The following is a 57671-nucleotide window of genomic DNA, read 5'->3' on the forward strand; positions in this document are numbered from 1 at the left end:
ATGGCCGCCGAGGCGCGGGGCGCCGCCCGCCCCTTACCGGCGGCCGACACGACGAGGGCCCCGTGGCCACGGGCCGGTGGGGACGGGGCCCTCGTCGTGTGCGGGGCCGGGAGACGGTCAGCGCTGCGTGAAGTCGCTGTGCGCGCTGTCGGTCCACCAGGCGTACAGGGTCCCCAGCCCGGCCTGGCCGCCGTTCTGGATGGCCACGATGCCCTCGGCGGCGAGGTCGTCCTGCGTCCAGTACAGGATCGCGTTGTTGTCCCCGTCGACGAAGCAGCCGAGGCGGCCGGCGTCCACCCCGCCGATCGTGTACTCGTCGTAGCCCTGCCCGGTGGCGCAGTCCGGCTGGCCGGTGAAGGGGCTGACGCCCTCGCGGGTCATGTCCGCCAGGAAGACGGCGTCGACGGTCGCGGCGTCCTCGTACAGGTAGAACGACGACGCCCCGGGACCGGGCTGGGTCGCGGCGGCGCCGCAGTTGACCGCGGCGACGTCGCCGTCGCCGGCCGGGTCCGCGGTCTCGCAGGCCGCCGGGTCGAAGTCGCCCGGGAGGATCGCCAGCAGCTGGTCCTGGGCGTCGGCGTCGGTGGAGGTCCCGCCGCCGGTGCTGCCGCCGGAGGTGTTCCCGTCCGACGTGTTGCCGCCGGAGGTGTCGCCGTCCGGGGTGCCCCCGGTCGAGGTGCCGGTGTCGTCGGCCCGGACGTCGTCGCCGCCGCTGAAGCCGCCGGCCAGCGCGATGACCCCGACCACGACCGCGATCAGCGCCACCGCGGCCCCCACGATCAGCAGCGGCAGCCTGTTCGAGCCCTTCCCGCCGCCCGAGGCCGACGAGCCGCCCTGCGGCGGGAACCCGGGCCCGGCCGGCGGCGGGAAGCCGGTGGGCGGGCCCGGGTTCGAGGGGGGCCCGTAGCCGGTGGGCGGGCCGGGGTTCGACGGCGGCCCGTAGCCGGTGGGCGGCCCCGGGTCCGACGGCGGGGTGCACAGCGCCGCGGGCGCGCCCGGGTGCGACGGCGCCCCGTAGGAGCCGGCGGGGCCGGGGTTGGAGAAGCCCACGGTCTGCGGGTGGGCGAGCAGCGGGGCGACCGACGTCGGCGGCGCGGTCTCGGGCCGCACGGTCACGCCGGCGGAGCTCAGCGCCGCCCGCGCGGCCGCGGCGAACTCACCGCAGGTGCCGTACCGCTCGTCGGGCTCCTTGGCCAGGCCCTTGAGGACGACGTCGTCCAGCCCGCGGGGCAGGCCCGGCCGCAGCGCGGACGGCGGCTGCGGGGTCGTGTTCAGGTGCGCGTACATGAGCGTGGCCAGGCCGTCGCCGGTGAACGGCCGCCGGCCGGTGAGGCACTCGAACAGCACGCACGCGAGCGCGTAGACGTCGACCCGCTTGTCGATCGGCTTCTCGAGGAACCGCTCGGGCGCCATGTAGTCGAAGGAGCCGAGTGCGGCGCCGGTCTGGGTCAGCGCGGGGCCCTGCGCGTCCGACGTCGACCGGGCGATGCCGAAGTCGACGAGGTAGACGAACTCGTCGTCACCGGTGCCGGTCAGCAGCACGTTGGAGGGCTTGACGTCGCGGTGCACCAGGCCGTCGGCGTGCGCGGCGTCGAGGGCCCGGGCGGTCTGGCTGACGACGCCGACCGCCCGCTCGGGGCTCATCGGACCCTCCTCGGCCAGCACGGCGGCGACGTCGCGGCCGGGCACCAGGCGCATGTCGAGGAACAGCCGGCCCTCGATCTCGCCGTAGCGGTGGATCGGGACGATGTGCGGCTCGTTCAGCCGCGCCGCCAGGTGCGCCTCGCGGCGGAAGCGCTCGCGGTAGCCGCGGTCCGCGGCCAGGTGCTCGGAGAGCACCTTCAGCGCGACCGTGCGGTCGTGCTCGGTGTCGAACGCGCGGTACACCTCTCCCATGCCGCCGCGGCCGAGCAGCGCCTCGATGCGGTAGGGGCCGAACTGTTGCAACTCCACCGGTGATCCTCCGTGTGCCGCAGCTCCGGGCGCTCGTCGGAGCCGGCGCCGGGTGCGGGTCGACGGCGGAGTCTAGGGACGGGTCCCCGGCCCGACCAGCGTCTCGGCCGCGGCTCGGTGGCCGGCGGGACGGGGCGGCCACCGGGCGGCGGACCGTGACCGGGCCGTGACCCGGCGGCGGAACTGGCGCGCGCGAACCAGTGGTCGGGACGGCGGGGTCTCCCTATCTTCCTCTCGCTCTCGGGCCCCCAGCGCCCGTCCCCACGAACGGAAGAAGCAGATGAGTCAGCCCCCCGGCCAGTACGGCGCGCCGAGTCAGTACGCGCAGCCCGGTCAGTACGGCGCGCCCGGTCAGTACGGCGCCCCCGGCGGCTACGGCGCGCCCGGCGGCTTCGGCCCGGGCGGCGGCCCCGGCTTCGGCCCCGGCGGCTACGGGCAGCCGCCGCAGAGGAAGAGCGTCCTGCCCTGGGTGATCACCGGGCTGGTCGTGGTGCTGGCCGGCGTCGGCGTGCTCCTGTTCTTCCTCCTCCGCGGCGACGACACCCCGGCCCCGGCGGCGCAGGAGTCCTCGACCTCGGCCGACGCCTCCGACGACGGCGGCGAGGAGGGCGGCGACGAGGGTCCCGACACCGGGTCCGGCACCGGCTCCGACACCGGCACCGGCTCGGGCATGGGCATGGACATGGGCGGCCCGGTTGGGGTGCCGCCGGGTGCCGGCACCCCGGGCAACGGCGGGGGCGGCAGCACCGGCACCCCCATGGGGAACGACACCGGCGGCGCCGACGCCGGCCAGATCCCCGGCTCCTCCGACCTCGCGCTCGCGTGGGTGCAGGCGGTCTACGACTTCGACTTCGCGACCGCCTACGGGCTGTCCTGCGCCGAGCTGCAGGCCGCGGCGCAGCAGGGCTCGGCCGGCACCGAGTACGGCCCCGAGGAGTACCTGACGCTGTACTTCTACAGCCAGGTCCTGGGCGGCCAGACCATCGCCGAGGGCGGCCTGGTCAGCATCGAGTACGACCCGGCCAACGCCGTCGACGTCGCGACCTTCGAGCTGACCCTCGGCGACGGCACCACCCAGAGCGTGCAGGTCTGGGTCGGCCAGGACCTCACGGTCTGCAACTTCGGCTGACGCACCCCTCCGACGGCCGGTCCCCGCAGCGCGCGGGGGCCGGCCGTCGGCGTCTCCACCGCCGGACTGCGGCACGATGGGCCGGTGTTCGCGGTGACCCGGCTGCGCGTACCCGAGACCGAGGCGGCCCGCCTCGCCGACGCCGTCGACGGGCTGCTCGCGGCGCTGACCGCCCGGCCCGGCTGCCACGGCGGGGAGGCCGGCCGCTGCGCCGACGACCCGACGCTCTGGGCGCTGGTCACCCGCTGGGACGGCGTGGGCGCCTACCGCCGCGCGCTGTCGGCCGCGGAGGTCAAGGTCGCCGGCGCGCCGGTGTGGGTGCACGCCCTCGACGAGCCCGGCGCCTACCTCCCCGTCGACGAGCCCGGCGCGCGCCCGGTCGCGCAGGCCCCGGGTGCGTAGCCTGCCCGCGAGAGCACACACCGGCCCGGGAGAGGCGCGATGAGCCAGCCGCCGCAGGACGAGGGGACGCCGCCCGAGCGCACCCGCGAGGTGCGCCTCCCACCGCCGCCCCCGCGTCCGCTGCCCGACGAGCCCACCGACCGGCTGCCCGGCGGTCCCGAGCAACGCGACCCCACCCTGCGGATGGGCGCCCCCGGGCAGCAGCCCGGACCCCAGCAGCCCCGGTACGGCGGGCCGCCGTACGCCCCGCCCGGGTACGGGCAGCCTGCCCGCGGGCAGGCACCGTACGGGCAGGCCCCGTTCGGTCAGGCGCAGCCCGGCCTCGGTCAGCAGCCCCCGTACGGGCAGCCGCCCGCCGCCGCGCCGGGGTACGGCCCGCCGGGCTACGGAGCGCCGGGCTACGGAGCGCCGGGCTACGGGGCGCCGGGCTACGGACCGCCGGGCTACGGGCCGCCGCCCGGGTACGGCGCCCCGCCGCAGCCGCCGCGCCGGAACCGCGGCCCGCTGGTCGCCCTGCTCGCCACGCTCGCCGTCCTCCTGGTCGGCGGCGGCGTGCTCGCCGCGGTCCTCCTCTCCCGGGACGACGACGGCGGCGGCCCGGCCGCGACGGCGACGTCGGCCGGCACGTCGGCGTCCACCTCGTCGTCGCCCTCGTCCTCCTCGCCGGAGTCGTCCGGTGGGGGCGGCTTCGGCGGCGGCGCCGGCACCCCGACCGGGGGCGGGGGCGGGGGAGCGGGCGGGGACCTCAACGTCCCCGGCAGCCCGGACTTCGCCGCCTCGTGGGTGCAGTCGGTCGTCGACCGCGACGCGGCCGCGGCCTACGACGGCCTGTGCGCCGACGGACGGGGCCAGTTCCCCGACGGGCAGGCGGTGCTCGCCGACTTCGACGCCTTCCTCGGCGGCCGGATCACCGAGGGCTCGGCCACCGGCGCGGCGGCGGCCGGCGACGTCGACGAGGTCACCTTCGAGGTGACCCTCGACAGCGGGCGGCCGGCCACCTTCGTCGTCACCGTGGTGGACGAGGGCGGCCCGGCCGTCTGCGGGTACACCGAGCCCTGACCCGGCGTCGTCAGCCGCCGAAGAGGGTCTCCAGCTGGGTGCGGAAGGTCAGCACCGACAGCGTGCCGAACAGCAGGATCGCCCACACCAGGGCGCCCAGCCGCACGCCCCGCACGCGGATCGGTGCGGGCAGGAGCTTCCGGTTGACCAGGATCAGCAGGCCCGCGTAGACGAACATCATGAACCCGCCGACGACGGCGGAGATGACCAGCAGCACCAGGGGCTGGTCGAGGCCGGCGAGCAGCACGACGATGCCGATGGCGATCAGGCCCCACACCAGGCCCGCGTAGACCTTGCTCTCGTTGGCGTTCCGGGCGTACGAGGTCTTGATGACGTCGGCGGCGAGCCGGCTGGTGTAGTCGACGATCCCCAGGGCGGCGGCGAACAGCGCGAAGGCGCCGATCGCCCAGAAGAAGTACTGGAACCAGGTCCCGACCCGCTCGCCGAGCACCTGCCCCTCGATCTCGATGAAGCCGATGTCGTTGGCGACGTCGTCGCGGCCGAACACCGTCGCGTACGCCAGCAGGGAGGTGAACAGGATGGTGACGAAGGTGATCGCGACGAACGTGGCGAGCTGCTCGACGTTCGCGAAGCGCCACCAGCCGCGCCACCGGCGCAGGTTGTCGGGGGTCGGCTCGAACACGTACCCGGTGCTCGGCACGGCCTCCGGCTCGCCGGTCACCGGGCTGACCAGCCGGGGCACGTAGGCGCCCATGCCGAAGCCCTTGTCGCGGATCCAGTTGGACTGCACCAGGTTTTGCCCGCCGCCGCCGCCGGCGAAGGCCAGTGCGCCGAGCAGCAGGGCGAAGCCCAGCTCCTCGACCGGGATGCGCGGCCGGGTGACGACCTGCGGCACGTCGGACCACGCGGCCGCGCCCACCGCCACGACCGCGGCCACGGCGAAGAGGACCAACACCGCGGCGACCTTGAGCATCTGCGCCCGCTCGAGGGCGACGTACACGACGGGGGCGAGCGTGAGGACGAGCCCGATGGCGACCAGCATGCCGATCGCGATCCAGCGCGGATCCCCTCCGCCGACCAGGTAGGTGACCAGGGTCGCCGAGCTGGTCGACCACCCGGGCCACAGGTTGGCGAAGTAGGTGAGCACCGCGAAGAACAGGCCCCAGTGCCGCCAGAACCGGCTGAAACCGGTGAGCGCGGTCTCGCCGGTGGCCAGCGTGTACCGCTCGATCTCCATGTTGAGGAAGTACTGGGTGAGCAGCCCGAGCAGTGCCGCCCAGACGAAGACGAGCCCCACCTGGGAGGCGATGTAGGGGTAGAGGATGAACTCCCCGGAGGCCAGCCCGACGCCGGCGGCGATGATGCCCGGACCGATCAGCCGCAGCTGCCGGCGCGGCTCCTCCGGCATGGCCCGGACCTCGGGGCGTGGGTGGTGACGCGTGGGGAACGCGGCGGCGACGTCCTCCACCGGCGTGCCCCCGACGGCTCCGGCGCGGTCTGACCTGGCCATCGGACCTCCTCCCGGGGCGCGGCCGGGAACCGGCGGCGCCGCCTCGTCGCTGTGTGGCAGGTCACTCTGCCCGGGGACGGGCGGCGACGCCACGGTCCGTCCGGTCCGGGACGTCGTCCTCCCGTGGACCGTGCCCGTCCCGCGGAGGGGCGACGCGCCGCGGCCGACTACCGTGGGCAGGTCAACCGCCGACCGCCAGCCGGATGGAGCACCGAGCTCGTGAGCGCCAGCAACACCACGCACGACCCCGCCCGCCTCGACAAGGTGGTCAACCTCTGCAAGCGCCGGGGGTTCGTCTTCCCGTCGGGTGAGATCTACGGCGGCACCCGCTCCGCCTGGGACTACGGGCCGCTGGGCGTCGAGCTCAAGGAGAACATCAAGCGGCAGTGGTGGCGCACCGTCGTCCAGAGCCGGGACGACATCGTCGGCCTGGACTCCTCGGTGATCCTGCCGCGGCAGACCTGGGTCGCCTCCGGCCACGTCGGCGTCTTCACCGACCCGCTGACCGAGTGCCAGAACTGCCACAAGCGCTTCCGGGCCGACCACCTCGAGGAGGCCTTCGAGGCGAAGAAGGGACGGCTCCCGGAGAACGGCCTCACCGAGGTCACCTGCCCCAACTGCGGCGTGACCGGCCAGTGGACCGAGCCGCGCGACTTCAACATGATGCTCAAGACCTACCTCGGCCCGGTCGAGGACGAGTCGGGGCTGCACTACCTGCGCCCGGAGACCGCGCAGGGCATCTTCGTCAACTTCGCCAACGTCATGGGCGCGGCGCGGAAGAAGCCGCCGTTCGGCATCGGCCAGATCGGCAAGTCCTTCCGCAACGAGATCACCCCGGGCAACTTCATCTTCCGCACCCGCGAGTTCGAGCAGATGGAGATGGAGTTCTTCGTCGAGCCGGGCAGCGACGAGGAGTGGCACCAGTACTGGATCGACGAGCGCACCCGCTGGTACACCGACCTGGGCATCTCCCCGGACAACCTGCGGCACTTCGAGCACCCGAAGGAGAAGCTCTCCCACTACTCGAAGCGCACCGTCGACATCGAGTACCGCTTCGGCTTCCAGGGCTCGGAGTGGGGCGAGCTCGAGGGCATCGCCAACCGCACCGACTTCGACCTGTCCACCCACACCGAGCACTCGGGCGTGGACCTGTCCTACTTCGACCAGGCCACCAACACCCGCTGGACGCCGTACGTCATCGAGCCGGCGGCCGGGCTCACCCGCTCGCTGATGGCCTTCCTGGTCGAGGCCTACACCGAGGACGAGGCGCCCAACGCCAAGGGCGGCGTCGACACCCGCACCGTGCTGCGGCTGGACCCGCGGCTGGCGCCGGTCAAGGCCGCCGTCCTGCCGCTGTCGCGCAACGCCGACCTCTCGCCCAAGGCGCGCGACCTCGCGGCCGCGCTGCGCCGGAACTGGAACGTCGACTTCGACGACGCCGGCGCGATCGGCCGCCGCTACCGCCGGCAGGACGAGATCGGGACCCCGTTCTGCCTCACCGTCGACTTCGACACCCTCACCGACGACGCGGTGACCGTGCGCGAGCGGGACTCGATGAGCCAGGAGCGCATCGGCCTGGACCAGGTGGAGTCCTACCTGGCCGCCCGCCTCCCCGGCTGCTGACCGCGCACCTCTGCGGACGTGCCCGGGGCACCTCCGCGGAGGTGCACGACGGGTGCGGCCGGGTGCACCACCGGGCCGCCGTCCTCGAGCAGGTCGAGGGCGGCGGCCCGCACCGTCTCCGGGGACACCTCCGCGACCAGGGAGCGGTCGTGGGCGCAGCGCGCCCGGCTCTGGTCCAGGCCGCAGGCCGGGCACGCGGTGCGCGTGGAGACGGCCACCCGGTGCCGCCGCCGGGTCAGCGGGCCGGCGTTGAGCAGGTTGTGCTCGAGGAAGACGCCGACCGTCGCCGTCCCGACCGCCTCGGCGAGGTGCCGCGGCCCCGAGTCGTTGCCGACCAGCAGCCGGCAGCGGGCCAGCACCCCGGCCAGCGCGGACAGCGACAGCCGGCCGACCAGGTCGAGCAGCGGCGCCGCCGTCGCCGCGCGGATCGCGTCGGCGGCGCGCCGGTCGTCGCCGCCGGAGCCCACCAGCACCACGGTCGCCCCCTCGGCGGCCAGCGCGCCGGCGACCTCGGCGAAGCGCTCCGCGGGCCAGCGGCGCCGCGGGTCGCTCGCGCCGGGGTGGAGGGCGACCAGGGGCGCGGGACCGGCGGGCAGGACCCGGTCGGCAGCCGCGGCGTCGGCCGGGGTGACCGCCAGCCGCGGCTCGAGGGTCACCGGCACCGCCCCGACCAGGCCGGTGAGCTCGAGGCAGCGCAGCACCTCGTGCTGGTCGCTCGTGTAGGGCAGCCAGCGGTCCAGCGCCGGCGCGCCGGCGTCGCGCGCGCCGGCCGTGACCCGGGCGCCGAGGGCGGCCACGAGCGGGTTGGAGTTGCCGCCCCCGCCGTGCAGCTGGAGTGCCAGGTCGTACCCCTCCCCGCGCTGCGCGGCGAGGAAGCGGCGCACCTCGGCGCCGTCCCGCGCGGCGCCCGGGGCGTCGCGCACGCCGGGCCACGGCGGCACGACGACGACCCGGTCCCACGGCCCGGGCCGCCCCTCGAGCAGGTCGGCGTGCCACGGCCGGCCGAGGAGGGTGACCTCCGCACCGGGGTACGCCGCCCGCAGCGCGGCCAGCGCCGGCAGGGTCAGCACCAGGTCGCCGAGCAGGTTCGCCCGCAGCACCGCGATGCGCCCGACGTCGGGGACCGGGGCTCCGGTCGCGGTCAGCGCGGCGGCAGACGACCGGGGCACGCGCGTCCTCCTGGGCTCGGCGGGCGGGAGCCTCCCTCTGCCCAGGCCCGCGCCGGTCCATGCGGGGGCGCCTCCCCGCGGGTGACCCCGGCCACCGGGCGCGGCCACCTACCCTGGACCGCGTGACGAGCACCCTGGCGCCGGCGGTCGCCCCGCTGCGGCTGGGGCCGCTCACCGTGGACCCCGCCGTGGTGCTCGCGCCGATGGCCGGCATCACCAACCCCGCGTTCCGCACGCTGTGCCGCGAGTTCGGGGCCGGCCTGTACGTCTGCGAGATGATCACCACGCGGGCGCTGGTGGAGCGCAACGAGAAGACGCTGCGGATGATCCGGGCCACCCCCGAGGAGGCCGCCGCGGGCTTCTCCGTGCAGCTCTACGGCGTGGACCCGGCCACCGTCGGGCGCGCGGTGGAGATGCTCGTCGACGAGGAGGTCGCCGGCACCCGCCCGGCGCACGTCGACCTGAACTTCGGCTGCCCGGTGCCCAAGGTGACCCGCAAGGGCGGCGGCTCGGCGCTGCCGTGGCGGCGGGTGCTCTTCCGCGACATCGTGCGGGCCGCCGTCCGCGCCGCCCGCGACGTGCCGGTGACGGTCAAGACCCGCATCGGCATCGACGCCGACCACGTCACCTACCTCGACGCCGGCCGGATCGCGCAGGACGAGGGCGCGGCCGCGATCACCCTGCACGGGCGCACCGCCGACCAGCTCTACAGCGGCACCGCCGACTGGGGCCCGATCGCCCGGCTGGTGGAGACCGTCGACATCCCGGTGCTCGGCAACGGCGACGTCTGGGAGGCCGACGACGCGCTGCGCCTGGTGCGCGAGACGGGGTGCGCCGGCGTCGTCATCGGCCGCGGCTGCCTGGGCCGGCCCTGGCTGTTCGGGGACCTCGCCGCCGCCTTCGCCGGGGAGTCCCGCCGGGCGCTGCCGACGCTGCGCGAGGTGGCCGCGGTGATGGTCCGGCACGCGCGGCTGCTGTCGGAGGGGCAGGGCGAGCTGCACGGCTGCACCGACTTCCGCAAGCACGTGGCCTGGTACCTCAAGGGCTTCTCGGTGGGCTCCGACGTCCGTCGCGCCCTGGCGATGGTCAGCTCGCTGGACGAGCTGGCCGGCCTGCTCGACCGCATCCCCGACCAGCCCTACCCCACGGCCGTCCTCGGCGGCCCGCGCGGGCGCACGAGCAGCCCCCGGCCGGTGGCGCTGCCCGAGGGCTGGCTCGACGACCGCGACGACCCGCGCCCGCCGGCCGGCGCGGAGCTGGAGACGAGCGGCGGATGAGCGGCCCGTACCTGTACGACGAGGGCCCCGAGGCGCTGCACACCGGCACCCCGCGGCGCCGCAACGGGCTGCTGCTGGGGATCTTCGGCGGCACGGTGGCGCTCGCCGTCGCCATGGTCGTGGCCCTGCCGCTGGTGAAGGGCTCGGGGGAGGAGCAGGCCCGCGAGGCGGTCGGCGTCTTCCTGGCCGCGCTCGAGGCCGGCGACACCGGGACCGCCGGCGACCTGCTGTGCCAGGCCGAGCGCGACCGCGGCGAGGTCGGTGACGTCCTCGCCGGGTACGAGCACCCCGGCGACGCCGAGGTGGTCGGCGTCGCGGAGGGCCGGCTCGGGGACCAGGACAGCCAGGAGGTCCGGGTCCGCTGGGACGACGGCGCGGAGGCCACGCTGGCCGTGGTCCTCGAGGACGGCCCGCGCGTCTGCGGCACCTCCGGCTGACCGCGCCGGCGCCGCGAGCGGATCCCTTCTCGGAGTGCCACCCGGCTGTCACCATGTGCGCCGCCCGGCTGGAGGTCCACCGGGCCAGCCCGAGAGGAACCGCGTTGACGCAGCCGCCCCACCCGCCCGTCGCCCCCGCCGCGCCGTACGCCCCGCCCGGGCCGTACGCGCACGCTGCGCCCTTCGCGCCCGCCGGTGTCGCGCCGGCCGCGGCGCCCGTCCCGCAGCCGGCCGCGCCCACGCAGGTGGCCTTCCCCGGCCAGGTCCAGCTGCCGCCGCAGCCGCAGTTCGCGCCCACCCCGCAGCAGGCCGCGCAGGTGCAGCGCGGCGCGCCGGCCAGCGGCTTCCCGCGCTACGTCCCGCCGCCGCCGTCCCCGGTCAACCGCACCGGCCTGTACGTCGGCATCCTCGTCGTCGTGCTGACGCTGCTGTTCGCGGTCCTCGGCTTCACGCTCGTCGCCTGATCCCCCCGGCCGGCCCGGCCCGCTCTCCCGCCGGGCCGGCCGTCCGCTGCGGAAGCGCGCTCACCTCCGTGTCCCCGGACGGCTGACGGGCTGGCGTGTCCACCGTCCGGTGGGTCACGATCGCTGCCTGGCTCCGGGTGGACGTATGAGACGTCTACCCCCGACCGGGAACCCGGGGCCGCGCTCGCCGGAGCGGCCGACGGGGACCCCGCGACGCCGCACCGGCGGACGGGCGGCCGGCGGGACGAGCGCGGAGGTGCACGGTGGGCAGCGTCACGAGCACGACCACCTGGGTCTACGACTTCAGCGAGGGCAACAAGGACCAGAAGGACCTCCTCGGCGGCAAGGGCGCGAACCTCGCCGAGATGACCAACCTCGGGCTGCCCGTGCCGCCCGGCTTCACGATCACCACCGACGCGTGCCGCCACTACCTGGAGCACGGCAGCACCCCGCCCGACCTCGCCGGCCAGGTGACCGAGCACCTGACGGCGCTGGAGAAGGCGATGGGCAAGACCCTCGGTGACCCCGCGGACCCGCTGCTGGTCTCGGTCCGGTCCGGGGCCGCGGCCTCGATGCCCGGGATGATGGAGACCGTCCTCAACGTCGGCCTCAACGACGAGTCGGTGCAGGGGCTGGCCGCGCAGTCCGGCAGCGAGCGCTTCGCCTGGGACTCTTACCGCCGGCTGATCCAGATGTTCGGCAGGACGGTGCTCGGCATCGACGGCGAGGCGTTCGAGCACGCCCTCGACGAGGCCAAGCGCGAGCAGGGCACCGACCTGGACCTCGACCTCGACGCCGAGCACCTGCGCGACGTCGTCGGCCGGTTCAAGGCCATCGTCCGCGAGCACACCGGCCGGGACTTCCCGCAGGACCCGCGCGAGCAGATGGACCTGGCGATCAACGCCGTCTTCGACTCGTGGAACAGCCCGCGCGCCATCCTCTACCGCCGCCGCGAGCGCATCCCCGGCGACGCGGGCACGGCGGTCAACGTCTGCTCGATGGTGTTCGGCAACCTCGGCGCCGACTCCGGCACCGGCGTCGCGTTCACCCGCGACCCGGGCAGCGGCGAGCAGGGCGTGTACGGCGACTACCTGCAGAACGCGCAGGGCGAGGACGTCGTCGCCGGCATCCGGAACACCGTGCCGCTCACCGAGCTCGAGCGGATCGACCGCGGCGCCTACGACGAGCTCCTGCGGATCATGAGCACCCTCGAGTCGCACTACCGCGACCTGTGCGACATCGAGTTCACCGTCGAGCGCGGCAAGCTGTGGATGCTGCAGACCCGGGTGGGCAAGCGGACGGCGGCCGCGGCCTTCCGCATCGCCACCCAGCTGGTCGACGAGGGCCTCATCGACACGGACGAGGCGGTCCGCCGGGTCACCGGCGACCAGCTCGCCCAGCTGATGTTCCCGCGGTTCGTCTCCGGAGGGGACGCCACCCGGCTGACCCAGGGCATGAACGCCTCGCCGGGTGCCGCGGTGGGGAAGGCGGTGTTCTCCTCCGAGACCGCCGTCCAGTGGGCCGACCGGGGCGAGAAGGTGGTCCTCGTCCGCCGCGAGACCAACCCCGACGACCTCGCCGGGATGATCGCCGCCGAGGGAGTGCTCACCAGCCGCGGCGGCAAGACCTCGCACGCCGCCGTCGTCGCCCGCGGGATGGGCAAGACCTGCGTGTGCGGCGCCGAGGAGCTGCAGGTCGACACGACGAACCGGCGGTTCACCGCGCCCGGCGGCGTCACCGTCGAGGAGGGCGACGTCATCTCCATCGACGGCTCCACCGGCCGGGTGTGGCTCGGGGAGGTGCCGGTCGAGGACTCCGCCGTCGTGCGGTACTTCGAGGGCGAGATCGGCCCGGACTCGCCCGAGGCCGACGACCTCGTGCGCAGCGTGCACCGGATCCTCACCCACGCCGACGCGGTGCGGCGGCTGGACGTCCGCACCAACGCCGACACCCCCGAGGACTCCGCCCGCGCCCGCCGCTTCGGCGCCCGCGGCATCGGCCTGTGCCGGACCGAGCACATGTTCCTCGGCGACCGCCGGCAGCTGGTGGAGAAGCTGATCCTCGCCGAGACCGACGAGGACAAGCAGGCGGCCCTGGACGCGCTGGCGCCGCTGCAGAAGCAGGACTTCGTCGAGATCTTCGAGGCGATGGACGGGCTGCCGGTGACCGTGCGGCTGCTCGACCCGCCGCTGCACGAGTTCCTGCCCGACCTCACCGACCTGTCGGTGCGCGTCGCCGTCGCCGAGGCGCAGGGGCACCCCGACGAGGCGAACCTGCGGCTGCTGGCCGCCGTCCGCCGGCTGCACGAGCAGAACCCGATGCTGGGGCTGCGCGGCGTCCGGCTGGGCCTGGTGGTGCCCGGGCTGTTCGCCATGCAGGTGCGGGCCATCGCCGAGGCCGCGTGCGAGCGCCGGTCGGCCGGCGGCGACCCGCGGCCGGAGATCATGATCCCGCTGGTCGGCGCGGTGCAGGAGCTCGAGGCGATCCGCGAGGAGTCCGAGCAGGTGCTCGCGGCGGTGTTCGAGGAGTGCGGCGTCGAGCTCGACGTCCTCATCGGCACGATGATCGAGGTGCCCCGCGCGGCGCTGACCGCGGAGGAGATCGCCCGGTCGGCGGAGTTCTTCTCCTTCGGCACCAACGACCTCACCCAGATGACCTGGGGCTTCTCCCGCGACGACGTCGAGGCGGCGTTCTTCCACGCCTACCTGGACAAGGGCATCTTCGGCGTCTCCCCGTTCGAGTCGCTGGACCGGCCGGGCGTCGGCCGGCTGGTGGAGGTCGGCGTGCAGGGCGGCCGCGCGGCGCGGTCGGACCTCAAGCTCGGTGTCTGCGGCGAGCACGGCGGCGACCCCGACTCGGTGCACTTCTTCCACGAGGTGGGCCTGGACTACGTGTCCTGCTCGCCGTTCCGGGTGCCGGTCGCCCGGCTGGAGGCCGGCCGGGCGGCGCTCGGCGGGGAGCGCGCCGGGTCCTGACGGCCGCGCGGCACGCCCGTCGCACCAACCACACCCGGCGCACGGCCCGTGTCATCCTCGACCGGTGACGCGGGCCGGGGCACTGGTGACACGGGTGTTCGGCGCCGTCGTGCTCGCCGCCCTGCTGCTGGTCGCCTCGACCGCGGCCGCCATCTGGTGGACCGCGCGGCACGACGCGCGGCCGGCCTCGGACGCGATCGTCGTGCTCGGCTCGGCGCAGTACAACGGCGTCCCGTCGTCGATCTTCGAGGCCCGGCTGGAGCACGCGCTGTCGCTGTGGGAGGACGGCGTCGCGCCGGTGGTCGTCACCGTCGGCGGCAAGGCGGCCGGCGACCAGTTCACCGAGGCCGAGGCCGGGCGCGACTACCTGATGAGCGCCGGCGTCCCCGGGGAGTCGCTGCTCGCGGTCCCCGAGGGCGTGGACACGCTGGAGAGCATGCGGGCGGTCGGGACCGCGTTCGGCGAGCGCGGGTGGACCAGCGCCGTCCTGGTCACCGACCCCTGGCACGCCATGCGCGCCGAGCGGATGGCCGAGGACGCCGGCATCAGCGCCGAGAGCTCGCCCACCCGGCAGGGCCCGGCCGTGCAGACCCGCAACACCCAGTTCCGGTACATCCTCCGGGAGACCGCCGCGTACCTGCTGTACCGCGTGACCGGGGAGAGCGTCGCCGGCGCGCCCGGCATCGGCTGAGGAGGGCGCGTGCTGGAGCTGGGGAGGGCGGGGGAGCGCGGGGCGGCCAGACGCGAGGTGCCGGTCCTGCGGGACGGGGAGCCGGTCGGCCGCCTGCGCTCCACCGACTTCTGGCGGGAGGCGTCGGTCGCCGTCGTCGGGGACCGCGAGTGGGTGCTCGGACGGCGGAAGGGCGGCGTGCTGGCCGGGCGGTGGGCGACCGAGCCCGAGGACGCCGCCCGGTTCACCGCGCGGCAGGTGTCGGCGTGGCGGGGCACCTGGCGGGTCGAGGTCGACGGCACCGCGGTCGACGTCGTCCCGGCGTCCTGGTGGAAGGGCACCTACCGGTTCACGGCGGGGGAGCGGGCGGTGGCCGAGAGCGGCTCCACCGGCGGCTGGTCACCCCGCCCGACGCTGACCGCGGACGACGACCTGCCGCTCGACGTCCAGGTCCTCCTGCTGTGGCTGGTCCTGGTGCTGCAGCGGCGCACCTACGGCACGGCGGTCGCCGTCGCCGCCGGCGGAGCCGCGGCCGCGGGCGGCAGCTGAGCCCACGGCGGACGAGGGCCGCCCCTGGCCTTCCTCGCGACGGGGGATGATCGGTGCGGGACGCGCACGGGCGTCCCGGCAGCAGCACGACGGAGGAGGCCCATGGCCGGCCGGGGACGCATCCGAGCAGCGGACATCGCGCTGGTGCGCGAGCGCAGCCGGATCGACGAGGTGGTCGGCGAGCACCTGCAGCTCAAGCGCGCCGGGGGCGGCAGCCTCAAGGGCCTGTGCCCGTTCCACGACGAGAAGTCGCCGTCGTTCCACGTCACGCCCTCGCGGAACCTCTACCACTGCCTCGCGGGCGAGACCGGCGTCCTCACCGAGGACGGCGTCGTGCCCATCGCGGAGCTCGCCGGGCGGACGGTCCGGGTGCTGAACGGGGACGGCGGCTGGGTCGAGGCGCCGTTCCGCTCGTACGGCGTGCAGCGGCTCATGCGCGTCGTCGTCTCCCGCAACGGCCGCGAGAAGGAGCTCTTCGCCACCGACGAGCACCGCTGGTTCGTCCCGGCGGGGAAGCTGCGGCAGGACCGCCGGGAGAAACTGACCAGGGACCTGCGCCCGGGGGACCAGCTCTCCCCGTCGTTCCCGATGAGCCGGGTGCTGCACCCGGCCACGCGACCGTCCCCGTTCGGCATCGCCCGTGGACTGGTCTACGGCGACGGGACGCGGGCGGGCTCCGGTTCGATCGCCAACCTCTTCGGCGAGAAGGACGCGCAGCTCTCCCGGTACTTCGACGGCTGCCGTAGCTGGGAGGGCGAGGGGGTCACCAAGTACTACGGTCTCCCGGCCTACTTCAAGGACGAGCGACCGGCCCTCGACGAGGACGCCTCATACCTGCTCGGCTGGCTCGCCGGCTACTTCGCCGCCGACGGGTGTGTGGCCGACGACGGGGACGCCGTCCTCAACTCGGCCCGCGTCGACGACCTCGAGTACGTGCGGACGCTGTGCACCCGGCTGGGCATCGGGACCTACGGGGTGGCCAAGCAGACCCGCCTCGGCATCGACGGCGTCATGAGCGACGTCTACAACGTCCGCTTCATGACCAAGGGGCTGCCCGACTCCTTCTTCCTGCTGCAGCACCACCGCGGGCGCATCGCCGCCAACCGCAAGAAGTACGAACGCAAGCGCTGGGTGGTCCGGTCGGTGGAGTGGAGCGATCGGATCGAGGAGGTCTACTGCGCCGAGGTGCCCGGCACCCACGCGTTCACGCTCGAGGACAACATCCTCACGGGGAACTGCTTCGGCTGCGGGGCCGGCGGTGACGTCATCAGCTTCGTCCAGCAGATCGACCACCTGAGCTTCACCGAGGCGGTCGAGCGGCTGGCCGCCCGCGCGAACATCGACCTGACCTACGAGGACGACGGCGGCCGGCCCACCGGGGCGCCGGACCGGGCGCAGGCCGGGCAGCGCGCGCGGCTGGTCGCCGCGAACACCGAGGCGGCGGCCTTCTACGCCGAGCAGCTGCGCAGCCCCGAGGCCGCGCCCGCGCGCCAGTTCCTCGCCGACCGCGCCTTCGACCGGCAGGTCGCCGTCGACTTCGGCTGCGGGTACGCCCCCGGCGGGTGGGACGCGCTGACCCGGCACCTGCGCGCCAGGGGCTACAGCCAGCAGGAGCTGGTGACCGCGGGCCTGGCCAAGGAGTCCTCGCGCGGCACGCTCATCGACCGGTTCCACCGCCGGCTGGTGTGGCCGATCCGCGACATCACCGGCGACGTCATCGGCTTCGGCGCCCGAAAGCTCATGGACGACGACCCGGGCCCCAAGTACCTCAACACCCCCGAGACGCCGCTGTACAAGAAGAGCAGCGTCCTCTACGGCATCGAGCGGGCCAAGCGGGACATCGCGAAGAAGCACCAGGCCGTCGTCGTCGAGGGCTACACCGACGTCATGGCCTGCCACCTGGCCGGGGTGACGACGGCGGTCGCGTCCTGCGGCACCGCGTTCGGCGCCGAGCACATCGGCGTGCTGCGCCGGCTGCTCATGGACCAGGACGAGTTCCGCGGGGAGGTCGTCTACACCTTCGACGGCGACGCCGCGGGTCAGGCCGCCGCGCTCAAGACGTTCAAGGAGGACCAGCGCTTCGTCGCGCAGACCTTCGTGGCCGTCGAGCCGGACGGGCGCGACCCCTGCGAGCTGCGCCAGGCGCACGGTGACGCCGCCGTCCGGGACCTCGTGGCGCGGCGGACGCCGCTGATCGAGTTCGTCCTGCGGACCACGCTGGCCGAGTACGACCTGGACACCGTCGAGGGGCGGGTCGCCGCGCTGGACCGGACGGCGCCGCTGATCGCCCAGGTCAAGGACCACGCGCTGCGCCCGGCCTACGCCCGCCGGCTGGCCGGGCTGATCGGCGACACCGACGAGGGCGAGGTGCTCGAGCGGGTGCGCCGGATCACCGGCGGGGAGGTGGCGTCCTCGCGGTCGCGGCCGCGGGTCCCCAAGCGCACCCCGGACGACGCCGCGCTGGCGGTCGAGCGGGAGGCGGTCAAGGCAGCGCTGCAGGTGCCCGAGATCGCCGGGCCCTCCTTCGACGCCGTCCCGCCCGAGGCCTACACCGACCCGGACTACGCCGCCGTCGCCGCGGCCGTGGCACAGGCCGGGGGAGCGGCGGCCGCGCGGGTCACCGGGCCGGAGTGGCTGGACCTGGTGGCCGCGCACTGTGAGCGCGAGACCGCCCGCGCCCAGCTCACCGCGCTGGCGGTGGAGCCGCTGCGGTCGGTGGGGGAGGGCGACGCCGGCTACGTCTCGGCGGTGCTGGCCCGGCTGCAGGAGATGGCCATCGTCCGGCAGGTCACCGCGCTCAAGGCCCGGCTGCAGCGGATGAATCCGGTCGAGGAGGGCGACGCGTACATGCGCGCCTTCTCGAAGCTCATGGCGCTGGAGCAGGAGGCCATCTCGCTGCGGCAGCGGGCGATCGGCGGGCTCACGTGAGGCTCGCGTCGGCCCTGCGCCGCCGGCTCACCCGCCCGCCGGAGCCGGTGCGCGCCGTCGTGCAGGCGTCGGCCGACCCCGAGGAGCGCGTGCTGGCCTGGGGCACGCTGGTCCGGGGGCAGGGCTGGCTGGTGGCCACCAGCCGCGGGCTGCGCGTCGTCCCCGCGGACCTCCCGCTGGACGCGGCCGGCGACGTGGGGGTGCTGCGCTGGCACGAGGTCGGCTCGGCGCGCTGGGCGGCCACCGACGACGGCGGCGGCAGCTTCACCGTCAGCGCGCTGACCGAGGTGGAGCCCGGCGTCCAGGCGCGCGAGCCCGCGCAGCGGCACGCGCTCAGCGACGCCGGCGACCTGCCGGCCGTGGTGCGCCGCCGGGTGGACCAGACGGTGGTCGCCAGCCGCCGCTCGCCGCTGCCGAACGGCGGCGGGGTGGTGCTGGTGGCGCGCCGGGTGCCGGGTCAGGCGGCGCGGGAGTGGACCGTCGTGTTCGACGACGACGCCGACCGCAGCGACCCGGAGGCGCGCGAGGTGGCCCGCCGCAAGCTCGAGGAGGCGCTGGCCGCGGAGCAGCCGGGCTGAGGTCGGCTGCTCGTGGCCGGGCTCAGCCGACCGGCGGCGGGTCGACCGGCAGCGCGGTCAGGTCGGGGGACTCGGTGGCCGTGGTGGGCGGCGTCGTCGTGGTGCCGGTGCTGCGCGGGGGTGCGCCGTTGGAGCCGGTGTCGCGGCCCATCTTGGCCTTCACCGAGCTGACGACGTCGTCGGCGCGGGCCTGCGCCATCCCGGCCAGGCCCTGCAGCTGCGGGTTGTCCTTGGCGTCGGACCACAGCCCGCGGATCTGCTCGTAGCGCTCGCGGCCGGCCCGGGCGCCGAGCACGTATCCGGCGCCGAAGCCGAGGAGGAAGGAGAACTTGGCCACGGGGACCTCCGGGGTCGCGGGGCGGACTGCTTCGTGATCACGCTACGGCGCGACGCGATCGTCCGCGATCCGGAGGGCCTGCGCAGAGCGCCGGAGGGCGTGGGGTACATTCGTGAGGCGCGCGGGTCGCACCCGCCCATCCCCCGTAGCTCAATTGGCAGAGCATGCGACTGTTAATCGCAGGGTTATTGGTTCGAGTCCAATCGGGGGAGCAAAACCGCAGGTCAGCGGCTTGTTCGGTCGGTAGTTGAACTACCAAGGACCAACAGACGACCAACAAACCCCTCCCGCACAGCCCGGTGCGACCTCTGTCGAAGCATCTCCGGAGACGGCGCGCCGGCGGGGGTGTGGCCGCGGGCGGAGCCGGGCGGCACAGGAGGCGGTTCGCCGTTACAGGGTGCGCTGCAGTGCGGCGGCGGCTTCGGGGCTGGCGAGCCGGCGGCCCATGTAGACGTCCTGGGTGAGGCTGGGTCGGGTGTGGCCGATGTGGTCGGCGATCTGCCGGGCGGACAGTCCGGCTTCGTCGAGCCGGGTGGCCACGGTCTTGCGGAACGTGTGCGAGGTCACCCAGTGGAAGCCGGCCCGGTCAAGGGCCTTGCGCAGGTCGCCGCTGGTGTTGTTCGGATCCCGCAGCCGGCCCTGCGGACTGCGGAAGAGCACCGGCGGGTCGGCGTCCGAGGGGACGGCGGCGCAGCGACGGCGGAGCAGGTCGACCACGAACGGCGGCAGGGCGATGGTGCGCCGCCCGGCGTCGGACTTGGGCACCTCCTGGATGACCAGGCCGCGGCCGGACACGCGGATGACGGTCGCGGTGACCGCCAAGGTGGCGGCGTCCAGGTCGAGCGCGGTCGGGCGGACCGCGCAGGCCTCGCCGATGCGCACGCCGGTGCCAAGCATGAGGTCGACGAAGTCGGGCAGGTCCAGGCGCGCCGCGTCGGGGTCGGCGGCGAGTTCCTCCCGCAGCCGCTGGGCCTCGGCAACGGTCAGCGCCCGCGGGGTCTTGGTCGGCCGGGCGGTACGCCGCAGGGAGGTCTCCCGGACCGGGTTGGTGGCCAGGGCGCCGTGGCGGACGGCGAGGGCGAGGATGCCGGACAGGACGCTGCGGGTAGACTTGGCCGCGCCGGCACCGTGGCTGCTGCGGACGGCGGTCAGCAGCCGGTCGACCGCTGGGACGGTGACCTCGCGCAGCCGCAGCTCGCCCAGGCCGGGCAGGACGTAGGAGTCGACGACGAAGCGGTAGAGCCGCTTGGTGCCGGTGGCCAGCTGGCTGGCCTCGACCTCGGCCAGCCACAGCTGAGCGGCGGCGGCCAGCCGGCTGTCGGCGGTCGCGGCCGGTGTCGCCGTTCCGCCGCGGTCGCGCAGGGCCTCGCGCAGCCGCCGTTCGGCGTGGGCGCGGGTCGAGCCGTAGCGGGTGACGAAGCGGCGCCGGCCGTCGAAGTCGCGGAAGCTGGCCCGGGCCCGTACCCGTCCCTTGCCCACCACGAGAAAATCGATCTTGCCGAAGGTCCCCATCGGCAGCGGTGGCCTTGCCATGACGGCTTCCTCGATCCTCGCCGGTGGCAGGGGAGACCGGCTGAGACAGGCTTGGCGACGAGATGGACCCCTCGCGGCGATGGCGCGGGATCTGGGGACAGCGTCGAGCCCTGTGGATGACGACGTCCCTCCCCGGCCTCCACCGTGGCGAGCCTGCTGCAGTTCTCCTCCAGTACTCCTCCACCCCGGCCGCTCAGCCAGGCGCCGTGGAGGCCTGCAGCGTTGTCCGTCCTTTTCGGTCGTGGGCGAGATCAGCGAGGCAAGAGGTGTGTGGCACTTGATCTTGTGCATCTCCGGTAAGTATCTGACTAGAAAGGCGTCCTGCTCCCGCCTTCGACGCCTCATCAGGGCTTCCACCCTCACCGCGGCTCCGCGCCCGTGAAGGTGCGCGGTTACCTGGATGGCGAGCAGCGCGGCAGCCACACCCGCATGGGCGCGCCGCCGATCCGGGCAGCGGCGGCGCGACACGCGCCCCGGAACGCTGGTAGGCGCCCTCTGCTGGTCGGTGTACCGGAAGGTTGGCGGCCGCCCCAAGGCCGTTCAGGCCGCCGGATGCCGCTGCGGAACGGCGGTCACTCGCCAGGCGCCCTTCCTGGCGTCAGCGACTCGGAGTGAGCTGCCCAACACTCACAAGGAAGCCCGTCGGCGAGTCCTAAATCACCGGACGCGGCAGGGCGGCTCAGTTCGTCGGCTCTGAGGCGCGTGCCAGCATCACGGTATGAGTGTCGAGGCACTCTCGTTCATGGTCGCCAAGGCTGTGGCGCCGGCTCTGATCGGCCGTCTGGCCGGAGCCGCATTGCCGGAGGAACGCGTCAGTCGGTGGATGGGTCGCGACCCGGTTCGACTGGCGCTGCAGGAGGCGTTGCGCGAGGCCCTGACCGATTTCCAGAGTCGATATCCGCGGGCGTCCGATAGCTTTTTCGACGACGTATTTCTAACCTCGGCTCCGGTCGCCACACTGCTTGCCCGCTGTGCGCCCCCAGGTCCACCGCCGCAGCCGTCCGAGCTTGCGGGTCTCTACGTCGATCAACTCGGACCGGCCACGGATAGAGATGCGGCGGTACGTCGTGAGACCCCTATGGCCGCCGACTTCTTGGCCACCTTCCGCGAACACCTGAGGCACAAGGCGGCATTTCGACCACTCTTCGACAGCGCGGACACCGACGTCATGACTGCGTCGCTTCGCGAGGTCCTGGAGCGTCTTCCCGACCTCTTGACGGGGTTGAACCAAGCCCCGGAGAGGTTGCGATTGCACATCAAGCCGGTGACCACGTTTCGGGAGCAGCGGACTGCCTTTTTCGTCGGTCGAGAGTTCGTGCTGGACGCCATTGACGAGAAACTGCTCAGTCTCCCTTCGGGGTATGTCCTCGTCCACGGCGAGCCCGGGATCGGCAAGTCGGCGATCATGGCCGAACTGGTGCGGACCCGCGACTACGTTCACCACTTCAACGTAGCCACCGGCGGGATCCGCACCGCGGATCAATGCCTGCGAAACCTCTGTGCGCAGTTGATCGTGCGGTATGAGCTGCCATATACCGAACTTCCGCCCGACGCAGGGCGGGACGCGGGCTTCCTGGACGTGGTGCTGCGGGACGCGGTCTCGGCGGCCACAGCCCGAGACGATTTGCCGGTCGTGGTGGTGGTTGATGCTCTCGACGAGGCCGAGGAGCCGAGTGGCGGCGAATACAAGGCGGGGGTGAATCGGCTCAAGCTGCCCGCGACCTTGCCCGACGGGGTCGTCGTCGTAGCCAGCATCCGTGCCGGCGTCCCGGACCTGCTGACCGTCGATCGCCGCGCCAAGCCGATCGAAATAGACGAGGACGACCCGCGCAATTTCGCCGACGTGCGCACCTACGTCGAGACATTCATCGACCGCGAGGCGGAGCAGATACGGCCACGCCTCCCGGAGTGGAAAAAAACCGAGGCGCAACTCGCAGATGACATCGTGGCACACAGCGAGGGAAACTTTCTCTACGTGGTCAGCCTGTTGGAGGGGATCGCCACCGGTTCGGTGACGGCCAAGAACTTCGGAGGCCTCGAGGGGCTGCCCACTGGACTGATGGGCTACTACGACCGGCACTGGCGGGCCATGCGCGACGTCGACGTCAGGCGCTTCGAGCGGGTGCAGCGGCCCGTCGTGTGCATGCTCGCCGTGGCGCCCGGTGCCGTGACCGCGGAGAAGGTGGCGGAGTGGATCAGTGAGAGCCACGTCTTCGAACCGGTCTCGGTCCGCGAGGTCGATCACGTACTCGACGAGTGGCGTCAGTTCTTCAACCCCGAGCCGGGAGACCCGCCCAGATGGCGGCTGTATCACACCAGCTTTCAAAAATTCCTAGCGGAGCGAGCGGAGGACGTCGACCTCGCGCAGTACCGCGCGGCGAGTGTTGCCGCCACTGGGGCGAAGATCCGATGGGACGCGTAGCCGACGGCGTCTTCGCCGCCTTCGACGACGACGACTTCCGCTGGTGGATCCTTCGGCAGGCCGACGCAGGCGACGTCACTGGTGTTCACCGAACGATGGGGCACCTCGATCGAGGAGGCGTCAATGCGTGGTTCGCCGCGCGTGACAGCCGCAACGAGGTCGGCGACTACGCAGGCGACCTAGACCTGGCATGGGAGTTGGCTGATGCCGCGACGGGCTCCGCGGACGCCGCCGGTCTGCAATGCCGATACGCGCTGCTTCGCGCCGTCATCGGCGATATGGGTGCCCGGTTCCGGCCAGAGCTCGCCGCCCTCTTGGTGCGCTCACGAGTCTGGACCCGCGATCAGGCGCTGGCCTGGGGTCGCGTCAGCCTGGACGCCCAGTCCGGCCTGGCCCTCATCGCCGACGCCATCGAGGCCGCCGAGGGTACGAACCGCGAGGAGTTGATGTCCCTCGCGCTCACCACGAGCACCCGGATGACGTCGCCCGACGACCGAACCCTGCGGCTGGCCGCGATGGCACGGACTGCCCCGCCGCACGAGCAATCGGCACTGCTCGACGGCATCCTTGGGGAGGCCAACAGCGGCTCCCGGCTCGGCGGGCTGCGGGCGGTTGCACCGCATCTGCCGGCTGATCTGTTGTCCCGCGCCCGCAAGGCAGCCCGTGCCTTTCCGGATGGCGACCAGCGCGCGGAGGCGATCCTCGCCGTGGCCGCCGTCATGCCGCCCGCCGCTCAGGCGGACGCTCATGCCGAGGTGCTGGCGATCGCTCACGAGGAGTTGGCCCGCCCGCGCCCTCCGAACGGCATAGAGACGCCCGGCGTCCGCCTCTTGGAGATGCTAGCAGCCGAGCTACCAGCATCCCTGCTTGGTCGAGTGCTCGACCTGGCGCGGGAGGCCCAGCTCGCGGGGTACGACAGCCACCGAGTCATGGGAGCGGTGGCCTGCCGGCTCGCTCAGGCCGACCCCGCAGCCGCGGTGCGGCGAGCTACGAAGCTGGCCACCGGTCCTCGTGACTCAGTGCTCGCCGCCGCAGCCCAAGTGCAGGCCGAAGCCGGCCACGTCGATGAAGCGATCGCGTCAGCGGCTGCCATAACCGTGGAACAGCCTCGAACGTCGGCCCTGCAGGCCATCGCCGGGTGCGCTCCGAACGTCGAGCACCCGGCCCTACTCGCCGAGGTACGACGCCTGTCGCCGCCCAACCGGATCGAGGTCCTCCGCAAGCTCGCTGCACGCGCGTCCCATCCCTCTCCTGCCTTGCTCGGAATAGCTGAAGCAGTTCCTGATCTCCGAGGTCGACTGCGGGCCCGGACTGCCATCGCCCCCGCTCTGACCCGAGCCGAAGTAGCCGACACCCTGACCGCGCTTACCGGTCTCAACGAGCCCGACTCCATGGCCCTCGCCGAGCTGGCGCCGCACCTGACCGCGGCCGAGGTGCGACGGGTACTGAACACGCTGCCCTCCTCCTTCTGGAACGGGGACGCCATCACCGCGCTCGCGGTGCGACTTGCGAAACTAGGGTCACCAGAGGAAGCACTGGCCCGCCTGGCGGAAGCCGCCGATCCTGCGCAGCTGTACCGCCCAGAAGCGCTGGCCACCCTGGCGGCTCACCTGCCCGAGCGGCTTCTTCCGGCTGTGCGGGCCGCCATTCAGCCGGCCGCGCCCGCCGAGGAACGGGTTTCCGCCCGCCTCGCCCTGCTGGCACGACTCCCCGTCGATCGTGTTCCTGCCGTGGTGGCGGAGGCGGCCGCACTCGAGCACCCCTCGGAGCGGGCCATGGCCTTGGCCGCGCTCGTCGCGGCGGGCCAGGCTCAAGCAGAACCCCTGCTGATTTCGGCCCTGCGGGAGACCGCCGCCTCCCGTCATGCCAAGCGCGCGAGCATCGCCCTAAAGGCAGTGCAACTGGTTGCCCACGTTGCGGTCGAGGTGAGTGAGGGATTGATAGCCGCCGTCCACGAGCTCCCCTTTCCTCGCCATCGACTGCAGGCCCTGCTGGCGCTCGCCTGCTCCGGCCCGACCACCTCCGCTCGCGCAGCGTCCGAGGCCGTCGTGGAGCAAATTCTCGCCGGCCACAGGCTTGGCAAGATCGCCGACGAGCCCGCCTCAAGCGCCGAGACGACATATCTGGCCGATGCGGTCCTTGCTGTGTCGGAGCCCCATGCGCTTGCACTAGTCGTGGTCGACCTGGCGCCGCTGCTCAGTGAGGCCGACCGGGTGAGGGTCCTGCACCGTGCTCTGACGATCGAGGAGCCCGCCCCTCGCTTGCTGGCCCTCTCGGCCTTGTGTGACTCGCCGGCTCTGGCCGGCCACGCGGCGGCCGCCGAGCAGATCCGCCTCCACGAATGGTCGGAGGACCAGGACCTGTTGCCGCTTGGGCTGCAGGTCCTGGCGGCCGGTGGGATGGAGGCGAACCGTGAGCTGGTGGACCGCGCGTGGGCGGCCGTTCTCGGCTTCGACAACCCAGCGGTCCGGCTGGCCCACGTCACCACGCTTGCCGAGACCGGCGGCGCGGCCGTCCCGGCCGCGCTCATCACGGAGATCGTGGAGGCCGAACTGGGGAGCGATCCGAGGTGGCGATGGCCGATCCTCGCTGCTCTAGCCCGGCAGCTCACCGTCCATGACCTCACTCGCATCCTGCCGGTGCTGTCGAAGGCCGACCCGGTCAACGAAGAGACGGCCGATGCGGCAGCCAGTTGCGCCGTTCGTTCTGCCGAGCTGCACGATCAGGCCCTCATGCTGGCCTTCCTCACCGCCGTCCCCGATCCCGTTTGGGGCCAACCCGCCATCAACGCTGCGGCGGACCGGTTGCCGGCCGACGTCCTGCGCGTTGTCGCCGACCACTGCCGGGACGGAGACGCCCTGGCCGCCCTCGCGGTGCGTGCAGCCCGATACGGCGATGCTCAGGTGGCTCTAAACGTGCTGTCACGCATCCCGCAGTCAACGAGTCGAGAGATTGCCGTGAAGGAGGTGGCAGGACAGGCGCAGCCGTCCTGGGCGGAGGACCTGCTTCCACTGGTCCGCGAGCTGCCGGAGGGCCCGCGTGCGGAGGCACTCGCCGCTCTCATCCCGCGGGTCGAAGCTCATCAACGGGCTGACTTGGTCGAGGAGGCCGTCCACGCAGCTCAAGGTTATCGGCTGGCGTCCGCCCCCCGACGCCGGCAGATCCTGGGACAGCTGGCTCCGGAGCTCGCCCGCCTACCGGCAGTACGAGTGGCTAATATCTGGTCCGCAGACATGCGGGTCACCGCTTTCCGCGGACGAGATGAGGTATTGGTTGACGTAGCGGCGCTGGCTGGTGTTCTGATTGAGACACTCGGCCCCACAGTCGCGCAAGCGCTCGACGACGCTATTCAGGTAGGTGGGGGTGGTCGGTGGCCCTGACCGTGCCAGGTGCCTTCACTCTCGCCATGGACGGCTGACAGGCGTCGCCTTTGACTGGCAAGCGACGGTTCCGTCGCTGCGCTGGGCGCCTTAAGGGCCTTGGCTGCTGTGGGCTGAGCGGCAGGACCGGAGGTGTTCTGAGGCTGGATGGGCATCGAAGACCTGGGTGTGCAGACCGATGATCAGGTCCCGAACCGCCTGTCGTCCGTGGGTCTCCTGACCGGTCTCCATGGTCGTCCAGACAACGTCCGGGGCGAAGAACCGCTCGAACTCCGCAGCCTTGACCAGGGCCTGGATGTAGGCCTCCATGACGGCGCGGGTGTCGTTGTCCGTCATCGCTGTCCCCTTTCGCGAACTGCGTCCACGCTGCCTGACCCGGAGGGACCGTAGGACGCCGAACGGGACCTGTCTGCGGTCGTGGGACCCGGTCCACGGAGTGGACATCCTCGGCCAGTCTGTTGCTTCCCGGGTTCGCTGGCTGCAGGCCTGGCCGACTCGGCATCGGCGGATCCGAGACGACGTCGCCTTCCTCCAGGACATACCGACAGAAGTTGCGGCTGCACCACTGCACTGACTGCTCCGACGCGAGGTTCACGGGTGAACCGCCCCGGGTTCAGTGAAGGTGGCAGGCGGCTTGATGCGCTGGAGGTCTGTCCGCTGTCCGGGAAGTGCGGTCAGCGGCCGGATCGGTAGGCGTCGCGGCGGTGGGCGACGTCGAGGACGGTGACGGTCCGGGTGTCGTCGTCGATGCGGTAGACGACGCGGTAGGTGCCGCGGCGGGCGCTGTGCCGGTCCTCCAGCGGCGAGCGGAGTCGCTTGCCCACGCGGTGGGGGTTGTCCAGCAGCGGGCCGACGATGAACTCGTAGGCGGCCGCGGCGACGGTCTCGGGCAGGTGGTCGGTGAGCTGGCGGCGGGCGGTGGGGGTGATGGCCAGGAGGTAGGCGTCCTGGTCCCCGGTCACTGCGGCCGGCTGCGTCGGCGGGCCATGGCCGCGTCCAGGTCCTCGCGGCTCTCGGCCTCCCCGCGGGCGAGCTCGGCCTCGGAGGCGTGCAGCCGCCGCATGGCGTCGGCGTCGGCGAGGATCTCGATGGTCTCCTCGAGCGACTCGAGGTCCTCGGTGGCGAGCAGGACGGCGGAGGGCTTGCCGTGCACGGTCACATAGACCCGCTCGTGCTGCCCGCTGACCCGAGCAACCAGCTTGGACAAGTGAGCCTTGGCATCGGCCAAGGACAACGTCGTCATGGTCAGAAGTATGACCAAAAATGTGGTGCCGGTCTAGCTCCGCCTGACGGGGTGGGAGCCGGGCGAATCCAAGGCGCGTCGACGACGCGACCAACTTACGACCAACAAACGACCCCCGACGCCCGACGATGACCAGCACCGGTCAATAACGAGAACGACCGCTGACCTGCACGTTCACCACTGACCGACGGTGACCAACACCGTCAAGATCAACTCGCAGGGTTATTGGTTCGAGTCCAATCGGGGGAGCAGCACCGCAGGTCAGCGGTCTGGTGGGCGACCCGAGCCCCGACAGACGACCGACGAACGCACCCCAACCCCATCTCAGGTCTCCCGCGGTCCAGCGTCGACCAGCAGCCCGCGCCCGTGGAACGCTCACGATGCGCCCGCACGACCTCAGCGTCTCGCCGGTCTGGGGCACCGACCCGCGTTCGGAGATCAGCTGATGCTGTATCGGGCCACTCGACGCGTGACCGGCTGACCTCCTCCGGACCCAGGAGGTCGCACAGCGGCTGACCGCCTCGCGGAACGTCGGCATCCAGAGGGAGACGCGGCCGGAGAACACCCCTGCCCGCCCAGGTCGTGGGCTACCCGTGGCAGGGAGACGGCGTCGACTGCCCCGATCGTCCGGGCCACGGGGAGCTGTGAACTGCTGGGCTCCCGGCTCTCCCTGCAGCCCTCCTGCACGGGGTGCGCCGACCCGGTCCGCCGGCTCGACCAGGAGAAGGCGCAACTGGTCACCGCCGCCTTCCTGCCCTGCGTCGACCACGTCGACACGCCGTACGTGGTGGCCGTCCACGCCCCGGTCACGGAGGAGTGACGTGGAGCCGCGACGCTCTCCGCCTCTCGTCCCTCCGGCGCAGGAGGCGCAGTGGCAAGCCATCGCGGCATCGAGTCCACGTGCCAGGCGGTCACCGACCTGCTGCGTGACAACTACGACCCGGTCAGCTTCAACCAGGAGCTGGAGTTCCGGGTGCTGCCGTCCGGCGGCTTCGCCACGGGCCTGCAGGCCGGGGTCTCGCTCTTCCTCTACCGGGTCTACGTGGGCGACACCCCGCGTACGCCCGCCGGCCGGCACACCGGCACCGGGACGCGGCTGCGTCCGGAGCTGCCGCTGGACCTGTTCTTCATCCTGACCGCCTGGGCCCGTGAGCCGTCGTTGCAGCACGCCATCGCCGGCTGGATGATGCGCACCCTGGAGGACCACCGGGTCCTCCCCGCCGGGCTGCTCAACCGGCGCACCGCCGACGTCTTCCGCGACGACGAGGCCGTCGAGGTGCTGCTCGCCGACCTGGTCACCGAGGACCTCCTGCACCTGTGGGAGCTGTTCGGCGCCGCCACGTACCAACTGTCGGTGCCCTACGTCGCCCGCAGCGTCCGGCTCGAGTCGACCTTCGAACTGGTCCACGGGGCACCGGTGCAGGACCGCGTCGCCGACTACCAGCTCCAGGGGGCGCGATGACCGTCGTGGAGACCACCCAGCGGTTCACCCCGCTCGGTGTCGCGTTTTGGGACCTGCTCACCGACGCCCCCATCACCGACGGCCTCGTCGTGTCGGCGCGCCCTGCCACGGCCTCCGGCCGGTTCCGCCGCGGGTTCGCGACACCCGGTGGCGTGCACGCGCTCAGCGCCGTCCCGGGCCTCAGGGACGTCGAGTTCCCGCGACCGGAGCCGGGTGCTCGCCGGGAGTTCACCGACCCGCCCAGCGGGCACGGTGTCGAGGTCGACGTCCTCGTCGAGGACCGGCTCGGCCGTTTCCTGCCCACCGTGCTGCGGCTGGCCGCGCCGCGCAGGGGCGTGGCCACGGCCGCCGACGCCCTGGCTGGGTGCACCACCCTGGTGACCGACGTCCCGCAGGACCTCCCCATGTTCCTGATGTCGGCACCGGCCCGATCCGTCCCACCGTCTGTGGCCGTGGTCCGCGCCTCCCTGCGGGACCGGGCCACCGGCTCCCCGGCCGGACACTCCGTCGTCGTCGTGGAGGCCGGAGCGGTGCGCGCGAGCGGGGTCGCCGACGCCGCAGGCAACGTGGTCGTGGCGTTCCCGTACCCCCTGTTCCACGGCGCCGCGCCGCCCGAGTCGATCCCGGCCGGCCGGCCCGGCATCCCCACCGACGAGCAGCAGTGGCCGGTCACGGTCCGGGTGCGGTGGGCGCCGGAGACCCTGTCGTTCCCCCTGGGCGTCGGCGTGCCCCGGGCGCACACCCTCTACTGCCAGGGCGCGGCGTCGATCGTCACCGACGATGCCGGACCGGCGACCGGGACGATGGCCGCGCACCTCGACTACGGCCGGGAGCTGCAGCTCGCCACCGCGGGGATCGCGGACCCCCGCCGCTCCTCGTTCCTGTACGTGGAGCGCGCCCGGTGACTCCTTCCCGCCCGTCCGACCTCGTCCGGCCACCAAGGAGGAGCACCGATGCCTGAGTACCTGGCGCCCGGGGTGTACGTCGAGGAGACGACGTTCCGCCAGAAGAGCATCGAGGGAGTGAGCACCAGCACGGCGGGGTTCGTGGGTCCGACGCGGTTCGGTCCCACGAGCGGTGAACCGGAGCTGTTGACCAGCTTCCTGGACTTCGAGCGCATCTACGGGGGGCTCGACCAGCTGTTCTACGAGCAGGTCAGTCACCACAACGACCTCGCCCACGCGGTCCGCGGCTTCTTCGAGAACGGGGGACGGCGCCTGTACGTGGCGCGTGCCTTCACGCCCAGCCGGGAACCCTCCGCCGACCCAGCCGCAGCGCTGGAGGACCGCTTCCCGGACCACGGGTGCTGCGTGCTCTCCGGGACCCCCAGCCACCCCGTCGTCTCCCTGCGCGCCCGCTGGCCAGGTCTGGCCGGCAACGCCGTCGTCACCGTCGAGGTCAGGGTCGGCCCGAACATCCTCGTCCGGCCGGGCGATGGCGACCCGCCGACCCTGTCGGGGGCGCTGCGCTGGGACACCGTGCTGGTCAGATCCGTGACCTCGCCGCCCGTGGAGCCGGAGCTCGCGGTGGTCGACCGTGCTTTCGACGACGCGTCCCAGCAGGAGGTGAACGTCCTCCTGCGGGGCGGCACGCCGACGTCGTTGGCGCAGATCGTCGGCGACGGCGCCGACGAGGTCAGGGTCGTCACCGTCACGGTCACCGTCGGCCGGCTCGGCCGGTTCATGGACGACCAGGTCTGGGAGAACCTCAACCCCGACCCGCGCCACCGGACGGCCTCGCTCGTGCGGACCTTCGCCGCCGAGCCGCAGGACCGGGCGACCGCGCTCCACGTCCCGCTGGTGCTGGACGCCGCCACCCTCGACGACGGGGCGGCTCTGCTCGACGCGCTCCTCGGCGGGGTGCCGGTCACGTCCTCGCCCCCGGTCGCCTCGGTGGCCGAGCTCATCGAGCAGGCCCAGCTGCCCGCCACCGCGGGGGCCACGCCGGCCCGGGTCCGCTGCCGGCTCGACGGCGGCAGCGACGGCATCCGGCCCGACGCGACCGCCTACGCGGGGGACGAGTCCGCGGACGGGGCGAAGTCCGGTCTGCTGGCGTTCGAGGACCTCGAGGACATCTCGATCGTCGCGACGCCCGGCTCCAGCCGCGGCGGCCTCGACAGGTTCGCCACCGCGAGCGAGGCCACCGTCCAGGCACTGGTGTCGCATGCCGAGCGGATGCGCTACCGGATCGCCGTCGTGGACTCCCCGGACGGGGCGCTGGTCAGCGACGTCCGCCGGTACCGCGCCCAGTTCGACTCCAAGCACGCCGCGCTCTACTACCCCTGGATCACCATCGCCGACCCGGTCACCGAGTCGGAGATCACCACCCCACCCTCGGGGTTCCTGGCCGGCGTCTACGCCCGCAACGACATCGAGCGGGGAGTCCACAAGGCGCCCGCGAACGAGGTGGTGCGCCTGGCGGTCGACTTCGAGCTGCCGATCAACAAGGGGCAGCAGGACGTGCTCAACCCCGAGGGGGTCAACTGCCTGCGCTTCTTCGAGGGCCGCGGCTACCGGGTCTGGGGCGCCCGGACGATCTCCTCGGACCCGGAGTGGAAGTACGTCAACCTGCGCCGGTACTTCGCGTTCGTCGAGCGCTCGATCGACAAGGGCACGCAGTGGGCGGTGTTCGAGCCGAACGGCACGGCGCTGTGGAGCAACGTGCGGCGCACCGTCGAGGACTTCCTGTTCGCCGAGTGGCGCTCCGGCCACCTGCTCGGTGACACCGTCGCGGAGGCGTTCTTCGTCAGGTGTGACCGCACCACGATGACCCAGAACGACCTCGACAACGGGCGGCTGATCTGCCTGGTCGGCATCGCTCCGCTGCGGCCTGCGGAGTTCGTCGTCTTCCGCATCGGTCAGAAGACCCTCGACGTCACGGGATAGGTGAGCCGGCATGCCATTTCGGGAGCGGCCGTACTCGGCGTTCAACTTCCTGGTCAACTTCGGCCCCGACAAGCGCGACCCGAAGGCCGGGTTCCAGGAGGTCTCCGGGCTCGGGGTCGAGATCACCGTGCAGGAGTACCGCGCGGGCAACAAGCGCGGGAACGCCCCGGACAAGGTCACCGGCGTCTACAAGGTCCCCGACGTCACCCTCAAGCGCGGCGTGATGGGGGACGACACGCTCTACGCCTGGCTCGACCTGGTCCGCAAGGGCAAGCAGCAGGAGGCCCTCCGCAGCGTGACCATCGAGCTGCTGAGCGAGGACGGCGAGCCGGTGCACACCTGGAGCCTCAAGGACGTGTGCCCGGTGAAGTACACCGGCCCGGCGCTCAGCGGCAAGGCCACCGACGTCGCCATCAGCGAGCTGACACTCGCCTGCGGGGACATCGTCGAGGAGACGGCCTGACCTATGTCCCTCGCTGCGCCCCTGCCCGGCATCACCTTCGAGCCGGTACCGCGTCCGCCTGCCGACGCCCTGCCCCGGATGGACATCTGCGCCTTCGTGGGCTTCGCCTCCTCCGGCCCGGTCGACGTGCCCGTGCTCGTGGAGGATGCGGTCACCTTCCGCGACGTCTTCGGCCCCGACCCGGTGCTGGCCCGGACCGACGACGGGACGGCCGTCCGCGGCCAACTCGGTCCCGCGGTGGAGGGGTTCTTCGGCAACGGCGGTGCGCGCGCGTGGGTGGTCCGGGTGGCCGCCACGGGGGAGGGCGGGGCGGTCACCAACCGGTTCCCCGTGCCCGGCCTGGTGGTCCCGGGGCGCCGGGACGGCACCGTCACCGGGTGGCGGCTCCTGGCCCTGCCCGCCCGCTCCCCGGGGGCGTGGTCCGACGGGCTCCGGGCGGGAGCCTGCCTGCAGGTCGCCGCGACGCGGGCCGCCGTCCTCGGCGACGCGGCGCTGCTCGTCGAGCACGGCACCGACGTCGTCCCCGGCGATGCGCTGCTCCTGACGCTCGGCGGGGGGCGTCGCGCATCGGTCCCGGTGACCGCCGTGGCGCCGGCCCCGGACGGCATCGCGGTCGACCTGGACGCGGACGCCGGCTGGCTGCTCTCCGCCGCCCCGGTGGCCGTGCCGCCCCGTGCCACCGTCCGGCGGATCACGGAGGCCGGGACGGTGGACGTGCCCGGTCTGGCGGTCGGGCCGGCCGATCCCACCGGGCCGGTCGTCGTCGACGTCTCGGGCACGGTCCTGGCCGGCGACGCGCTCGGGGTCGAGGCCGCGGCACCGGGCGGGGAGGTCACGATGCTGTGGGTGGGGGAGCCGCTCCTCGACCCGGTCGGTCCCGGCCACCGGTTCCCCGTGCAGCGATCGGTGAGCCTGCGGCCGCTGCCCGCCGCCTGGACGGCCGACCGCGACCTCGTGCCGTCGGAGCCGGTGCCGACCGAGGTGCAGCGGCTCCGGTTGACCGTCCGGGACACCGACCGGCTGGTCGCAGAGCTCGACGGGCTCGGTCTGGGCCCGGGGCACCACCGGGGCCTGGCGGCGCTGCCCGACGACGACACGGCGTACTCGCTGCTCGCCGGGATCCCCCGGACCGGGGACGGGTCCAGACGCGCCGACCCGGCGGACGTCGAGGTCCGGGTGCTGACGGCGTTCGAGCGGGAGACGCTGGGGCCGCGCTTCCCGCTCGCCGCCCCGGAGCCGGGACCGGCTCCGCTGCCCGTCGGGCTGACCACCGATCCGGCGGCCGTGGTCCTGGGCCCCGCGCCCGCGGAGGTCGGCGCCGCACCCGCGCCCGACCGCGATGGGACCGGGTCCTTCTCCGCCGCCCTGTTCGTCGACCCGGCACTGGCCGGGCTCGGCGTCGACACCGTCCTGCCGACCGCCCGGGAGCTGGCGTTCGTCCAGGACCGGCCCCGGCGGCTGCGCGGGATCCACGCCACGGTGGCCCTGGACGAGGTGACCCTGCTCAGCGTGCCCGACGCGGTCCACACGGGGTGGGACCGGACGACGATCCCCCCGCCGCAGCCGCTGGCGGCCCCGGTGCTCACCGTGGCGGCGGTCGCCGGCGGCGCGGTGCACCTGACCTGGACGGCGGTCCCGGGTGCCGGGGACTACGAGATCGAGCACGGTGACAGCCCGGTGTTCCCAGCCCCGCGGCGGCTGACCGCGCAGGGCACGGCAGCGCTCGTCGACGCCGGGTCCCGCTGCCCGCGGGCGGTGTACGCCCGGGTGCGGGCTCGGCGCGGGATCGAGCCGGGCCCGTGGTCCGACGTGGTGGTGGCGCTCGCGCCCGCAGCGGTGTTCGAGCCCTGCGACCCGGTGGGGGTGCCGCCTCGGCCGCCGGTCCGGGAGCAGTGGACCGGTGACCGGCTCGCGTGGCGCGCGCGCCCCCGCGCCGCGGCCGAGGGGTGGCTGGACCTGCGCGCGGTCCAGACCGCCGCGCTGCGCTGGTGCGCCGCGCGCGGCGACGTGCTGGTGCTGCTGGCGCTGCCGGGGGGGAGCACGACCGACGACGCCGTGCGTCACGCCGGTGCGCTCCGCGGCGGCGGGCCCGCGTTCACGTCGTCCGGGCGGCCCGCGCTGCCGTCGACGCTGGCCGCGGGCGTCCCGGCGCTGACCGAGGCGGAGGCCGGCGTCCTGGACTACGGCGCGCTCTACCACCCCTGGCCGGTCGTCGGGTGGCCGTCCGAGGGCGGTGGAGTCCGCCCGGTACCCCCGGACGGCGCGGTCGCCGGTACGTACGCCGCCCGTGCACTCTCCCGCGGCGCCTGGACCGCTCCCGCGCGGCGTCCGCTCGCCGGCGTCGTCGGCCTCGACCCGGTGCTCGACCCGGCGCGGCACGCGGACCTGTCGGCCGCAGGGGTCAACCCGGTGGCCGCCGACCCCTCCGGGTTCCTGGCACTGACCGCCACGACGATGAGCCGGACCGCAGCACTGCGCCCGGTGAACGTGCGCCGGCTGGTCATGCTGCTGCGCCGACTGGCTGACCGGGAGGGCGTCGGCGTCGTCTTCGAGCCGCACGACGCCGAGCTGCGCCGGATCGTGCAACTGCGCTTCGACCGGCTGCTCACGGACCTGTTCCGCCGCGGTGCCCTCGCCGGCGCCACGCCCGGCGAGGCGTTCGAGGTGTCCACCGGCACCAACGTCAACCCGCCGGCGGCGGTGGACCTCGGCCGGTTCACCGTCGAGGTCCGCATCGCGCCCTCGCGACCGCTGGAGTTCCTCACCGTCCGCCTGGTCCTCACGGGCGGCACCGGGACGCGGGAGGCCGTGCCATGATCCACCAGACCTTCAACTTCCACGTGCGCATCGACACCGGCGGCGACGGCGGGCCGCTGTGCGAGGCGGCGTTCGCGGAGTGCTCGGGACTGGAGGTCTCCGCGCCGCCGAAGACCATCCGCGAGGGCGGCAACAACGCCGGCCCCGTGCACCTCGCCGGGCCGGTCTCGTACGGCACCCTCGTGCTCAAGCGCGGCATGACCGAGAACTTCGACCTGTGGGCGTGGTTCGACCAGGTCCACCGGGACGACGAGCGGCACCGGCGGGCCGACTGCGAGATCGAGGTACGGACCCCCGATCAGAGCGCGACCGCGTACTCGATCCGGCTCTCCGGCTGTCTGCCGGTGAAGCTCAAGGCCCCCGGCCTCAACGCCAAGGAAGGCGGCCTGGCCGTCGAGGAGGTCGAGATCGCCTTCTCGGGTCTGCGGATGGTGCCCCCGCCGGCAGGTGATCGCGGTGCCTGAGACGGCGGCGCTGGCGAAGGCCCGCCTGGTGGAGATCGTGCTCGCCGACGAGGACGCCCCCTCGCGGGAGACCGACCCGGGCACGACGGTGGTCGTGCAGTTCAACCCCGAGACCCTGAAGGTCGTCTACTCCAACACGATGGAGGGCGGCGACCAGTCCGGCGGCGCGGCCATCCAGTTCGTGAGCAAGAGCTCCACCAAGCTGACCGTCGAGCTGTGGTTCGACGCCTCCGCCCTCGCCGACGTCGACGACGTCCGCCGGTTGACCAAGCAGGTGAACCACTTCATCACCCCCGTCCCGCACGGGGAGGGTTTGGCGCCGCCGGCCGTGCGGTTCAGCTGGGGCACGTTCCTGTTCGAGGGCGTCATGGAGTCGATGGACGAGACCCTGGAGCTGTTCAGCAGCGAGGGGCGGCCGCTCCGGGCCCGGGTGTCGGTCTCCATCACCAGCCAGGAGATCCAGTTCCACGAGCCGCCGCCGCCGAGCTCCGGCGGCGGGGTCCCGGGTACCACCCCACGGGAGCAGGTCCGGGACGGGGACAGCCTGCAGCAGATGCTCGGCCGCCGGAGCGGCCGGGGCTCCGGTGCCCCGGGGTGGCAATCCGTGGCCGACGCCAACGGCATCGACAACCCCCGGCGGCTGCCGACGGGCACCTTCGTCGACCTGTCCGCCGCGGGCGGGGGGAGGAGCGGACGATGAGCGTGATCATCAACGAGCTCGAGGTCACCGCCCGGGAGGAGACGCCCCCGCAGCCGCCGCCCGGCTCGCCGGCGCGGCCCCCGCTGCCGGCGGGACAGACACCGTTCGAGCTGCGCGCGTTGCTGCGGCACGTCGCCGACCGCGCCGAGCGGGTGTGGGCCGACTGATGGCCCTGCCCACCGGCGCGTTGTACCCGGCCCGGCCGGTCGTGGAGGTCGGCGGCTCGGAGTCGCTGGAGCTGACCACCCGGGTGCTCTCGGTCGTGGCCACCGAGACCGACGAGGGGCTCTCCCGGTGCGAGCTCGTGGTGGGCAACTGGGGTCTGCGGGACGGCGGCCACGGGTTCGTCTTCAACACCCGCGACCTCCTCGACTTCGGCAGCGAGGTGGTGGTCCGGATGGGGGACGGCGACCGTGCCGGGGCGGTGTTCTCCGGTGTGGTCACCGGCATCGAGGCGCACTACCCCGGACAGCGGCCACCGGAGATCGTCTTCCTCGCCGAGGACCGCCTGCAGGACCTGCGGATGACCAGGCGCACGCGCAGCTTCGAGGACGTCACCGACGCTGACGTCATCCGGCAGGTGGTCGGCGGCCACGGGTTGTCCGCGGTCGTCGACGTCACCGGTCCCGCCCACCGGCACGTGGCACAGCTCAACCAGAGCGACCTCGCGCTCGTCCGCGACCGGGCCCGGCTGCTCGGCGCCGAGCTGTGGATCGACGGGACCACCGTGCACGTCGCTCCTCGACCGCGGGCCGGCGCCCCCGAGGTGACCCTGACGTACAACGGCGACCTGCGAGAGCTGTCGGTGCTCGCCGACCTCGCCCGGCAGCGCAGCGACGTCGTCGTCAGCGGGTGGGACGTGTCCGCCAAGGACGCGATCACCGCGCGTGCCGGTCCCGCCGTCGTCCAGGATGAGCTGGGCGGGGACACCGCGGGCGTCGACCTGCTCGACCGGGTCCTGGGGCCGCGGACCGAGACGGTGGTGCAGACCGCGCCGCTCACCCCCGAGGAGGCCAGGGCGCGGGCGGAGGCGGTCATGCGGGCCACGGCCCGGCGGTTCGTCACCGCCCACGGCCGCTCCGAGGGCGACGCCCGGCTGCGGGTCGGCACGCCGGTCGCGCTCGCCGGCCTCGGGCCCGGGTTCAGCGGCCGCTACGTCCTGGTGGAGGTGGAGCACACCTTCGACGAGCGGCTCGGCTACCAGACGCGCTTCCGGGCCGATCGGCCCGGGCTGGGAGGTGTCGCGTGACCGTGACCGACGACCTGATCGGCAGCGGGGCACCGCGTCACCTTGCCGCCGGTCCGCGGTTCTACGGCGTGTACCCGGCCGTGGTGAGCGGCGTGACGGACCCCGACGGGCAGGGACGGGTGCGCATCCGGCTGCCGTGGTCCCCCGACGGCGAGGGAAACGGCTACGAGGCCTGGGCGCGGCTGTCCACCCTCATGGCGGGCGCGGGGCGCGGCACCTGGTTCGTCCCGGACGTGGACGACGAGGTCGTGGTGGTGTTCGAGGCCGGCGACCCGCGCCGTCCCTACGTCATCGGCGCCCTGTGGAACGGTCAGGACGCACCCCCGGAGACGATGGGCAGCGGCAACGACATCCGGGCGATCCACTCCCGCAACGGCGTGGTCATCACCCTGGACGACGCCGACGGCCGGGAGCGGCTCCGGCTGGAGACCCCGGGCGGTCGATCGGTGACGCTCACCGATGCCGCGGCTGCCATCACCGCCGAGGACGGCAACGGCAACAGCGTGACGCTGGACGCAGGCGGCGTCACGGTCCAGTGCAGCGCCAGGGTGTCGCTGACCGCGAGCACCGTGGAGATGAGCGCCGGCTCGGTGACGGTGAACGCCGGGATGGCGCGGTTCAGCGGCGTCCTGCAGGCCGACACCGTCATCACCAACTCGGTGGTGAGCGCCAGCTACACCCCCGGCGCCGGGAACATCTGGTAGGCCGCCGTGAGCGACAGGGTGGTGTGGCGGACGGCGCCGCCGCTGTGGCGTACCGCGCTCGACGGCGCCCTCGCGCTGGACCGCCCGGTGGTCCTGCGGTTCGACACCGACGACTTCATGACCCGGTTGCAGGACCAGCTGCACGACCGGGAGCACCGGGACGTGGGTGGGTTCGTCGTCCGCCCCGAGACCTGGCGGCAGCCCGCCGCGGGACTCGACGGGGCGGCCGGGGCCGGGGTCCCGACCCTGTACCACCCGATGCACAGCCGGTTCTACCTCGTCACCGGTGCTCTCGTCTGCGCCCGGTACGGGCTGCCGGACAAGGTGGTTCGGCCCGGCTGCGCGGAGTCGGCGTTCTACGTCCTGCGCCGGCTCGCGCCGGTGACCGGCTGCACGGTGGACCCCGCCGCTCCGGCGACCTACCGGGAGCTCGGATGGGTGCCCGCGGGGGCGGGCGGCGCCTGGGTGGACCCCGCGGGGGCGCTGGCGCCAGGAGAGGAGCGGTTGCCCCTGTTCCCGCTCACGTACGCCGACCGGCACCGCCGTCGGATGCTGGCCGGCCTGGTCCCGGTCTCGGCGCGGGACCGCTACGAGCAGGCGGTGCCGCCACCACCGGTGCCCTCCGGCACCGGCGACCCGATCGCGGTGCTCGCCCTGCCGGGACGGGCGCGGCTGGAGAGCGCCGTGCTGGGTCTCCGCGCGCTGCTGCAGCTGGCCGGGACGCCGGCCCTGGGGAACGACCGGCCCGGAGCCGTCGGCCTCTTCCGGGAGGCGGCGTTCTTCGCGCTGGTCGACCTCGCCGGCCTCCTCGCCGACGAGCTGCCCGGGGTCTGGGCCGGCACCGCGACCGGTGGCCACCGGGGAGCCCTGGTGGCGCTGCTGACGCGGCACGATTTCGGGCCCGCGCCGCACGCACCCACCTGGCTGTCGGCGCTGCACACGGCCCACGCCGGGCGCGACCTGGTGCTCGCCGATCTGGCCGGTGCCCCGGAGCCGGTCACCGGGATGGCGGTCGCCGACATCAGCGGGGCGGTCGCCGCCCTCGGCGTCGACCCCGACGGCGACACGACGTCCGACGCACTGTTCGGTGCGGTGGACAGCGCGCTGCGCGAGCAGGCCGGTGCGTCCGGCCCGGCGGCGCCTCCCGCCGGCGGACCGGTGCCGGAGGACCGCACCACGGGCGGGGTCTACGTCGCCCGGCTGGTCTACGAGCGACCGCTCTGCCGGCCACCGGAACGGCTGACGCTCAGCGAGCCCACCGCCCCGTTCCGGTTCGCGCACCTGTACGACCCGGACGCCCCCGTCCGGCCGATCCGGATCGTGCTGCCGGTGGACACCTCGCTGCAGGGGCTGCGCAAGCACCCCCGAGCGGTGTCGATGGAGCTGTCCGCCCAGCTGCGCAGGCAGATCGACCGGATCGTGGCCATCAAGCTGAAGGACCTCGACGACGGCGACATCCCAGACGAGCAGCCCCTGGACCTCGGCATGGTGTGCGCCCTGTCGATCCCGATCATCACGATCTGCGCGCTCGTGCTGCTCATGATCATCGTGTCGCTGCTCAACATCGTCTTCTTCTGGCTGCCGCTGTTCAAGACCTGCCTGCCGAGAGCGAGCTGACCGTGCCCACCGACGCCCTCCTCTTCGGCCGCGGAGTGGCCTTCCCGCCGCGGCTGGACGCCGACGGCCGGTTCGGCTGGGCCGTCGGCCCGCGCAGCGTCCGGGAGTCGATCCGCATCATCCTCACCACCGAGCCGGGGGAGCGGGTCATGCTCCCCGGCTTCGGTGCCGGCCTGCGGGCGGTCCTGTTCGAACCCAACGTGCCGGCGACCCACCGGCTCATCGAGGAGCGGGTGCTGCACGCGCTGCGGCGCTGGGAACCGCGGATCGCGGTGGAGGCGGTGGTGGTGGGCCGTCATCCCCGTGACCCGGGCCGCGCGACCGTCGCGGTGTCCTACCGGCTGGTGGCCACCGCCACCCGCGAGTCGGTCGACCTGTCGGTCGCCGTCGGCGGGGGAGGGGCGACGTGACCACGCTCGAGCCACCGCGCATCGACGACCGCACGTACCGCGAGCTGCTCGCTGAGGTCACCGCCCGCATCCCCGTGCACAACCCGGAGTGGGTCAACCACAACGACAGCGACCCGGGCATGACGCTGCTGCAGCTGTGGGCGTTCATGACGGAGAACCTGCTGTACCAGGCGGGGCGGATCCCGGAGCGGGTGCGGGTCACGTTCCTCGAACTGCTCGGCATCAGCCCCGCCCCGGCGACGGCGGCGCGGGGAGTCGTGGCGTTCTCGGTGACCCGGGGACGGCTGGAGGCGGTCACCATCCCCGCCGACCGCGAGGTCCTCGCCGGCCGGGTCCCGTTCCGCACGACCACGGGGTTGACGGCCGTGCCGGCCGAGGTCCGCCCGTACGTCAAGCGCCGGCGGGCGGCGGAGGAGGACCTCGCCGAGCAGTACGCGTTGCTGTACGGCAGCTTCCTGCAGGACGCCGGCGGCTTCGAGTTCTACGAGACCGAACCGGTCGCCTGGTCGGCGACCGGCACCGCGCCGCTGGACCTGGACAGCACGGTCGACGGCACCGTCTGGCTGGCGGTGCTCGCGCGCCGTCCCGCCGAGGTGGCCGCGACCCGAGAGGTGCTGGGCGGGCAGGTGCTCACCCTGGGCGTGGTGCCCGACCTGACCGGCGACACGGCGGTGCTGCACCCCGCCGGGTCCAGCGCCGGTACCGCGACGGCGGTGCTGGAGTTCCACGTGCCCGACGTGTCCTCCCCGCTGCCGGGGACCGCTGCCGGCCGGGTGCCGCGCTACCGGCCGGTCGAGTCCCGCACCGACGGGAACGTCCTCGTGGCGCCCGGCACGGTCGAGCTACTGCTGCCGGCCGCGGACGGGCTCGGCACGTGGACGGATCTGGAGCCGCTGGAGTCCGGCGTGGGCCGCTTCCCCCCGGCGCTCGAGGGGGAGGACGACGAGCGCCTGGTCACCTGGATCCGGGTCCGGCCGGCCGGCGGTGGGGACGGAGCCGACGTGGCCGGGCGGGCAGCGGCACGACTGAGCTGGCTGGGGGCCAACGCCGCGCTCGTCGAGCAGCGTGCGCACGTCGCCCGCGAGCTGGTCGGGACGGGCACCGGCCGGCCCGACCAGCAGTTCCGGCTGGCCAATGTCCCGGTGCTGCTGGACAGCGTCACCGTCACCGTGGACGGCGAGTCCTGGGCGCTCGTCGACGACCTCCTGGACGCCGGCCCCGAGGTGCCGGCGTCCCGGGCCGGCCCGGATCCCGGCGCGCCGTCCGCTCTCCCGAGCCGCGTGGTGAGGGTCGTCCGGGCGTCCGGGGAGGTGTTCTTCGGCAACGGGCTGCACGGCGCCCGTCCGCCCCGGGGTGCCCCGATCGTGGCCACCTACGACTTCGGCGGCGGCCGGCAGGGCCTGGTCGGGATCGGTGCGATCACCAAGGCACCGTTCCTGCCGGCCGGGGCCGGCGTCACCAACCCGCTGCCGACCTGGGGCGGGACCGAGCCGCAGACGGTCCCGGAGGCCGAGCGGTCGATCGCGGCGTTCGTCCGGCACCGCGACCGGATGGTCGCCGCCGACGACTTCGCCGAGGTGGTCCGGGCCACCCCCGGCACCGACCTGGCCCGGGTGGAGGTGCTGTCGCTCGTGCACCCGGACCTGCCCGACCAGCAGGTGCCCGGCGTGGTCACCCTCGTGGTGCTGCCCCGGTACGACCCGGCGTCTCCGGACGCCCCGGCGCCGGACCAGAGCGTCCTGCGCGCCGTGTGCGAGCACGTCGACCGGCGCCGGCTGGTGACCACGGAGATCCACCTGCGGGGGCCGGTGTACCTGCCGGTGTGGGTGTCGGTCGGTGTCGACGTCACTGCCGGTCGGGCCGTCGGCCCGGTCCGGGAGGCGGTCAAGGCGGCGCTGCGGACGTTCCTGTCGCCGCTGACCGGCGGCCACCCCGGCGCCGGCTGGCCGCTGCTCACGCCGGTCAACCGACTGGAGCTGCTGGCGGTCGCGGCCCGCGTCGACGGAGTGGTGAAGGTCTTCGACGTCCTCCTCGCCGGTGCCGGGGGCACGCCGGTCGACCAGGTGACGCTGCCCACGGTCCTGCACCTGCCACGGTTGGTGGGGCTGGACGTCCGCCAGGGCGACCCGCTCCCCGTGGCCGACCTGCAGGGCGTCACCGAGGAACCACAACCGGCCCTGCCGGTCCCGGTCATCCCCGAGGAGTGCTGCTGATGGACGTCAACGGCACCCGCCTGCACCTCGTCCTCGGGGCCGACGACTGGGCCGCGGCGATCGTCCCGCCCCGGCAGCGGGACGTCTGCTTCGACGCGAGCCGCAACACCCTCGGGCTGCGTCCGCGGCCGTTCCTGTTCGCCGCCCGGCCGCAGGCTCCGCGGCTGGTGCCCACCGACCGCCGCGGTGCCGACGTCGACAGGCTCGGCAACCGGTTCTGGATCGGTCCCGCGGGTGACGAGATCCGGGTGCTCGGCGCCGGGGGCACGGCGTTCCGGTACTGGCCGGTGGCCGAGCAGCCGAGCGCGCCGCCCCCGGGGGGGTTCGGCGTCTGCATGCCGCCGCCGGCCGCGCCGGTGTGCCTGTCCGGGCTGGCGGTCACCGACGACCAGTACCTCGTCGCCGGGGTCCTGGGGCCGGCGCAGCACCCGGCCGGCGGGGACGTCGCCGGCCTGCTGGTCTTCGACCTGCTCGGTGGTGGGCCGCCGGTGACGACGACCTGGCCCGCGGAGCTGGCCGTCCGTCCGTTCGACCTCGCCGCGCTCCCGGGGGGTGGGGTCGTCGTCCTCGACGTGCCCGACCCCACCGCCCCCGGCCCGGCCCGGTTGTGGCAGCTGGACCGGAGGCTGCGGGTGGTCGACCTGGGTGGCGCCGGTGCGGCCGAGCCGGTCCGGTCGTGGTTCGAGCCGGCCGACGGCGGCCCGTCGCCGGCACCCGGGCCACGACCGGGCACCTCCGTCGACCCGGAGCGGGCGACCGCGGGCTGCGCCGCCACCCTCGACACGGTCTGGGCAGTGGCGGTCGACGCCCTGCCGGACCGCACCGTGCTGGTGCTCGACCGGCACGGCCCCGGGGGCCGGATGGAGGTGTCCCGCTGGCGCGGCGCCACCCGGCTGCCCTTCGGACTGCGGGACGGCGGCGGTGGACCGGCCGAGCCCGGGTTCTCCTGCAGCGACCAGCGCGGCAACGCCCCGCAGGCGCTGGCCGGGACGGCCGGGCACGACCTCGTCGCCGTCCCGGGCGACGCGGCCGACGGCGCCCTCGCCACCCTGTATGTGGTCGACGACCGCGGTGACCAGGCGTTCGAGTTCCGCGTCGAGGACTCCGGTGCCGACCTCGTGCCCGCCTACCACCCGCTCCGCCTGTTCGGCGGCAAGGCCCTCGTCCGCACCGGGGCGCGAGCGGAGTACGACCTGGAGGACCGCTGGTTCCCGGTGCCGACCCACGTCGTCGAGCGGTTCCCGGACGCCGGGACGGTCGTCCTCGCACCGCCGCTCGCGATCGGGCAGCACGTGGCCGGGCGGGGGTTCGACGCCGGCACGCCCGGGACCGTGTGGCACCGGCTGGTGCTGGACGCCGTCGTCCCCTCGGGCTGCTCGGTGACGGTGGCGACCCGAGCCGGGGACGACGCGAGCGTGCTGGACGGCCTGCCGTGGCGCGCCGAACCGGCGCCATACCTGCGGGGTGACGGCAGCGAAGTCGCCTACCACCGGTATCCCGACGGGAACCCGTGCCCCGGGCAGGGCAGCTGGGAGCTCCTCCTCCAGCGGGCCGTCGGGCGCTACCTCCAGGTGCGGTTGACCCTGCAGGGTGACGGCCGCCGCAGCCCGCGGATCTGGGCGCTGCGGCTGCACTACCCGCGCTTCTCCTACCTCGAGCGGTACCTGCCCGCCATCTACCGGGACGACCGCGAGTCGGCGTCCTTCCTGGACCGCTACCTGGCCAACGTCGAGGGGATGTACACGACACTCGAGGGCCGCATCGCCGACGTCCAGCGGCTGCTGGACCCCGGCACGACCGATCCCGAGTACCTGCCGTGGCTGGCGTCCTGGCTCGGGGCGGTGGTCGAGCCGGACTGGGAGCCGGCCCGGGCGCGACTGTTCGTGCGGCACGCGGCGCGGATGTTCACCCGGCGCGGCACCGTGCGGGGGCTGCGGGAGGCGATCCGGCTCGCCACGCACCCGTGCCCCACGGATGCCCTCTTCGACCCGGACGCCCCCGTGACCGGCTACGACGTCCGCATCGTCGAGGCATACCGGACCAGGTCGGTCCCGGGCGTCGTGTTCGGCGACCCCGGTGATTTGGGCGGTCCCCGGGTCAGCAGTCCCGGTCCCCGGTGGCAGCTCGCCGACGGACGTTCCCGCCTCGAGGCCCGGTGGCTGGAGTTCACGCGCCTGCGGCAGCCGGCACCGGGAGGCCGGTCGCCGGCGGGCGGGCCGCGGCGCTTCCCCGCCCTGACCCCGGTCGAGCCGGCCGCGGCCAGGGACTGGACGGAGTTCGTGCGCGGCCAGCTCGCCGTCACCTATGCCCAGGTCGGCTCCGACGCGGACCTGAGCGCCTTCCGCGCCTTCCTCGAGCAGCGCTACCGCCGGGTCGAGGACTACCACGCGGCCTGGAACCTCCAGGGCGCCGGGAAGCCGGCGGCGTTCAACGACGTGCAGTTGCCGGTCCGGCTGCCCCCCGACGGCGTCCCGCTCCAGGACTGGATCGTGTTCGTCTCCGCCGTCCTGCCGATCCGCCGCGCCGCCCACCGCTGCTCGGTGCTCGTCCCGGTCGGACTGGCGGACACCGACGAGCAGCGTGCGCGGCGCCTCGGCCGGGTGCAGCGGGTCGTCGACGTCGACCGGCCAGCGCACACCCTGGTCGACGTCAAGCCCTACTGGGCCGCGCTGCGCGTGGGGGAGGCCCGCGTCGGTCTGGAGTCGATCGTCGGTGAGGGCGGCCGGTACGTGGACGTGGTCCTCGGCGGTGGCCGGCTCGCGCACGCCGCGGTTCCCGGTGGGGCGACGTGGCGCGCGGACCGGCGGGTGGTCGGACGGGATCGCATCGAGCGGCCGGCTCGCGGGCCGGCCGGGACGGGAGGGGCGCCGTGACCGGGTTCGCACCCGCCGGGACGAGCGTGACCGCACCGGACCCGCGCAAGCGGGTGAACTACCGGCTGGGCCTCGTGCTCGGCGAGGACGAGTTCCGCCAGGACCAGGTGCACCACCGGGAGCGGGACCACCAGGGGATCCGGGCCCTGCACGGCTACGGCACCGTCTCCGGCCTGGCGGTCAGCTACGACGAGACCACGGGGCGCCTGCACGTGCAGCCGGGTCTGGCGGTCGACCCGGCCGGCCGGGTGATCTGCGTGCCCGCCGAGTACTGCGCCTCGCTGGAGGCCTGGCTGCAGGAGAGCACCGCCGGTGACGGCGTCAGCGGCGGGCTGCCGCCGTCCTTCCCGGTGCACGTGGTCCTGTGCTGGACGCAGTGCGAGACCGACGAGGTGCCCATCCCCGTGGAGTCGTGCCTGCCGGCCGAGGAGTCCCGCGCCGCCTCCCGGCTGATGGACTCCTTCGAGCTGCGTTTGACCTTCGAGCCGCCGCCCCTGGTGGGTGAGGTCGCGCCCGGCGGCCCCGGCGGCGACCTCACCGACCTGGTCGAGGAGCTGCACGGTCGGCCTGACGTCTCCGGGGGGTCCGTTCCCGACGCGACGGCGGTGGTGGCGCTGCTGCGGGAGTGGGCCGTCGAGCGGCGCCCGGAGGTGGCCGCCGGCCGGGCCTGCCTGCCGGTGCCCGCTCCCGATCCCTGCGTGCTCCTGGCCACGGTCGGGGTGGACGTCGTCGAGGAGCCCGGCGGTCTGCGCGTGGCCGCCGCGACCGTGGACGACTCGACGCGCCCGGTGCTGGTCAGCACCCGCCTGCTGCAGGAGGCGCTGCTCGCCCGGCCCGCGGACACCGACGTCGAGGACCACGGCGAGCTCGTCGGGCTCGGAGACGACGACCACCCCCAGTACCTGCTGGCCGACGGCACCCGACCCCTCTCGGGGGACCTGAGCGCTGCCGGGCACCGGCTCGTCGACCTGCCGCCGTCCACCGCCGGTGGGCAACCGCTCGTGCACGGTCAGGGCGCCGGCGGTGACCTGACCGCCGCCTACCCGGAACCACGCCTGACCGCCGTCCAGGGCGTCCCCGTCGACGCGCAGACCCCGGCCGAACGCGACGTGCTGCTGCTGCACTCCGGGGCCTGGACGGCGCGGCGGCCGTGGGTGCTGCCGTTGGTCAGCATCGAGGACACGCGCAGGGAGGGGGACGAGCCGGGGTATCTCGTGTGGTTCCACCTCGACGCCCCGGAGAACCGGGTGGAGGTGGCCGGGATCGACGGGGGCGTGCTGGTGCACCGGGAGACGGCCACCGCGCCCTTCCTCAGCGAGATCGGCCCCGAGGGCACCAGCCGCCCGTTCCGCAACGTGTTCTCCGTCGGTGTCCGGCAGGAGGCCCCGCTGGTGCGGTTCACCTTCGCGCTGGACCAGATCCTCCTGACCGACGGTCGCACGCTCCTGGCGTGGGCCGAGCGGCTGGGCATCTGGTTCGTCGGCCAGGCCGGCGAGGGGGACACCTCGGTCACCGCGTTCCACCGCTCGCCGGGCCGGCTGGGCTGAGGAGCCGGCGATGGAGCAGACGGCGCTGGACACCGCCTTCCTCACCCGCGGCATCGCGCACGTGGCCTTCTGGAACGGCCGCGTGCTCACCGCGGAGGACCTCCGCGCCGAGCAGCTCGCCAACCACCTCGGCCTAGGGCGGCTGGGCCGGGCCGGGGGGCAGGGGATCACCTCCGGGCTGGCCGTCCGGCCGGGTTCCCGTCCCGCCTCGGTGCACGTCAGCGCGGGCCTCGCGGTCGACCGGCTCGGGCAGGTGCTGGAACTCCCCGTGGACGTCAGCGTGTCGCTCGTCGTGCCGCCCGAGACCGCCTCCGGCGACGGGGTCTTCACCGTGTGCGACCCAGTGTCGTCGTCGGCGGCCGCCACCGGCACCGGGCTGTACCTGCTGGTCCTGCGGCCGGCCTCGGCGGCCCGGTCCAGTGCCGCCGGCGTGCCGGCGCTCGGCACCGGCGCGGCGACCGAGTGCGGGCCGAGGTACACCGTGGACGGCGTCTCCTTCCGCCTGGTCACGCTGGACGTGGCCGGCCTCGCCGCCGAGGCCGGCCACGACGACGCCGACGACGCCGTCCTGGGGTCGCTCGGGACCGTCGTGGAGAGCCCGCTGGCACGCAACGTCGTGGCGCACCTGTTCCTGGGGACCCGGGCGTGGGCGGACCTGCTCGCCGACCCCTTCGGTGCCGTCCCCGACCGGGTCGACCGGGGGGCCCTGGCCATCCTGTACCGCGACACCCTGCTGGACTGCGAGGTCCCGCTGGCCGTCGTCTCCTGGTCGTTCGACGGTGTCGGCTTCGTCGACTCGTGGGCGGTCCGCCGGCCACGCGCCTCGTGGCCGGCGTACACCGCCGTGCAGTCGCTGGCCGGCCCGGCGCGGGAGGTCCTCGGGCGCGCGGGCTTCAGCCAGTTCCAGGAGCACCTGTCGACGGTGCGGGACGGACTGACCGCGGCCCAGCGCGCGACCTTCGCGCTGACCAACCGGTTCCGCTACCTCCCGGCCGCGGGCCTGGTGCCCGTCGCGCGCCCGGGGCGGCCGGGCTTCGAGCCCGGCGCCGTGTTCGGCGACCTGGTGGTCCGCGGACCGGTCGGGATCGCCGCGGCGCGGGTGGGCGCCATCCTCGACGAGTCGTTCCGGCACCCGGCGATCGACGTCACCAGCGGTGAGGTGCTCTTCGTCTACGCCGTCGACGATCCCGGTGCGGGCAGCCCTGCCTATCTGCTCTTCTGCACCAGCCGGATGCCGTTCCTCGGCGAGGAGCTCGTCATCGACGCGGTGTTCCCCGGCGGTGCCCTCTCCCTGGGGCAGCGGATCGAGATCCGCGGGCGCGGCTTCGGGTTCTCCACCGGCGAGGCCCGCGTCCGGTTCGACGCGACCGCGACCGCCGCCCTCCCCGGCTCCACCGACACCCGGCTGCTGGTCGACGTGCCGACCAGCCTCGCCGTCGACCCCGACGGGAGCGAGGTGACCCTCGAGGTCTCCAACGGCGTGGACAGCGACGCCGTGCCGGTCATCGTCGGTCACCGGGTGCAGCCGGTGCTCGGCGACCTGCACGTGACCTGGGAGTCGGTCGAACCCGCTGAGCTGGAGGGCGGCGCACCGGCCACCATCCGCTACACCCTGCGCTCGGCGCTCAACCAGGCCGCCGACGTGCAGGTGCGCCTCGGGGGATCCCCCGACGAGTTCCTCGCCGCTGCCGAGTTGCGCGACGCCTCGGGCCTCCCCATCAGCGACCCGGTGGCCATGGAGCCCGACGAGGTCGCCCCCCTCGTCGTCGCCGTCGACCCGGTCCCCGACGTGGCGGAGTTCACCGTCAGCCTCGGCGCCACCGTCGCCGACGTCACGGCCGCGGACACCCGCGTGTTCCGCACGGGGACCCCGACGATCCCGGCCGACCCGGCCATCACGATCCTCGTCGTCGACACGGACGTGCACACGGGGACGGTCGAGCGGGTCGGCGACGCGTTCCGGATGTCGCCCGGCGCCACCGCCGACATCGAGCTCCTCGTCGAGGTGACCGAGCCCGGCAGCTACCACGTCCGGGTCGAGCCCCGCGACCTGACCGGGCCGTGGCGCAGCGTGCTGTCCGAACCGGAGGACGGCGTCTTCGAGGACATCCCGCCGTCCGAGTTGGAGGACGGCGTGGCGCGCCGCACCGCCCGGGTGACGGTGCAGCGGGCCACCGCGCCGCCGCCACCGTCGGCGGTCGTGGCGTTCGCCGTCCAGCGACCGGGGCGACCCAGCCAGACGCAGGTCACCTTCCTGCTGGAGGTGCTCTGAGTGCCCGGCCCGGTGTCCCGCGGACCGCACTCCCACCGAGAGGAGCCGACATGACGCTGTGCATCCCGGAGGCGATCGGGGTCCCCGGGCTGATCGGACAGCCGCCCACCTGGCCGGGCATCGACGTGCTCAACGGCCACGCGGCCTGGCCGACTGCGTCGCCGTCGATCACCACGCCGCTCGGGCTGGACGACCCGCGCTGGCAGGGGCACCTGGGGATCGGCTATCCGGCGATCGAGCCGTCACCGGTGGGCTGCTGCGGAGGGGTGGCCTCGACGTCCCCGACGTTCGGCACGTCGACTGCCGAGGACGCGCTGGTGCGCATGCTCCACGTCCGGGAGGGCGACGACCCGCACCTGTACCTGTCGTGGTGGGTCAAGGCCGACGACGGCGTCGACCACAGCGAGGACGCGCTCTTCATCGGGTTCGGGCGCCGCTCCGGTGACCCGATGGTGGTCCGGGTCACCCCCTTCGCCTCCAACACCGGCAAGCTGGCGGAGCCGGCGGCCGCCTTCACCGTGTGGACGACCCCCGCCTCGGGGGCCGCCGCCGGCACCGTCCGGAACTGGGACGAGAACGAGGGCGCCAACCCCAGCTGGCTGGACGTCAACACCCGCGTGTGGCTGGACGTGCCGTCGAACCGCTGGGCGGTGCAGATGCGCGTGCCGATCGGGTCGGGGGACGTCGACACCCACCTCGACCTGGACGCCACCTTCCGCATGTGGTTCGAGATCTCCATCGAGCTGCCCGGGGACCTGCTGGCCCCCTACAGCTGGCCGCGGAACTCCTGCGTCGCCGACTTCTGCGGGCTGCCGTCGGTGTTGCACGTCCCCAGCCCGGCGGTGTGGGACACCTTCCACCTCAGCTCCGGCCCCGGGGACCCGGAGTGCCCGACCACCGGGTTCGTCCGGCTGGACCGCTCCGACGTCGGGACGCAGAACACGCCGACGTCACGCATCAACCTCGTCTCGGACAACGTCTTCGAGGCCCGGCCCGAGAACCGGACCGGCGCCACCGTGGACCCCGGTGAGATCTCCGCCGAGTTCCGGATCGCGAACTGGGGCTCGGTGGCACACCCGTCGGCGCCCTGGACGCTGATCCCCGCCACCGGGGGGACGACCAACCCGGCGGACAACCCCGGCAGCATCCCCGACGGCGCCAAGGGTTCGATCACCATGCGGTGGCAGCTCAACCCCGAGGAGGCCGCCGACTACGGGGCTGGGGGGACCAAGTCGCGGCACCAGTGCATCCTGGTCACGCTGACCGGTGCGCACGTGTTCAACCCCGCCAGCGTGTGGCGGAACATGGACTTCGTCAGCGCCTCCCGGTTCGCCCGCACCGCATCCATCAGCAACGTCGGGCTGGGCCCCAGCCCGGTCCCCGGGACACCGCGGCCCACCTACGTCCTGGTGGAGAGGCTCAACATGCCCCCGGTGCTGGACCGGGAGCCGCCGCGGCAGTCCCCGGTCACGCCGCAGCGGCGGACGCACCCCCTGGAGGACGTCGACCTCCCGCTGCTGCAGCGGGCTGCCGACGCGCTGACCGACCCCAACGACCGGGCGGAGCTGCAGCCGACGATCCGCTACCACACGTTCCACGACACCGGTGTAGACGTGACCCGTGACGGGACCACGTACCGCCTGCTGCGGCCCGGCACGGCCTTCGGCTACCACGTGGAGCACGAGGGCCCGCTCACCGGCTGGCGGGAGCAGTTGCAGGGCGCGACCCGCGTGAGCGAGGCCCTCTACCGCTTCGAGGTCCCCGAGGAGGGCTCGGTCACGCTGATCACGGTGGTCGAGGCCGTGGAACGCGGCGGTTGCCTCGGCCTCCTGGGCCTGGTCGGCCGGCTGCTGCGCCGGTTGCGGCCCTGAGGCCCCGATCGTGTCCGCAACGACCCAGGATGCGATCGGCCGGGTGCGTGTCCACGCCGCGGCGGACACCCCCGTGCTGCGGCTGGGCATCTCCCGCGCGCTGGCCCGGGCCGAGCTGGGGCCGGCCGGCGGGTCGCCGCACCCGGTCCTGATCGTCCGGCGGCTGGACGTCGAGACGGCCTGGAGGCCCGGGCAGGTCGACGAGTTCCCCGGTCTGACCGCCCGGGTCGCCGACCGCGTCGGTTCCTGCTGGCGCACGGCCGCCCGCCCCGCGGCGGGCCCGGTGCCGGCGGACGCCCCGGCCGTCCGCTTCGCGGGGATCGCCGAGCTACTCGCCGTCTACGCCGCGGACCTGGCCTCGGGACGGGCCCGGCAGCGGTGGTGGTGGCGGGACGTCGGGCCGCGACTGGCCCCCCGGGGCCGCGCCGGCGAGCTGCTGGCCGGTCACCCTGCGCTGGTGCCGGCGGTGATCGCCGTCCTGGACCAGCTCGGGGGAGCCGAGGCCGTGGTGGCCGCCCTCGACGGCGACGAGGTGGTGCGGGTCGCCGTCGCGGTGGCCACCGCCCACCACGTCCCGGAGCTGGCCGAGGCCATCGCGACGCCGGCACCGCCGACGTCGCAACGACAGGGGGTGGTCGGGGCGGCGCCGCCGCCGGCCGGCACCGTCCCGCCGGGTTCTGCGCTGCCGCGCGGGCACCGGCTGCTGCTCGCCGTGAGCCGGCTCCTCGTCGCCGGCTCGGCGACCGCCCGCGCTCCCGGGGTCGTGCGGGCGATCCTCGGCCGGCTCGACGCGGCCGCCGAGCCGCCTGAGGATCACCGGAGCGGCCGGCCCGCTGCCCCGGTCGCGGGCCACACCGTCGCGAAACCGGCGCCGGAGGACGGTGCTGCACCGCTCGATGAGCCCGTGCTCGCCCAGCAGCTCGAGTCGGGCACGGCCGCTCCGGATCCGGTCGGTCGCGTGCGGACGGCCGGACACGGTGGAGCCCCGGCCGTCGACCGGCGGGAGGGTGCGCGCCGAGGGGGCACGGCGCAGCGAGCCGGCGCGGCGCTGCGAGCCGGCGCGGTGCAGCGAGCCGGCGCGGTGCAGCGAGCCGGGGCACCGGGCGTCGCCGAGCCGGCACCGCCCGCACCGCGTGGCGCCCCCTCCCGACCGGCCGTGCCGGGTCCCGCGTGGGCGGCGCAGCCGCCGGGAGCCGAGGCCGGCCGGCGAGGGGTCGACGACGGCGAGGTCCTGGACCCGGCCGGGACGGGAACGGTCACCGGCCTCGGCGGTGTGTTCTTCCTGGTGCAGCTGGCGCGCTGGCTCGGGCTGCCCGATGCCGTCGGCCCGGGCTCGTCGGTCAGCCGACGGCTGGGCGGATGGGGCGCCATCGAGCTGCTGGCCCGGTCCCTGGTCCCGGCGGATCCGGCCCGGGAGGACGATCCCGTGTGGCCGGTGCTCGCCGACCTCGCCGGTGGTCGCGGCGTCCTCACCGAGACCGGCACCGTGCCGGGGACCGAGCGGCTCGGGCCGCCGGCGGCGTGGGCCGCGATGGAGGTCCCCGCCGCACCGGCGGACCCGGTGCCGGTGACCTCCACACTGGCGGCCGGCGCAGCCCCTGCGCTGCGGTGCTGGCTGGGCGCGGTCCGGCCTTTCGCGGTCGACGTCCTGGTCCACGTGCTGGACTGCCCGGCCGGGCAGCTGGCACCGGTCCTGCTGGTCCGCCCGGCGCTGGTCCACTGGGACCGGACGCACGTCGACGTCCGGTTCCCGCTGGAGAGCGCCACGGTGGCCGTCCGCCGCGCCGGCCTGGACCGGGATCCCGGGTGGGTGCCGGAACTCGGGCGGGTGGTCTCCTTCCACTTCGACCCCGACGCCCTGGCCGGCCGCACCCCGGGGCCCGGCCGGCGGGGTCCGACGTGACCGCGACGGTGCAGCAGCGGCTGGACGGCATCGAACTCACCCCGCGGGCGCACTTCCAGGTGAGCCTGCACGCCGCGGTCTTCGCCGTCGTCGACCGGCTGCGCCGGCTGGACCCGGGCGGGGACCCCGGCGGGGTGCTGGCCCGCCACCCCTTCCTGGCCGGCTACCTGGACGCGGCGCTGCCGTACCTGCCCGCGGGGCTGGCGTGGGCGGACGGGCACCGCTGGTGGGCCGACACGATCGCCGCCTGGGAGGACGCCGGTCGCCGCGGCCTGCCGCTGTGCCGGCTCGACGCCGCAGCGGCGCTGGCCCCGCCGGGCCGCATCCAGCTGTTGTGCGCCGGGCTGGTCGAGGAGGACTCCCGGTTCGGGCCGGTGTTCGCCGAGCTCACCGGGGGCGGCAGCCGGCGTCCCAGCCTGGAGCTGCTGGCTGCCGTCAGTGCGGGGCTGGCCGGCGGCGACGTCGAACTGACCGCGGTCACCGCTCGGCGTCTGGTCGACGTGGGACTCGTGGAGGTACCCGATCCCGGAGCGCCCCGCTCCGAGTGGGTGGCGCAGGTCCGCGGGGAGCTCTGGGAGGTGCTGCGTGGTGTGCCCGGGCCGGCGCTGGACAGCGGCACCGGGTACGTGCCCCCGGCCGACCTGCCGGAGCTGGCGGACCTCGTCCTGCCCCCGGAGGTCCTGGCCCGGGCCGCCTCCGTCGCCGCGGTCCTGGACGGCTCGGTCGACCTGCTCAGCGTGCGCGGGTCCGCGGGCTCGGACCGGCGGGCGCTGGCCGGGGCGATCGCCCGAGCCGCCGGACACGGGGTGCTGCGGGTGGACCGGGCGCGGACCGGCACGCCGAGCTGGCCGGTGATCGGGCCGCTCGCCGTCGCGCTGGACGCCGTCCCCGTGGTGGAGCTCGACCTCGCGCCCGGGGAGACCGCTGAGCTGGCCCGGCCCCCCGCGCTGACCGGCCCGCTGGTGGCGGTGCTGGGGTCCACCGGAGGCCTGGACCGCGGCGGTCACGACCGCGTCGTGTCCCTGGAGGTCCCACCGCTCGGCGCGGCTGACCGGGCCCGGCGGTGGCGTGCCGCCTTCGGCACCCGACCGGTCCCCGACCTGCCACGCGTCGCGGCCGGCTGGCGGTTGCAGGGTGCGTACATCGAGCGGGTGGCACGGGGGGCCACGATCCTCGCCGACGTGGACGGCGCGCCGGAGGTCACGACCGGCCACCTCCGGTCCGCGGCCGCCGACCTGAACCGGGAGCTGCTCGACACCCTCACCACCCGCCTGGAGACCGGCGGCTGCTGGAACGACCTCGTCGTCGGCGACCAGACCGGCGGCAAGCTGCTCGAGCTCGAGGCGCGGTGCCGGTACCGCGACGGGCTCGACGAGCACCTCGGGGTGGCCTTCGGCACCGGCACCGGCGGTGGCGTGCGGGCGCTGTTCACCGGGCCCAGCGGCACCGGCAAGACCCTGGCGGCCCGGGTCCTGGCCGGCCGGCTGGGCCTGGAGGTCTACCGGGTCGATCTGGCCGCGGTGGTGGACAAGTACGTGGGGGAGACCGAGAAGAACCTGCACCGGGTGCTCACCGCGGCGGAGGAACTCGACGTCGTCCTGCTCGTCGACGAGGGCGACTCGCTGCTCGGCCGCCGCACCGACGTGCGCTCGGCCAACGACCGCTTCGCCAACCTCGAGACCAACTACCTGCTGCAGCGGCTGGAGGGCTACCGCGGGATCGTCGTCGTCACCACCAACGCCGGTGACAACGTCGACCCGGCCTTCCAGCGGCGCATGGACGTCGCGGTCCCGTTCTTGCCGCCGACGGCCCGGGAACGGCGGGACATCTGGTCGCTGCACCTGCCCGAGGGCCACCGCGTGCCGGGGGCCCTGCTGGACGAGCTGGCCCACCGGTGCGCGATGACCGGCGGCCAGATCCGCAACGCCGTCCTGCTGGCCGTGCTGCTTGCGCTCCAGGACGACCGCCCGGTCGGGGGCGAGCACCTGGAGCCGGCGGTGGCCAACGAGTACCGGAAGTCCGGCGCCACCTCGCCGTACGACCCCAGCGGCCGCCGGCACCCGACCTCGCCCGCCCGGACGTTCCGCGGCCTGGTGACGTGACCCAGCTGCGCGCCACCCGCCGACCGCACCTGCCGACCCGGGCGCGGTCCGCACCACAGCGGGACGGGGCGGCGGCCCCCCGCGGGGTCCGGGTCACACCGGGAGGGCCGCGCGTCGCCATGCCGCAGCCCCGGACGCGGGTCTCGGTGCCGCAGGAGCCGGCCGAGCGGGAGGCGGACGACGTCGCCGCCCGCGTGATCTCCGGCGCCACGCCGGTCACGCCCCACGTCGCCACCGGCGCACCGGTCGACGACGGGATCCGGCGGCAGGTGGCCGAGGAGGACCGGGAGGTCCGGCGCCAGGTTCCCGAGGAGGACCGGGAGGTCCGGCGCCAGGTTCCCGAGGAGGACCGGGAGGTCCGGCGGCAGGTGGCCGAGGACCGGGAGGTTGGGCGGCGGGCCGGTGCGGCGACGACGCCCCGCATGACCCCTCGGACCGCGGCCACGATCACCGACCCCGGTCCGGGCGCGGCCCTGCCGGCATCGGTGCGCGCGTCGATCGAGCCGCACGTCGGCGCCGCCTTGACCGGGGTCCGGGTCCACACCGGCCGGGATGCCGCCCATGCCGCGACCAGTCTGGCGGCCCGGGCCTTCACCGTCGGCGGCGACGTCTTCCTCAACCGGGGCGAATCCGCCTACGACACGTCGCTGATGGCGCACGAGGCCACCCACGTGGTGCAGCAGGGCGCGGCACGGTCGGAGCGGGTCCCGGCCCGGCGACCGGAGGAGGTACAGCGCCTCCCCGACTTCATCACCGACGAGCTGGCCGACTACGCCCGGCACATCCCGGGGTACACGTTGCTCACGGTCGTCATCGGCTACGACCCCCTGCGTGACGAGGACGTCGAGCGGAACGCGACCAACCTGGTCGGCGGGCTCATGGGGCTGGTGCCCGCCGGCAGCTACGTCTTCGACCAGCTGCGTGACCTCGGGGTCCTCGACCCCGCCTTCGCGTTCGTGGACGAGCAGCTGGCCGCGTTCGACCTGTCCCTGGAGCGTCTGGAACGCACGATCTCCGAGGCGTGGGACGAGATGGAGTTCACCCGGACCGACCTCTTCGACTACAACGTCGGCGTCCTCGAACGGCGCACCGGCGCGTTGCTCGACGACGTCACCGGGTTCGCGTCCTCGCTCCTGCCGCCACTGCTGGATCTCGTCAAGGACGCCCTCGTCGGCGTCGCCGAGGGCCTGCTGGCCGAGAACACGGCGTGGGACCTGGTCAAGAAGGTCCTGCACCACGACCCGCTGCGGGGCGAGGAGGTGCAGGCGCCCACCGTCGAGATCCTCGCCGACTTCCTGCGGCTCATCGGGAAGGAGACCGAGCTCGAGCAGATGCGCGTGCGTGGCACCCTGCAGCGCACTGCGGACTGGCTGGACACCCAGATCGCGACCTTCGCCGACCTGCTCACCGAGCTGACGTCGCTGTTCGCCGCCGCCTGGGACGCCGTCCAGCCGGAGAACCTCCCCGACCTGCCGGCGAACTTGGCTGCGCTCGTGCAGCAGGTCGGGGCGTACCTGCAGCGGGTCTGGGACTTCGCCGGCACCGTCGCCTCCCAGGTCATCGCGCTGATCAAGGACGCGCTGCTGGGCTGGTTGTCCTCCTTCGCCCACGAGCTCCCGGGGTTCCACCTGCTCACGGTCGTCCTGGGGCGCAACCCGTTCACCGGCGAGCAGGTCCCCCGGACCGCGGTGAACGTCATCCGGGGCTTCATCACGCTGCTGCCGGGTGGGGAGGCGGTCTACGAGCGGCTGACGGAGACCGGGGTCGTCGCCGAGGCCGGAGCCCGGATCGAGGGCGCCCTTTCCGAGCTCGGCATCACCTGGGAGTTCGTCCTCGGCTTGTTCCGTGGCATCTGGGACGCCGTCGTGTCCATCGACGCGCTGATCGACCCGCTCGGCGTGTTCACGCAGATCCGGAACCGGTTCGGGGAGCCCGTGAGCCGGCTCTTCCGGTTCCTGCGCGTGGTGCTGGGCACGGTGTTCGAGCTGCTGCTCGCGCTGATGGACTTCCCGACCGACCTCATCGGCCGGATCGTCAGCAACGCGTTCCTGGCGTTCGAGGACATCCAGCGGGACCCGATCGGGTTCCTGCTCAACATGCTCGCCGCCGTCCGGCGGGGCCTGTCCGGCTTCTTCGACAACTTCCTCACACACCTCACCGGCGGCCTCGTCGACTGGCTCTTCCGGGGGTTGCGCGCCGCGGGGATCGAGCCGCCCGCGGACCTGTCGCTGTCCTCGGTCCTCGGCCTGGTGCTCGACGTCCTCGACGTCTCGGTCGAGCGCATCTGGGAGAAGCTGGGCGAACGGTTCGGTCCGGAGACCATCGACCGCATCCGTGGCGCCATCGACCAGGTCGTGGGGATCTGGTCGGTGGTGCGCGACGTCTCCGAGCGCGGGGTCGGCGCGCTGTGGGAATACCTCGAGGGCCGGCTCGGGGACCTGTGGGACACCGTGCTGCAGGCGGCCACCGACTGGATCATGGAGCAGGTCGTCGGGCGGGTGGTCGCCAAGCTGCTGAGCA

The 57671-nt window shown here is 74.1% G+C and carries 42 protein-coding genes and 1 tRNA gene (1 of these 43 running past the window's edge); 35 read left to right on the forward strand and 8 right to left on the reverse strand.

Annotated elements, in window-relative coordinates; translation table 11 throughout:
- Positions 1 to 117 precede the first annotated feature (117 nt).
- The gene (locus tag ACI79Z_RS05220) at positions 118 to 1953 is read right to left on the reverse strand and encodes a serine/threonine-protein kinase (RefSeq protein WP_456901931.1); all 1836 of its coding nucleotides are present in this window, start codon (positions 1951 to 1953) and stop codon (positions 118 to 120) included.
- A 280-nt stretch (positions 1954 to 2233) separates the two neighbouring features.
- Here ACI79Z_RS05220 and ACI79Z_RS05225 point away from each other — a divergent pair, with 280 nt between their 5' ends.
- The 3 genes from ACI79Z_RS05225 (at position 2234) to ACI79Z_RS05235 (ending at position 4543) form a co-directional block, all read left to right on the forward strand.
- Positions 2234 to 3082, forward strand: coding sequence for a hypothetical protein (locus tag ACI79Z_RS05225; protein WP_456901932.1), 849 nt, complete (start codon positions 2234 to 2236; stop codon positions 3080 to 3082).
- Positions 3083 to 3166: 84 nt separating this feature from the next.
- The gene (locus ACI79Z_RS05230) at positions 3167 to 3484 is read left to right on the forward strand and encodes an antibiotic biosynthesis monooxygenase family protein (protein ID WP_387985245.1); all 318 of its coding nucleotides are present in this window, start codon (positions 3167 to 3169) and stop codon (positions 3482 to 3484) included.
- Positions 3485 to 3523: 39 nt separating this feature from the next.
- On the forward strand, positions 3524 to 4543 hold the full coding sequence (locus tag ACI79Z_RS05235; protein WP_456901933.1) for a hypothetical protein: 1020 nt from the start codon (positions 3524 to 3526) through the stop codon (positions 4541 to 4543).
- A 10-nt stretch (positions 4544 to 4553) separates the two neighbouring features.
- On the opposite strand, the gene ACI79Z_RS05240 is transcribed toward ACI79Z_RS05235, so the two are convergent.
- Positions 4554 to 6014: an Nramp family divalent metal transporter gene (locus tag ACI79Z_RS05240; protein WP_456901934.1), complete on the reverse strand. Its 1461-nt coding sequence runs from the start codon at positions 6012 to 6014 to the stop codon at positions 4554 to 4556.
- Positions 6015 to 6233: 219 nt separating this feature from the next.
- Here ACI79Z_RS05240 and ACI79Z_RS05245 point away from each other — a divergent pair, with 219 nt between their 5' ends.
- Positions 6234 to 7637 carry a glycine--tRNA ligase gene (locus ACI79Z_RS05245; protein ID WP_387985238.1) on the forward strand — a complete coding sequence of 468 codons (1404 nt, stop codon included), beginning with the start codon at positions 6234 to 6236 and terminating at the stop codon, positions 7635 to 7637.
- Here ACI79Z_RS05245 and ACI79Z_RS05250 read toward each other — a convergent pair.
- Positions 7607 to 8806 (reverse strand): glycosyltransferase family 9 protein, encoded by a 1200-nt coding sequence (locus tag ACI79Z_RS05250; protein ID WP_387985236.1) that lies wholly within the window; start codon positions 8804 to 8806, stop codon positions 7607 to 7609. The genes ACI79Z_RS05245 and ACI79Z_RS05250 overlap by 31 nt on opposite strands.
- Positions 8807 to 8928: 122 nt before the next feature.
- Here ACI79Z_RS05250 and dusB point away from each other — a divergent pair, with 122 nt between their 5' ends.
- The 8 genes from dusB to ACI79Z_RS05290 all read left to right on the forward strand — a co-directional run bounded on the left by dusB (position 8929) and on the right by ACI79Z_RS05290 (position 18684).
- Entirely contained in the window at positions 8929 to 10083 is a 1155-nt protein-coding gene (gene dusB, locus ACI79Z_RS05255) for a tRNA dihydrouridine synthase DusB (RefSeq protein WP_387985233.1), read from the forward strand.
- Positions 10080 to 10520 carry a hypothetical protein gene (locus ACI79Z_RS05260; RefSeq protein ID WP_456901935.1) on the forward strand — a complete coding sequence of 147 codons (441 nt, stop codon included), beginning with the start codon at positions 10080 to 10082 and terminating at the stop codon, positions 10518 to 10520. The genes dusB and ACI79Z_RS05260 overlap by 4 nt, the downstream gene beginning before the upstream one ends.
- Before the next feature lie 104 nt (positions 10521 to 10624).
- Positions 10625 to 10984, forward strand: a complete 360-nt coding sequence (locus ACI79Z_RS05265; protein WP_387985228.1) for a hypothetical protein — start codon at positions 10625 to 10627, stop codon at positions 10982 to 10984.
- Between the two features lie 263 nt (positions 10985 to 11247).
- Positions 11248 to 13959 carry a pyruvate, phosphate dikinase gene (gene ppdK / locus ACI79Z_RS05270; RefSeq protein WP_456901936.1) on the forward strand — a complete coding sequence of 904 codons (2712 nt, stop codon included), beginning with the start codon at positions 11248 to 11250 and terminating at the stop codon, positions 13957 to 13959.
- Positions 13960 to 14023: 64 nt separating this feature from the next.
- The gene (locus tag ACI79Z_RS05275; RefSeq protein ID WP_387985222.1) at positions 14024 to 14650 is read left to right on the forward strand and encodes a YdcF family protein; all 627 of its coding nucleotides are present in this window, start codon (positions 14024 to 14026) and stop codon (positions 14648 to 14650) included.
- A gap of 9 nt (positions 14651 to 14659) precedes the next feature.
- Entirely contained in the window at positions 14660 to 15178 is a 519-nt protein-coding gene (locus tag ACI79Z_RS05280) for a hypothetical protein (RefSeq protein ID WP_456901937.1), read from the forward strand.
- Positions 15179 to 15280: 102 nt separating this feature from the next.
- Positions 15281 to 18106 (forward strand): DNA primase, encoded by a 2826-nt coding sequence (gene dnaG, locus ACI79Z_RS05285; RefSeq protein ID WP_387985216.1) that lies wholly within the window; start codon positions 15281 to 15283, stop codon positions 18104 to 18106.
- Positions 18103 to 18684: a hypothetical protein gene (locus tag ACI79Z_RS05290; RefSeq protein ID WP_456901938.1), complete on the forward strand. Its 582-nt coding sequence runs from the start codon at positions 18103 to 18105 to the stop codon at positions 18682 to 18684. Before dnaG ends, ACI79Z_RS05290 begins: the two co-directional genes overlap by 4 nt.
- Positions 18685 to 18706: 22 nt before the next feature.
- On the opposite strand, the gene ACI79Z_RS05295 is transcribed toward ACI79Z_RS05290, so the two are convergent.
- Positions 18707 to 19021 carry a hypothetical protein gene (locus ACI79Z_RS05295; protein WP_387985211.1) on the reverse strand — a complete coding sequence of 105 codons (315 nt, stop codon included), beginning with the start codon at positions 19019 to 19021 and terminating at the stop codon, positions 18707 to 18709.
- Between the two features lie 139 nt (positions 19022 to 19160).
- Here ACI79Z_RS05295 and ACI79Z_RS05300 point away from each other — a divergent pair.
- A tRNA-Asn gene (locus ACI79Z_RS05300) sits at positions 19161 to 19233 on the forward strand.
- Positions 19234 to 19411: 178 nt separating this feature from the next.
- Here ACI79Z_RS05300 and ACI79Z_RS05305 read toward each other — a convergent pair.
- Entirely contained in the window at positions 19412 to 20554 is a 1143-nt protein-coding gene (locus ACI79Z_RS05305) for a site-specific integrase (protein WP_456901939.1), read from the reverse strand.
- A gap of 718 nt (positions 20555 to 21272) precedes the next feature.
- Here ACI79Z_RS05305 and ACI79Z_RS05310 point away from each other — a divergent pair.
- Complete coding sequence (locus ACI79Z_RS05310; protein ID WP_456901940.1) at positions 21273 to 22976, forward strand: ATP-binding protein; 1704 nt, start codon at positions 21273 to 21275, stop codon at positions 22974 to 22976.
- The gene (locus ACI79Z_RS05315) at positions 22964 to 26356 is read left to right on the forward strand and encodes a hypothetical protein (RefSeq protein ID WP_456901941.1); all 3393 of its coding nucleotides are present in this window, start codon (positions 22964 to 22966) and stop codon (positions 26354 to 26356) included. Before ACI79Z_RS05310 ends, ACI79Z_RS05315 begins: the two co-directional genes overlap by 13 nt.
- A 90-nt stretch (positions 26357 to 26446) precedes the next feature.
- On the opposite strand, the gene ACI79Z_RS05320 is transcribed toward ACI79Z_RS05315, so the two are convergent.
- From ACI79Z_RS05320 to ACI79Z_RS05330, 3 genes are all read right to left on the reverse strand, one after another.
- A complete protein-coding gene (locus ACI79Z_RS05320; protein ID WP_456901942.1) occupies positions 26447 to 26692 on the reverse strand; it encodes a hypothetical protein in 246 nt (81 codons plus the stop codon).
- A gap of 338 nt (positions 26693 to 27030) precedes the next feature.
- The gene (locus tag ACI79Z_RS05325; RefSeq protein ID WP_456901943.1) at positions 27031 to 27318 is read right to left on the reverse strand and encodes a type II toxin-antitoxin system RelE family toxin; all 288 of its coding nucleotides are present in this window, start codon (positions 27316 to 27318) and stop codon (positions 27031 to 27033) included.
- Positions 27315 to 27599, reverse strand: a complete 285-nt coding sequence (locus ACI79Z_RS05330; RefSeq protein ID WP_456901944.1) for a type II toxin-antitoxin system Phd/YefM family antitoxin — start codon at positions 27597 to 27599, stop codon at positions 27315 to 27317. Before ACI79Z_RS05330 ends, ACI79Z_RS05325 begins: the two co-directional genes overlap by 4 nt.
- 871 nt (positions 27600 to 28470) lie before the next feature.
- Between ACI79Z_RS05330 and ACI79Z_RS05335 the strand changes: the two genes are divergently transcribed.
- The 20 genes from ACI79Z_RS05335 to ACI79Z_RS05430 all read left to right on the forward strand — a co-directional run.
- Positions 28471 to 29061, forward strand: coding sequence for a DUF4255 domain-containing protein (locus ACI79Z_RS05335; protein WP_456901945.1), 591 nt, complete (start codon positions 28471 to 28473; stop codon positions 29059 to 29061).
- Positions 29058 to 29966 carry a hypothetical protein gene (locus tag ACI79Z_RS05340; RefSeq protein WP_456901946.1) on the forward strand — a complete coding sequence of 303 codons (909 nt, stop codon included), beginning with the start codon at positions 29058 to 29060 and terminating at the stop codon, positions 29964 to 29966. The genes ACI79Z_RS05335 and ACI79Z_RS05340 overlap by 4 nt, the downstream gene beginning before the upstream one ends.
- 48 nt (positions 29967 to 30014) lie before the next feature.
- On the forward strand, positions 30015 to 31946 hold the full coding sequence (locus tag ACI79Z_RS05345) for a phage tail sheath family protein (protein ID WP_456901947.1): 1932 nt from the start codon (positions 30015 to 30017) through the stop codon (positions 31944 to 31946).
- Between the two features lie 10 nt (positions 31947 to 31956).
- A complete protein-coding gene (locus ACI79Z_RS05350; RefSeq protein WP_456901948.1) occupies positions 31957 to 32409 on the forward strand; it encodes a phage tail protein in 453 nt (150 codons plus the stop codon).
- 3 nt (positions 32410 to 32412) lie between these two features.
- The gene (locus ACI79Z_RS05355) at positions 32413 to 35226 is read left to right on the forward strand and encodes a hypothetical protein (RefSeq protein WP_456901949.1); all 2814 of its coding nucleotides are present in this window, start codon (positions 32413 to 32415) and stop codon (positions 35224 to 35226) included.
- Entirely contained in the window at positions 35223 to 35690 is a 468-nt protein-coding gene (locus tag ACI79Z_RS05360; protein ID WP_456901950.1) for a phage tail protein, read from the forward strand. The genes ACI79Z_RS05355 and ACI79Z_RS05360 overlap by 4 nt, the downstream gene beginning before the upstream one ends.
- Positions 35683 to 36390: a CIS tube protein gene (locus ACI79Z_RS05365; RefSeq protein WP_456901951.1), complete on the forward strand. Its 708-nt coding sequence runs from the start codon at positions 35683 to 35685 to the stop codon at positions 36388 to 36390. The genes ACI79Z_RS05360 and ACI79Z_RS05365 overlap by 8 nt, the downstream gene beginning before the upstream one ends.
- Positions 36387 to 36557, forward strand: coding sequence for a hypothetical protein (locus tag ACI79Z_RS05370; RefSeq protein ID WP_456901952.1), 171 nt, complete (start codon positions 36387 to 36389; stop codon positions 36555 to 36557). Before ACI79Z_RS05365 ends, ACI79Z_RS05370 begins: the two co-directional genes overlap by 4 nt.
- Positions 36557 to 37639 carry a phage late control D family protein gene (locus ACI79Z_RS05375; protein WP_456901953.1) on the forward strand — a complete coding sequence of 361 codons (1083 nt, stop codon included), beginning with the start codon at positions 36557 to 36559 and terminating at the stop codon, positions 37637 to 37639. Before ACI79Z_RS05370 ends, ACI79Z_RS05375 begins: the two co-directional genes overlap by 1 nt.
- Complete coding sequence (locus ACI79Z_RS05380) at positions 37636 to 38343, forward strand: phage baseplate assembly protein V (protein ID WP_456901954.1); 708 nt, start codon at positions 37636 to 37638, stop codon at positions 38341 to 38343. Before ACI79Z_RS05375 ends, ACI79Z_RS05380 begins: the two co-directional genes overlap by 4 nt.
- 6 nt (positions 38344 to 38349) lie before the next feature.
- A complete protein-coding gene (locus tag ACI79Z_RS05385) occupies positions 38350 to 39960 on the forward strand; it encodes a hypothetical protein (protein ID WP_456901955.1) in 1611 nt (536 codons plus the stop codon).
- A gap of 2 nt (positions 39961 to 39962) precedes the next feature.
- Positions 39963 to 40370 carry a GPW/gp25 family protein gene (locus tag ACI79Z_RS05390; protein ID WP_456901956.1) on the forward strand — a complete coding sequence of 136 codons (408 nt, stop codon included), beginning with the start codon at positions 39963 to 39965 and terminating at the stop codon, positions 40368 to 40370.
- Positions 40367 to 42583, forward strand: coding sequence for a hypothetical protein (locus tag ACI79Z_RS05395; protein WP_456901957.1), 2217 nt, complete (start codon positions 40367 to 40369; stop codon positions 42581 to 42583). The genes ACI79Z_RS05390 and ACI79Z_RS05395 overlap by 4 nt, the downstream gene beginning before the upstream one ends.
- Positions 42583 to 45456 (forward strand): phage tail protein, encoded by a 2874-nt coding sequence (locus tag ACI79Z_RS05400; protein ID WP_456901958.1) that lies wholly within the window; start codon positions 42583 to 42585, stop codon positions 45454 to 45456. The genes ACI79Z_RS05395 and ACI79Z_RS05400 overlap by 1 nt, the downstream gene beginning before the upstream one ends.
- Positions 45453 to 47003 (forward strand): hypothetical protein, encoded by a 1551-nt coding sequence (locus ACI79Z_RS05405; RefSeq protein ID WP_456901959.1) that lies wholly within the window; start codon positions 45453 to 45455, stop codon positions 47001 to 47003. The genes ACI79Z_RS05400 and ACI79Z_RS05405 overlap by 4 nt, the downstream gene beginning before the upstream one ends.
- A 10-nt stretch (positions 47004 to 47013) precedes the next feature.
- The gene (locus ACI79Z_RS05410; protein WP_456901961.1) at positions 47014 to 49275 is read left to right on the forward strand and encodes an IPT/TIG domain-containing protein; all 2262 of its coding nucleotides are present in this window, start codon (positions 47014 to 47016) and stop codon (positions 49273 to 49275) included.
- Positions 49276 to 49325: 50 nt separating this feature from the next.
- On the forward strand, positions 49326 to 51146 hold the full coding sequence (locus ACI79Z_RS05415) for a hypothetical protein (RefSeq protein WP_456901962.1): 1821 nt from the start codon (positions 49326 to 49328) through the stop codon (positions 51144 to 51146).
- Positions 51147 to 51189: 43 nt separating this feature from the next.
- The gene (locus ACI79Z_RS05420; RefSeq protein ID WP_456901963.1) at positions 51190 to 53049 is read left to right on the forward strand and encodes a hypothetical protein; all 1860 of its coding nucleotides are present in this window, start codon (positions 51190 to 51192) and stop codon (positions 53047 to 53049) included.
- Positions 53046 to 55151: an ATP-binding protein gene (locus ACI79Z_RS05425; RefSeq protein ID WP_456901964.1), complete on the forward strand. Its 2106-nt coding sequence runs from the start codon at positions 53046 to 53048 to the stop codon at positions 55149 to 55151. The genes ACI79Z_RS05420 and ACI79Z_RS05425 overlap by 4 nt, the downstream gene beginning before the upstream one ends.
- Before the next feature lie 119 nt (positions 55152 to 55270).
- Positions 55271 to 57671 carry the 5' portion of an eCIS core domain-containing protein gene (locus ACI79Z_RS05430; RefSeq protein ID WP_456901965.1) on the forward strand. The gene runs 1217 nt beyond the window's last position, so 2401 of the gene's 3618 nt are visible here — the first part of the coding sequence; the start codon lies at positions 55271 to 55273; its stop codon lies beyond the right edge, outside the window.

The organism is Geodermatophilus sp. SYSU D00663, assembly GCF_054050655.1.

Coding starts and splice junctions, on each gene's coding strand:
- ACI79Z_RS05225 (WP_456901932.1), top strand. CDS start 2,234: ATGAGTCAGCCCCCCGGCCAGTACGGCGCGCCGAGTCAGTACGCGCAG.
- ACI79Z_RS05235 (WP_456901933.1), top strand. CDS start 3,524: ATGAGCCAGCCGCCGCAGGACGAGGGGACGCCGCCCGAGCGCACCCGC.
- ACI79Z_RS05240 (WP_456901934.1), bottom strand. CDS start 6,014: ATGGCCAGGTCAGACCGCGCCGGAGCCGTCGGGGGCACGCCGGTGGAG.
- ACI79Z_RS05260 (WP_456901935.1), top strand. CDS start 10,080: ATGAGCGGCCCGTACCTGTACGACGAGGGCCCCGAGGCGCTGCACACC.
- dnaG (WP_387985216.1), top strand. CDS start 15,281: ATGGCCGGCCGGGGACGCATCCGAGCAGCGGACATCGCGCTGGTGCGC.
- ACI79Z_RS05305 (WP_456901939.1), bottom strand. CDS start 20,554: ATGGCAAGGCCACCGCTGCCGATGGGGACCTTCGGCAAGATCGATTTT.
- ACI79Z_RS05310 (WP_456901940.1), top strand. CDS start 21,273: ATGAGTGTCGAGGCACTCTCGTTCATGGTCGCCAAGGCTGTGGCGCCG.
- ACI79Z_RS05315 (WP_456901941.1), top strand. CDS start 22,964: ATGGGACGCGTAGCCGACGGCGTCTTCGCCGCCTTCGACGACGACGAC.
- ACI79Z_RS05320 (WP_456901942.1), bottom strand. CDS start 26,692: ATGACGGACAACGACACCCGCGCCGTCATGGAGGCCTACATCCAGGCC.
- ACI79Z_RS05330 (WP_456901944.1), bottom strand. CDS start 27,599: ATGACGACGTTGTCCTTGGCCGATGCCAAGGCTCACTTGTCCAAGCTG.
- ACI79Z_RS05340 (WP_456901946.1), top strand. CDS start 29,058: ATGACCGTCGTGGAGACCACCCAGCGGTTCACCCCGCTCGGTGTCGCG.
- ACI79Z_RS05345 (WP_456901947.1), top strand. CDS start 30,015: ATGCCTGAGTACCTGGCGCCCGGGGTGTACGTCGAGGAGACGACGTTC.
- ACI79Z_RS05350 (WP_456901948.1), top strand. CDS start 31,957: ATGCCATTTCGGGAGCGGCCGTACTCGGCGTTCAACTTCCTGGTCAAC.
- ACI79Z_RS05355 (WP_456901949.1), top strand. CDS start 32,413: ATGTCCCTCGCTGCGCCCCTGCCCGGCATCACCTTCGAGCCGGTACCG.
- ACI79Z_RS05360 (WP_456901950.1), top strand. CDS start 35,223: ATGATCCACCAGACCTTCAACTTCCACGTGCGCATCGACACCGGCGGC.
- ACI79Z_RS05370 (WP_456901952.1), top strand. CDS start 36,387: ATGAGCGTGATCATCAACGAGCTCGAGGTCACCGCCCGGGAGGAGACG.
- ACI79Z_RS05375 (WP_456901953.1), top strand. CDS start 36,557: ATGGCCCTGCCCACCGGCGCGTTGTACCCGGCCCGGCCGGTCGTGGAG.
- ACI79Z_RS05400 (WP_456901958.1), top strand. CDS start 42,583: ATGGACGTCAACGGCACCCGCCTGCACCTCGTCCTCGGGGCCGACGAC.
- ACI79Z_RS05410 (WP_456901961.1), top strand. CDS start 47,014: ATGGAGCAGACGGCGCTGGACACCGCCTTCCTCACCCGCGGCATCGCG.
- ACI79Z_RS05415 (WP_456901962.1), top strand. CDS start 49,326: ATGACGCTGTGCATCCCGGAGGCGATCGGGGTCCCCGGGCTGATCGGA.